This is a genomic window from Vibrio rubrogenes (genome assembly GCF_059641415.1).
Map to the genome: position 1 here is coordinate 115,344 of NZ_JCARSY010000008.1, position 56,868 is coordinate 172,211.

Sequence of the window (56,868 nt, forward strand, 5' to 3'; positions counted from 1 at the left end):
TGAAAGTGTCGGACGGGATGCGATGACCGTCCCGATGAGTGAAGAACTGTGTGAGGCGATGCATTTACATATGGCTGCCGGTGCATCAGCATTGATGAGTATTCAACTGGAAGACTGGTTACAAATGGATAACCCTGTCAATATTCCGGGAACGGTTGAGGAATATCCCAATTGGCGGCGTAAGCTTAGTGAACCGTTAGAAACATTATTTTCACGGCCCTCGATACAACATTTGGCAGCACGAATTTCAGCGATGAGAACACATCAGCGTTAGGTTGCGGTAGGTGTGTCATCCATAAATTGAATTGCAGTCACTCAATCGCATCGGGTTGTTTTGTAAACTGCAGATTGGGTTGTTTTATCAACAGTTCGATGGTATCCGGAGATTTGACCGTGTCAAAATAGGGTTAGGTCTGCTTACGGGTAAACAGACATGTTTGTTAGGTTAGGAGTAAGGATATTGAAAACCGTTCAGAAGCAGAAGCTGACAAAAAAGCAGCAGACTTATCAGAAATTGGCACAGGCTTCATTTGCTGATCCATTTGCCTTTTTAGGGCCATTTATCTCTCCCGAGCAAGGTGTTCTCAGGGTATGGATGCCCGGAGCGCTTCAGGTCTTCGTGTTGCTCGATGAACAAGACCCGATCGAAATGTCGCCAGAAGAGGGGGGTGGTTTTATTTTGCAGTCGGACATGGGGTTACGTCTGACCCATTACCGCTTGTTAGTGCGCTGGAAAGGCGGAGAGCAGATCCTCGATGATCCGTATCAGTATCATGCTATCTATGCTGAATATGATGATTTGCACACCCCGATCGAAATGTATCGTCATCTTGGCGCGCAGTTCATCACACTGGAACGGGGCGGTAAGCAGATCGAGGGGATTCGTTTTTTAGTCTATGCGCCTCACGCTTCATCATGCTCTCTCATTGGTAACTTTAATCAATGGGATGGACGTCGTCACCCGATGCAGCGGCTTGATTATGGTATCTGGGGAATTTTTATCCCGGAAATGACCGAAGGCACGCAGTACAAATTTGAGATCAAAGGCCCGAATGGCGAAGGGTTACCCCATAAAGCCGATCCATGGGGCTTCTACGCTGAACAGTTCCCATCATTGTCTTCTGTCACTTATGATCATGCACGTTATGTCTGGCAGGATGAGGCTTGGCAAAACCGGCCAGTCACAGAAAAACGCAAAGAAGCATTGTCATTTTATGAGCTGCACGTCGGCTCATGGAAGCTTGGCCCCGACGGGGAGTTTCTCAATTATCGGGAGTTGGCTGATCTGCTGGTGCCTTATCTGATCGATATGGGGTATACCCATGTTGAACTGATGCCGGTTGCCGAGCATCCTTTTTATGGGTCGTGGGGGTATCAGCCGATTGGCCTATTTGCACCTACCAGCCGTTATGGTTCACCGGATGACTTCAAGTATTTTGTCGATCAGTGTCATCAGGCGAATATCGGTGTGGTCTTGGATTGGGTACCGGCCCATTTCCCGGCCGACGGACATGGCCTGAATAATTTTGACGGTACACCGCTCTATCACGATCCGGATCCGCGTCGCGGCTGGCATCAGGATTGGAACTCTTATATCTATGATATGGGACGTGAACATGTGCGTCGCTTTCTGGTCTCCAATGCGTTGTACTGGTTTGATCGATTCCACATTGACGGCATTCGGGTTGATGCTGTGGCTTCCATGCTCTACCTCGATTATTCACGCAGCCATGATCAATGGATCCCGAATGTTGACGGGGGACGAGAGAACTATGATGCCATCGCGACATTAAAATGGATGAATGAGGAAGTGTATAAACATTTCCCGAATGCCATGACCATCGCTGAAGAGTCGACCGCGTTTCCCGGAGTTTCAATGCCGACATTTCTCGGTGGGTTGGGATTCGGTTTTAAATGGAATATGGGCTGGATGCACGACAGTCTTGAGTATATTCAGCACGACCCGGTACACCGAAAATACCACCATAATGTGGTGACATTCCCGCTGCTGTATGCGTTCAGCGAAAACTATATTTTGTCGCTTTCTCACGATGAAGTGGTTTATGGCAAGCGCTCGCTACACAACAAAATGCCGGGGGATGAGTGGCAACAGACCGCCAATCTCAGAGCCTATCTTGGTTATATGTATGGTCAGCCCGGTAAGAAGCTCAACTTTATGGGCGCAGAATTCGGCCAAACCGGAGAGTGGCAACATGAAAGCCAGCTGCAATGGTTTTTGTTGGAATATGAACGTCATCAGGGCGTGCTGAAGCTGACACAGGATTTGAATGCTCTGTATCGACAGGAAAAAGCATTACATCAATGGGATTCGGTGCCGGAAGGGTTCGAATGGCGTCTCGCTGATGCTGCCGATATCAGCATTCTGGCACATGAGCGAATTTGTGAATCCGGCGAGCGAATTCTCATCATCAGTAACTTTACTCCGGTGCCTCATGATGAATTCCGTTTGGGCATGCCGGTGCAGGGTAATTACCATCTGATTTTTAATTCGGATGATGATGAATATTACGGCAGTGGTTACACGGTGGTCAGTACCGCGACAACTGAACCGGTGGAGAGTCAGGGATTAGCGCATTCGTTGTTGTTACGGATACCGCCATTGGCGACGGTTTATTATAAATTAGAATCGTAGTCTGTGAGTGTTGATGCAAAACAGCCTGATTTACATTGTAAATCGGGCTGTTGTTTTTCAAGCACTGCACTTACCGGACACTTCATCTACCAGATACAGAATCGATTGATATGGAATACCGCTGTGGTGTGAAAGACCAATCTCACAGGTCAGGCTATGACTGAAACCGCGTTTACAATCCGGCGGGATCTGATTTTTCAACGGTTGTAATGCAGCCTGATTCAACTCCGGTGTGGTGAAGCCTTTATCTCCGGCCCAGCCACAACACTGAATATGTTCCGGGACGATGACCTTACGGGCACAGGCTTGAGCCAGTTTTAGCATTACGCCTTCCAATCCCATCTTTCGGGCACTACAGGTAATGTGGAGCATAATGGTTTCTTCTGTCGGGGTAATTGTCAGTGATTCCAACAGATAGCGACTGACAAATTCCGCCGGCTCGTAGAGCTGCATCGTCGTACTCAGCTCGGTTTTCAGCCGCTGCACACACGGGCTGGTGTCCATCAGAATCGGATATTGACCCTGTTCTGAGGCGTCGAGTAAAGTCTGTTCTAACTGCTGTGCTTTGTATTGTGCGTGTGACGTCATCCCTTTGCTGTCATAAGGCATCCCGCAGCACTGTTCGTTTAAATGGTCAGGGATGATGACTTCAAATCCTGCTTTATTCAGTAACCGGCGCGTGACTTCAGTGAGTGAGCGCTGATCCATGCCTTGTGGGGTGGTTCCCATGGCCCGACTTGCGCAGGAGGGAAAATAGACGACCTTATTCTTGGCTGGGCTCTCGCGGTGTTTGGCAATGGCATCACGATTTGGCGTCGGGATTTCCGGTAACCACTTCGGTATTTTTACATGGTGACGTAATCGCTGATTCCAGTGCTGCATTCGCTCCGGTCCGAGCAGACGTGTTGCCGATGCATTGAGTTTGAGACCGGTTCTGGCCAGTTGCGTTGTAGTGGCGAAATGGTTCGCAGTCCAGCGGGCAATTGTATCATAGCGTCGATATTTCTCGGTTCTCAGCTGTTTGACTAAATCACCGGTATTAATGCCGACCGGACAACGTGTCGCACATAAGCCTGTTGCGGCACAAGTATCGATTCCCTGATATTCAAATGCTTGTTCTAATGCTTGAATGTCTGCGCTGGCTTCAAGGGTACGACGATGTTGCAATTCCCGGTACAGTACAATCCGTTGACGCGGAGAAAGTGTTAGTGTGCGGGACGGGCAGACTGCCTCGCAAAAGCCACATTCAATACAGCGATCAACTAATGGATCGGCTGGTGGCATCGGTTTGAGATGTTGAACATGCGCCTGTGGATCCGGATTGAGAATCACCCCGGGATTGAGCCTGCCATTGGGATCAAATAGTTGCTTTATCTGTTGCATCAGGGCATAACCTGATGCTCCCCACTCCAGTTCAACATAGGGAGCCATATTTCTCCCGGTGCCATGTTCTGCTTTCAGTGAGCCGCCGTACTTCACCGCGACCAGTTGTGCGACATCATCCATAAACGCGCGATAACGTTCAACTTCCTCCGGCTCTTCAAACCCCTGTGTAAAGACAAAATGTAGATTACCTTCCAGTGCATGACCGAAAATAATCGCCTCATCATAGTGATGCTTGTTAAATAGCGTTTGCAAATCACGTACACCACCGGCCAGATGTTCAATCGGAAAGGCAACATCTTCAATAATGACCGTTGTTCCGGTTTCACGCACCGCACCAACTGCCGGGAAAAGGCCTTTACGAATTCCCCATAGCGTTGTCACAGTCTGTTGATCTGAGGTAAATGGGACGGATTCCAGAATCGGATAAGTCGCGAGTTGCTGCATAATCTGATCACATTGCATCGTGAGTTGCTGTTCACTTTGGCTATGAGACTCAATCAGTAACGCGGTCGCATGTTGATCCAGTGTGGCGATGAAATCCGGCATTCCCGGTTTATCGGCAATCGCCCGGAGTGAACGGCCATCCATCATTTCCACGGCAGCAACAGGGGTTTCCTTGAGTGTCGTGACGGCCTGACTGGCTTGCTCTATGTCGGCAAAGACCAGCAGCGCTGAAGCTTTAAACGGATGTTCCGCCACAGTGTGGTAGGTGATCTCGGCAATAAATCCCAGCGTTCCCTCGGAGCCGATCATCAAATGCTTGATCACTTCAATCGGATCGGAATAGTCAATCAGGGCATTGAGGGCATAGCCGGTGGTATTTTTCAGGCGGTATTTATGCCGAATCAAATCAGTCAGTTGCTGGTTTGCTCGTGTTTGCTCGCAGAGCGTTTCAATCCCGCGGATCAGGGCTGAATTATGTTGTTTGAATGCCTGAACGCTCTCGGGATCGGCGGTATTGAGTTCACTCCCGTTCGCAAAAATAATGTGGATATCTGCGACGGTCTGATATGAGTTCTGTGCCGTGCCACAGCACATCCCGCTGGAATTGTTGGCAGCGATCCCCCCGATTTTACATGCGTTGATGGAGGCGGGATCCGGTCCGATTTTGCGTTGATAGGGTGCCAGATAGCGATTGGCATCCGCACCGATCACGCCGGGTTGTAAGCTGATCTTATGACCCTGATCTGAAATCTGATAGTTACGCCAGTCGTCGCTCAGGGTAACCAGCACTGAGTCTGAAACGGCTTGACCGGACAGGCTGGTACCGGCTGCCCGGAATGTCAGATGAATATCGAGTTCATGGCAAACGTGGAGGGTAAAAATCACCTCATCGATATTTTTCAATCGTAAAACTACTTGCGGAATCAGGCGGTAAAAACTGGCATCGGTGCCGTAAGCTAACCGTTGTTCCGGTTGAGTGATAATACATTGAGGAGCAAGCCGAGAGGATAAGCGAGTGATGAGCTGTTGGTATGGTGCGGAAACTTCCGGGGGCTGACATTGCATGATTTTACCTATTTGTTTGATTTTTTATGATGGGATTCACGAATGATCAATATAGCTGCTTTTCGATCTCTTGATCTGTTGTTTGCTGCACAGTTTGTTTTTCAAGTCAGGGAAAGGTTTGATTTCTTACACAATTAGCACGAACTCTTGACCTGAAATTTGAAATCTTCTCTGCGTAATTCATTACACTGGCCCCAGTTGATTTAATGTGTGAACGCATTTGCCGTTCGAGAAACAGGAGAGAAGTATGTCTAAACTATCAAACCCGATTGCCATGATGCTGCTGACAACCGCAATTGCTTTTGGCCTAACGGCATGTAACGATAATAATGCAACCACTGAAAAAACCACGACCAGCAGTGAGCAAACGGATTCTGCAACAATGGATGCGGGTCAAGTGCCTGCCGATCCGGCAACAATGGACGGTGTTCAGACAATGGATAATGGTCAAGCACCGAAGACTGATCAAGAGATGATGGGAGAAGAGCCTGAAATGAGTCAGGGTGTTGTTGGAGAAAACCCTGATACTGGCAATGATAAGCACCAAGAGAAATAACGCTCGTCACTTGCTTATTGTTCATCCTGAGTCATCGGCTCTCACGTGTATAAGGTGTATACGTGGGAGCCGATGTCATTCTACCGTTGTGGATTAATCCTTGCAGCGATTTTGAATACGATACAGATGAACCAGACTGGTCAGTTTGATAAATGGTTTGATCAGGAGCTGAGCACTGCCGACAATAAAGAGCCAAGTACCGCTTTCAACTAACGAATTACTTAAGAAAAAGAAGCTGCCGATCAGAAACCAGATCGCAATGAGCAGATCATTGAAGGCACTTAATGCTTCATAACGTTGCTGGATAACCAGATGTTCGCTACCGATATTGATGTCCAGTTTTGTCTTTGTTCTATTAATCACTACGCCTCCATCGGGTATTGATTGAACGGATTGATTGAACTGACGGAATCAATCTGAGTTGCTTAGGTTGTGTCTCTTGATTGTCAGAGTAACATCTTCACAACAAAACAAATACTCTCTCCCGAATCGTGGTTTATTTTTCATCACCTCTGGCGTCACTTTCTGCGTTTAGAAAAGCTGTGTTTAGAAAACCAGTGATTATAAAAAACTGTGTCTATAAAAACGATCAGTTCATAAGAACGATCAGTCCATAATGACGTCCGTCGATACAAATGATAAGGCTTTACACGTTGCACAATTGTCACTACGATGCAAACCGCACGAAAATACTGACAATTTGCGTCTGATTGATATCATCAGGCTCGTCAGTACAGTGGTCGGTGACAGAGAAATACATTGGCAACAAGAGTCAATCACTGAAAATAGGGAGAAATGTATGACGCCATATCCGTCAGGTCATATCGTACAGTTAGAGCTGGAGTCTGCCGGTATTGTGATTGAATTAGTTGCGGTTATTGTGGGGCGGGATTTACTCGTGACTATCCATGGCGGTGATGCTGCGCATATCGGGGCTGTCGCCTTGGCACAACCGCGGGCAAGCTTGCAAGATGCCTCGAAGGTGAGTGCATCAACGTCGGTTCTGTGTGTTTTAGGCCACAAAGAAGATCTGCTTGCGCATCGTATGGCTCAGGTGATCGCTTCTGCACTCAATTGTGTTGTTTCGGTCAGTTGTGGCATTCATATCGATCAGGCCAAGCCGGAGCATCTGACCCAGATTTCTGACATGGTGAATATATTGGTCCGGCAACTGATTGATCGTTTGCAAGCCGGATTGAAAGGCGATTGATCTGTCGGTTTTTATAAAAGATAATTTTTACCGTGATGGTTTTTATGCTAGTAAATACCAAACGAAACCATTTAGTTAGTATTTTTAACTAATTCCCTCCGTTTTGTTAATGAAAAATGTCTGTATATCTGTTTGATAAAAATTATTAATCGTTAAGACTACAATTTTTCATTTTATCTTTTCATGAGTTAGCGCGATATTCGCCGCGAAAAATCTCCTATTTCTGTCGTTCTATCTATTTTGAGGCTATTCGGTTGAATACTTCCCCTGTTGCTACTCAGCGCATTGCGGTGCCAGTGATCGCTTTGGCATTGTATGCTATTGCGTCCGGTTATCTTATGAGCCTGATCCCACTCACTCTGACGCATTATGAGCTCGATGAATCGCTTGCGAGCTGGCTTGCCAGTGTTTTTTATGCAGGTTTATTGCTGGGAGCGATTATGATGGAACTTTTTGTCAACCGTGTCGGACATCGGTTGGCATTCATCTGGTGTCTGGTTATCTTACTCCTTTCGATTGTAGTGTTACCATTGCTGCCTTATGCCTCGGTCTGGCTTGCCGCCCGCTTTGTGGCTGGTATTGCGGTTGCCGGTGTCTTTGTCGTCGTCGAATCTTGGTTGCTACATGGTGATGCATCCCGGCGAGCGAAGCGTTTAGGTATTTATATGGTGGCTTTATACGGCGGGACTGCGATTGGTCAGCTTGGGATCGGTTTCGGCGTTTCTGATGTAATACCGTTTACGATCATTATTGTGCTGTTAGTATTGGCTTCTGTAGTACTGATTTATGGGAAAACGGATCAACCGCCGGCACAGCAAGCAACAAGTTTGTCTTGGAAGCAGATGACGAAGCTTAGTCATGCCGCCTTGATCGGCTGCTTGGTTTCAGGGCTGTTGTTGGGCGCGATTTATGGTTTGATGCCGGTTGAGCTCGCCAATCGTGGTATTCCGACCACACATCTTGGCAGTCTACTTGCACTGGTTATCCTTGGAGCAATGGCCGTGCAGCCGATGATTCCTTGGTTGTCAAAATTTCTGGGGCGTAAACTCCTGATGGCAATGTTTTGTCTGATTGGCGCTGGCGCATCAGTTTTGCCGGTCCTTTACACTGGCATGAGTACGTTGGTGTTCGGGTTATTTCTGCTGGGTGTTGCGACATTTGCACTTTATCCGATTGCGATCAATCTGGGATGTGACAAGCTGGACGCTAACTACATTGTGTCAGCAACTCAGGTGATGTTGTTTAGCTACAGTGTCGGTTCTGTATTGGGGCCAATGATGGCGAACTGGTTTATGCAAGGTAATCAGGGATTACTGGGCTATCTGTTTGTGATTTCACTCAGTACCTGTTTCTATATGCTGATTTCCAGTATCAAAACCAAGCGTCAGTGGGTTGCCGGGGGCTGATACTTCGTAAGAAGCGAGAATACAAAAGCACTGACACATTGTCGGTGCTTTTGACATTTTGGGAGCGAGCGATTAACTGCTGACGGATAATGTGTTCAGAATTCGCAACAATTGTTGATGATCCGCAGCTGAGATGCGCCTGAGAAATTTCATATCGAGCGATTGAACGACTTCCATTGAAGCATAGTAAAGTTTTTCCCCTTCAGCGGTTAAATAGACAAAACGGCGTCTTTTGTCTTGGGTGCCATGTTGTCGGTTAATCAACCCCCGTTTTTCCATTCTTCCCAGTAATTCTGCCAATGTTGCTTTAGTGGTAATGGCGGCTTCCACCAGATCAACTTGTTCAATCCCCGGAGATTGGGCGATCGCATGTAGCACAGAAAACTGTGGTTTCGTCACGTGTGGTAATGCTTCTTGCCAACAAGACGTATGTTCTTGAAATAGTTTCCGCATTAAGTGAAATACAACCGAATCTAATGTGTCAGTCATCTGTTCAGATCATCCTTGATCTTGATAAAGAAAGGGGTGCGCTGTGTCATTCAAAATATCCATTAATTACGTATGTTGTTAATTATATACCCAAGTTATCTCAAGGGAACTTAGGTATCGCTGATTTGAAATTTTAAGATTGCTTTTTGGACATATAAGATTTAGTTTAATCAAATTGTTCGTATACGAACAATATATTCAATCACAATTTTGAGGGTGTATGAGGCTAATTGTTGGAATGACGGGTGCTACCGGGGCACCTTTGGCTGTCACGTTGTTGCAGGCTTTACAGCAAATCCCGGATGTAGAAACACATTTTGTGATGTCGCGTTGGGCAAAAACGACCATTGAACTCGAAACCTCGATGACGGCCAGAGAAGTAAGCCTTCTGGCTGATGTCACGTATCATTCCGCGGATCAGGCGGCTGCGATTTCATCCGGTTCATTCAGAACAGACGGTATGATCATTATTCCTTGCAGTATGAAGACTTTAGCCGGTATTCGCTCCGGATACGCTGATGGTTTAATTGGCCGGGCCGCTGATGTGATCTTAAAAGAGCAACGTCGATTAGTTCTTGTTCCCCGGGAAATGCCGCTCAATCCTATTCACTTAGAGAATATGCTGGCGCTTGCCAAAATAGGTGTCGCTATGGTGCCCCCTATGCCTGCATGGTACAACCGACCTGAGTCGGTCGAGGATATTAAACAGCATATTGTGACGAGAGTGCTGGACCAGTTTGGTCTGGATGCTCCGTTTGCGAAACGCTGGCAAGGTCTTTCTCAAAGAACCAATAGACATGATGAGGAAATCGTTGATGATTTTTGATGATTTAAGAAGTTATTTAGATGCGTTAGAAGCGCAAGGCCAACTGCTGAGGATCACCGAGCAGGTCAAGGCGGAGCCAGATATTGCCGCTGCGGCCAATGCGGCCGGAAGAATCGGTGACGGTGCTCCGGCGCTTTGGTTCGATAATATCGAGGGATTTACCAATGCCAGAGTGGCGATGAATACCGTTGGATCGTGGCCAAATCATGCGATCTCGATTGGGCTGCCACCGAATACGCCCGTGAAAGAACAGATCGACGAATTTATTCGTCGCTGGGACAATTTCCCGGTGGCACCTGTGTATCGGGACAACCCACCTTGGGCAGAAAATACCGTTGAAGGCGAAGCGATCAATTTGTTTGATATTCTGCCTCTTTTCCGGCTCAACGATGGGGATGGTGGATTCTATCTCGACAAGGCGTGTACCGTTTCCCGGGATCCGACGGATCCGGAAAATTTCGACAAGCAGAATGTCGGGATTTATCGGCTGGAAGTCAAAGGCAAAAGAAAGTTAGGTTTGCAGCCGATTCCGATGCATGACATTGCGATTCATTTGCATAAAGCCGAGGAGAGGGGAGAGGACCTGCCAGTGGCGATCGTACTCGGTAATGATCCGATTATCACTCTGATGGGGGCAACACCACTCAAATATGACCAGTCTGAATACGATATGGCGGGGGCTCTCAGAGAAACGCCTTATCCGATTGTGAAAGCACCGTTGACCGGATTTGATGTGCCTTGGGGATCAGAAGTCGTGCTCGAAGGGGTGATTGAGTGTGGTGTCCGTGAGATCGAGGGGCCATTCGGTGAGTTTACCGGGCACTACTCTGGTGGCCGGAGAATGACCGTGGTCAGAATTGATAAGGTATCTTACCGGAGCAATCCAATTTTCGAATCCTTATATCTTGGTATGCCGTGGACCGAAGTTGACTATCTGATTGGGCCTGCAACATGTGTTCCTTTGTATCAACAACTCAAAGCCGAGTTTCCTGAGGTACAGGCGGTGAATGCCATGTACACCCATGGTTTACTGGTGATTATCTCGACGAAGAAACGTTTCGGCGGGTTTGCCAGAGCGGTCGGGATGCGTGCCATGACCACACCGCATGGCCTTGGCTATGTCAAAATGGTCATTATGGTCGATGAAGATGTTGATCCTTTCGATTTAAAACAAGTGATGTGGGCAATGTCATCGAAAGTCAACCCGGCAGGTGACTTAGTTCAACTAAACAATATGTCGGTACTCGAACTGGATCCCGGTTCATCCCCGGCGGGCATCACGGATAAGTTGATTATCGATGCTACAACGCCAGTCGCTCCGGATAATCGAGGCAACTACAGTATGCCTGTCAAAGATCTACCTGAGACGAAAGAGTGGGTCTCCAAATTAACGCGTATGCTCCATGAAGCAAAGGAAGGTAAACTATGATTTGTCCACGCTGTGCCCATGAAGAGATAATGTCACTAGCCCAGTCACCGGTCCCCGATGTATGGACGGTATATCAATGCCAACGATGCCTCTATACCTGGCGTTCTACAGAGCCGCTTAGACGAACGAGCCGCGAACATTTTCCGGATGCGTTTAAAATGACACCGGCAGATATCGATAACGCACTGCAATTACCAAAAATCCCACCATTGTTGCCGGTCAATCAACGGTAAATAACCGGAAAGGATAAAACATCCAAGAGAGCACTCCCGGCAGGATTAATGCTCTCTTTTTCTTTCCCTGAACCCGTTCTCAAAAAATGCGCAGAGTCTTGTATCCTTTCAAGACTTGCGCTCTAGCGAGTGACTGAAGAGAAAAATAGTTTTAAATCAAATAAAAATGTTGTTTTGAATTTTATGATATAATTTTTTATATTGTATTATCATAATTAATTTTGGTGTTATCTTTTTTCATTAAATATATTAAATGGTATATTTTTCAATAGGTTGATATCTAAATAAAGTTGTTTAATGAATTATTCTAATATTTTAAATCAGCATGGCGAACGTCACAATAAACATCTTATTTATTGAATTAAATATATTTAACACAGTGTAATTACTTGGCATTAGTCATATATTTTGATTTTTGTAGGTTACATATATTGTATTGAATGGCATAGTTAACAGAACCACCTAATATAGAAATATTGGGATGTGTTTTTAAGTTGTGTTCGTTATTAGGTTGTTCTCGTTAATTTTATTTAACCAGACGTTTTTGTGTGGTTGAGTAAATCAATTGGCAGCGATACCTGCCATACAATATTTAACACTAACAAACAAGGTTGGGTAAATATGGAGATGAAAAAATTACTAGGGATTTCAACGGCTTTTTTTCTCGGTTCGATGAGTTTAAATGCCTTTGCCGGTTCTGTATATGTCAATTTTAATGCTGAATATCAAGAAATTGATGGTTTTGGTGGAATGAATGCACCGGGATGGATTAACGATTTAACACAAGCTCAAGCGACTGTAGCATTTGGTAATGGCGATGGCCAAATGGGTTTATCCATCATGCGGATGCGAATCGATCCTGATTCAAATCAATGGTACAGACAAGTACCAATGGCTCAAGTAGCTTACTCTTACGGTGCCAAATTATTGGCAACGCCTTGGTCACCGCCTGCTTATATGAAGACCAATAACGACGTAAATAATGGTGGTAAGCTTAAAAAAGATCATTATTGGGGATATACCAACCATTTAATGGATTTTACGCGTTATATGGCCGGTAAAAATGCACCAATTTATGCGTTGTCGATACAGAATGAACCGGACTGGCACCCAAATTATGAGTCTTGCGATTGGTCAGGTGCAGATTTTGTCGATTATTTAAATGATCAAGGATGGCGTCTGGACTCTTCACTTAAAATTTTAGCGCCTGAATCATTAGGCTTTAACCCTGCTCTTTCCGATCCAATTTTAAATGACTCTGTAGCAAGTAGTCATGTCGATATTATCGGTGGTCACTTATATGGCGTACAACCAAAAAATTATCCGCTGGCATTGCAAAAAGGTAAAAAGCTTTGGATGACGGAGCACTATACCGATAATGAAGATGCAAATGACTGGAACAAAGCCATGGATGTTGGTTTAGAATTGCATCAAAGTATGGTTGCAAACTATAGTGCTTATATCTGGTGGTATATTCGTCGTAGTTACGGCTTGTTAACTGAAGATGGTAATATCAGTAAACGTGGTTATGTGATGGCACAATACTCAAAATTCATTCGCCCGGGTGATATGCGTATTGCTGCAACTGAAGTACCAGAAAGTAATGTCTATGTTTCTGCTTATAAAAACAGTTCTGGCAAACTGGTCGTTGCGGTTGTCAACAGAACCAACTCTCATAAGGAGCTGAATTTTACATTGCAAAATGGCACTGTTGGTTCAATGACAAAATATGTCACTTCTGCGTCTAAGAATGTGACTTATGGCGGCAAATATGCAGTGAGCAACAATCGCTTTACCGCTTACGCAGACCCTTGGTCAGTGATGACATTTGTTTCTGAATAATGTTGTATCAGTCAAGATGATGTGTTTCATCATCTTGAATCTGAACCTTGAGGGCAGTGTGACTCAAGGTTCAGATGTTGTTTTGTGTTATGCAGATACATTATTTGGAATAAAGCGAACTAAATCTTATGGATTGACACGATAGTCTCTTACGCAGATTATCGATTTCAAATCTAAATCGTATTGGCCAAGCGTTGTTCATTGATGTGAGGCTTAAACCAATATCCCTATTGCATGGCATATATTTTAGGATTTATGGAAGGTCTCTTATTTTTCTGGCTGGATTACCTGCGTATATGCCTTTTTCATGGATATCTTTAGTCACAACACTACCGGCACCAATCACCGTCCCTTCACAGATATGAATCGCAAGAATTGTCGCGTTAGAGCCAATGATTACATTATCCGCGATAAAAGTTCGTCCCCAATGATCTGGATTTGGATCGGGTTTACCATTTTTGAATAAATCATTTGCAAACATAACACCATGTCCAACAAAACAGTCATTGCCGATGGTGACATATTCACAAATAAATGTATGAGATTGGATTTTTGTTCGGGCACCGATCACGGTATTTTTCTGGATTTCGACAAAAGGGCCGACAAATACATCATCTTTCAGTTCACATCCATAGATATTTGAAGGTTCGATAATCGTCACGTTTGTACCAAAACTGACATCAGTTACCTGCGATTTTAATACCCGAGGTGTGTTCATTTTCTCTCCTCAAACATGGCTTAGGGATATCATATATGGCTTGGGGCGAATGCGTTACCTATATAAGTCACACCTCATACTCATCCTTGTCAGACAAGTGTGAGAGCACATAAAACCAGTAAACAAATATTGGATAACAGACCGAGTAAAAAGAAATAGGACCGCGGGCTAGGATTGACCTCTGTGGCAATGCCATAATACAAGGCCATATGTACAATTCTTGATCCGGTAAAAACCCAGATAAAAACCCCCGTCCAAAATACATTCGCGCCCACCAGTATGGCTAAAAACGATGTCCCCAACATGAGCGGGAGATTTTCCAGCGAGTTCATAAAAGTACGGTGAGACCTGAAAACAAAAGAGTCATGGCTCAGTGATTGATCAATTTTCCCGGGAATTGCGTCTTTCTGCGATGCTTTTGTGGTTGCTGCAACTAGCCCTTGAATAAGCCATGTGAGCAGCATAACCAAAATACCCCAAAAAGAAGTCGGGTATAGATCGATAGAATTCATATTTTCTCCCTCGTTATATTGATCAACTATTTTTTAAAGCAAGCAAAACCGCGGCTTCTGCATGTATAGCCGTGGTGTCGTATAGGGTCACATCCGTATGTTCTTGTTTTACGAGTAATGCGATTTCGGTACATCCGAGAATAACCGCCTCAGCCCCCTGCACAGATAAACTTTGGATGATGTCTAAATATTGTGCCCGGGAATCATCACGTATTACGCCCAGACACAGCTCTTGATAAATGATGTTATGAATGATGGTTTGTTGATCTGAATTTGGCACAATCACTTCAATCCCGAATTTTTCTGTTAAACGGTTTTTGTAGAAGTCTTGTTCCATTGTGAATCGAGTTCCGAGCAGTCCAACTTTTTGAATACCGTCGGCGAGTAATTGCTCTGCAGTGGCATCTGCAATATGGAGAATGGGAATCGAGATTGATGATTCAATTTGCGGGGCAACTTTGTGCATGGTGTTGGTACAAATCAACAAGAAATCAGCACCGCCTGATTCGACAGATTTGGCCGAGTCAGACAGTATTTCAGCCGTTTCGGCCCACTTGCCTTGGTGTTGTAACTTTTCTATTTCTTCAAAATCAACACTGTATAAACAGATTTTAGCTGAATGTAGGCCGCCCAATCTATTTTGTACTGATTCGTTGATTGCCTTGTAATAGCTCAGTGTTGATTCCCAACTCATTCCTCCCAATAAGCCAATGGTTTTCATGTGATATATCCTTATCTAATTGTGTACTTAAAGTGACTGAGTCGCCGGTGTTATGACGATCTCTAAATTCTCGATCAAATCAGCAATGACTCTCTCTTCATGATTGAGTGATTCAAAGGTGATTTGGTTACTATCTCCAAAGTGAATTGGCAACAGATTCATGACATGATCTGGTTGTGGGGATTGAATAGAGAACGATTTAAGGTGGCCTATATGAAATTTTCCACCCTGACATTCGGTAAAATCTTTCTGCAGACGTTGGAGCCAGCCGTTTGTGTCAAAATGATATTTGACCACAAAAACCGTTGGGAATAACTGATTTTCTTCGATTGGCAGCGTGGTGTGTGCTTCACATGTCTCGCCAATGCGATAATTTAAGCCCGAGAGATGTAGCTTCTTGGTAACCACATCTAAAGGCGCTTCAGTTTTGAACGCAACGCCACTCAATCCGTTGAACTTTTGATCTGGAATGCCAAACCGAACCCGAAAGCGGATGAACTCTATATTGATATCACCAAAATTAACACCAATGCTGGTGTATTCATCCTTTTCCGTCAAAGGCCACGCCAGAGGTAATCCAAGTGTTTCCGCTACATGGTTTGCTGTGTGTTGCGGGTCATCGACTTCTATCATTAGATGATCTAATTCAAACATCCTCAATTTACCTATTATTTCTATCTAGTTGATCGATTTGATGAATTGAGCCGGTACGCCACCCACTAAGGTGTCCGGTGCAACATCTTTGGTCACCACTGCGCCTGCTGCGACAACCGAGCGTGCACCGATCGTGACGCCTTGGCAAATCACGACATTTCCTCCGATCCAGACATCATCTTCGACGATGATCGGTAAACACTGAAATTCCCAATTTTTACGCTGTTGATGATCTAATGAATGGGTCGGGGTATAAAATTGTGCATTGGGGCCGATTAACACATGGTTGCCGATTTTGATCGGTGCATTATCCAGCATTGTTGCACCCATATTGATGTAGGTATTGCTACCGATAGAGATGCTTTTTCCATATTCACAAAGAAATGGCGGGCAGACCACCGTATTCTCTCCTACATGCTTGAGCAGCTTGGCAACGTAAGGTTTTCCTGCTTCAAACTGGCTCGAATTAATTTCTTTCAGTAAATCAAATGCTTCATTTCTCAATTTTGCAAATTCGGGACTGGTTGCATCAAATTCCAGGCCTGAGTTCATTTTCTCAAATTCATTCATATTCTTATCACCATTTAAGTATGCATGTCGTCACTTACATTACTTTAAAATACCAGTGATTGAACAACAACAATGTGTAAGCACTCTCACTTTCAAGCGCCTTGATGATTATGGTTAAGATACTTTTCCATTGAAAAATTGATGAGAGACTCGCCATTGCGCTGCACTTCGTTCTTCTTGATCACAGAGAAGCCCCGACGTTCGAAGAAAGGTTTAGCAATGAGTGATGCCTCAACATATAAGCGCCCGATACCGGCTTCTGTCGCCTCTACAAGCAATTGTTCATAAAGTGAAGCGGCAACACCGATACCCTGAAAATCCGGATGCGTATAGGTGCAATCAATATGACCATCGTCATCCAATTCAATAAAGCCGGCAACATGATTGTCAATGATTGCTACCCACGGCTGTTTGTGACTGAGCCGCTCGGACCAAAGCTCATAATTAATCGGCGTCGGGGCCCACGCTGCTTTTTGCTCAGGTGTATAAACCGCAGGATCAATTGCATGTACAGACTGATAAAATAAGTCAGCAATCTCTCTGGCCCATTCTGGTGAGTATGTTTGTATCTTCATCGTTGTTTGAATTCATCGTATTTACCCGGTAGTTTGCCATATTGATATGATACAAACGAGTATTCGCGACACCTAACTGGCTGTTTGAACGATTGGTGGCTGACCGGCCTGCTCTTGTGAGAGTAACCACCCAGCCGGAAACTGAACGGAGAATCCGGCGGATGGCTTTAGCGCACTTACTTACCTTCTTACCTTACTTACGCATTGCGTTCAGTTTTGCCTGTGCGATACCAAAGATCGAATTGATCGGATAACTGCCATCTTCAGTCGCGGTGCCGGCGGGTTTGCCGGTGAAGATTTCGATCGCTTCGGTGACATGATCAATTGCCCAGATATGGAACTCCTGTTTTTCAATCGCATTGACAATATCATTGCGTAACATCAGATTGTGTACATTGGAGCGGGGGATAATTACGCCCTGTTGTGGGTGACGGCCTTTGATGGTACAGACATCGAAGAACCCCTCAATCTTCTCATTCAGTCCGCCAATCGGCTGTGATTCTCCAAACTGATTCATCGAGCCGGTAATCGCGATATCCTGCCGGTTGGGCTGTTTTGAAAAAGCAGAAAGAATGGCACAGAACTCCGCCATACTGGCACTGTCACCATCAACACCACCATAGGATTGCTCAAACGTCAGTGTTGTGGTGAGTGGGAGTTTGGCATTCTTACCCAGCACCGAATGGAGGTATGCGGTGAGAATCATTACGCCTTTTGAGTGAATACTGCCACCGAGATCAACGCTCCGTTCAATATCGATAATATCGCCTTCCCCATAACAAGTGGTTGCCGTGATGCGATTCGGCACGCCAAACATATGATCGGTGGTACTGAGCACTGACAGTGCGTTCACCTGACCGACTGCATTCCCTTCGGTCTGCATCAGAGTGGTACCGTTGAGAAACCCTTCCATCACATTATGCTGGATACGATTGACCCGTAGTTCTTGGTTGTGCAGTGCTGCGTCCACATGTCCCTGACGAATCATATTCGCGTTGGCCTGTTTGGCAACATAGTTCGATTCGCGCAGCAGATTCGCGATATGCGCTGAGTGTAATGACAGTTTATTTTGATCCCCGGCAATGCGGGAACTGTGTTCAATGATGCGACCAATCGCTTTGCGATCACAATGCAGGAGGTTGTTGTCGTGCACAAAACTGGAGATAAACCGTGCATATTGCAGTTCGGAATCTGCGTTGCGGGGCATTTCATCTTCAAAGTCAGCAGTGACCCGGAAGAGCTCTCCGAACTCCGGATCATAATGTGTCATCAGTTGGTAGGTCCGATAATCGCCGAACAGAATGATTTTCACATTCAGTGGAATGGGTTCGGGATCCAACGAAATCGCACCGCTTAATGTGACCTCTCTCTCCAGCGAGGTCATGCTGATCTGCCGTGAACGCAAGGCGCGTTTGAGACCGTCCCAGACGTAGGGACGTTCCAATACCTTAATCGCGTCCATGAGCAGAACTCCGCCATTGGCACGGTGTAAACTGCCCGAGCGAATCAGTGAAAAGTCGGTAAATACAGTGCCTTTATAGGTAGCGTTTTCGATATAACCGAACAGCGAGTGATAATTCGGGTTCTCTTCAACCACAATCGGGAAGCAATCTTTCGGATGACTCACCAACACATTGACTTTGTAGCGGCGGGGTAATTTTTTATCCAGCGCGGCTGCCGCTATTTCACCTTGCTCGCTACTTTCCTCAAGAAAGATATCGACATTATCGATAATGTCTTTGCGCAGATCTTCAAGATGGGTTTTGATTTCTGGATAACCGGAATAATCCTTTTTGAGTTTTTTGATAAAGTGATTAAGCACTTCGCCAGTGACTTCATCATTAAGCTTTTTGATTTTTTCGTTGTAGCTTTCTTCCCATTCTGAGAGTTGGCGAACCATATTCCGCAGTTTGACTTCCAGTTCGTCAATGGCCTCACTGAAGTAAGTTTGCTCTTCTTTGGTTAATGCCTCAAAGGTCGATTCGGTGTGCATCTCATCGCCATTCATAGCAATGAACTGATAATCGCCTTGCGGGGTGATTGTCAGACTGATGCCTTTTTCCTTTGCATCTTTGGTAATTTGCTCTAACTCGGTTTGCTGCTTGGTGGCGAGCTGATTTTTGAGCTGTTCCGCCCGGCCGATATACAGCTCGTTATCGAATGCCAGTGGAATCGCGCCCACCAGTTTTTCGAGTAGCTTTTCAATATCATGCCGTAACTGATTACCGAGCCCGCGTGGTAATTTTAAGACTTTCGGGGTACGACTTTCGGTAAAATTGGCGACGTAGCACCAGTCGAACAGGGCATCCGGCTCATGTTGGTGACGGTTAAGATAGCGTAGTACCATCGTCCGTTTTCCTAGTCCGTTTCTGCCGATGGCGTAAATATTGTACCCTTTCTCTTTAATCGACATGGCGAATTCAACCGCTTTTTGTGCCCGTTCTTGCCCGACGATCTCATCGATAGGGGGTAAATCTTTAGTGGACTTACTGGACAGCTTTTCCAGCTTGGCTACATGATAAAGCTGATGTGTTTGTAGTCGTTCGATTGCCATGATTCCCTCACGCCTTTCCTTTTTTACTCAGTGTAGATGTAATTGTTTGCATTTTTAGTGACTTAGCGCTGATTCGTATCTGATTGGACAAATAAGCAGCAGTTTATGGTGAAATGTAACCGAATCATGAAATGATGGTGATCAGGAAAGAGTACTTTGATAATCACCTTAGAGTCAGTAGACTAGCGTTCCTTTTGACTCGGCAGAACAAAGATAAGCGCGATACGGCGAGCCCGATGCGGTGCCTGTGTTGTGCTGATGTTCGGGTGAAATGTGTCAATGATGTTTGATTTGATCTGACGAGAGAAGAGTTTCTATTTTTATGCAGAAAACTGTAAATGTTCCACAATCACTGGGTCGCCAGCTTCTAACCATGACTTGGCCAATGGTCTTTGGTGTACTTTCTCTGATGGGATTTCAGTTGGTTGATAGTATTTTTATTGCCCAATTGGGCGTTTTACCGCTGGCAGCCCAAGGATTCACACTACCGATGCAAATGGTCATCATTGGTTTGCAGGTCGGGTTGGGAATCGCGACTACATCCGTAATTGCCCGAGTGCTCGGTGCAGGCAAGCAACAGGATGCGAAACAGTTGGGTGGTCTGATTCTGACGATTGGCAGTATCAGTGTGGCGGTACTGACGGTGCTGATCTATCTGTTGCGCCATCCGATTCTGGCACTCTTGGGCGCAACACCGGAAGTATTCCCCATTATCGATCAATATTGGATTGTCTGGCTGATCAGTGCCTGGACCGGTGCAACCTTGTATTTTTTGTATAGTATCTGTCGGGCAAACGGGAATACGATTCTCCCCGGGACGATGATGATGGTCACCAGTGTGGTGAACTTGATTCTGGATCCGATTTTTATTTTCTCGTTCGATTTAGGGATAAATGGCGCCGCGTTGGCAACTATCTGTGCGTTTGGGATTGGCATTGCTGTGGTTGCGGTGAAAGTGATTTCCCGTCACTGGATGTCGTTTGAATGGGAAGGGCTGGATATCCGGGCTAGTGTCAAGTCGATTTCACAGGTGATGGGACCGGCAACGGTGAGCCAGCTACTCCCGCCAATTTCTTCGATGATGGCAACACACATTCTGGCTTCGTTCGGCAATGAACCTGTTGCCGCATGGGCGGTTGGTTCACGGTTTGAGTTTTTCTCGCTGGTGGCTGTATTGGCGCTCACAATGGCAATGCCGCCCATGGTTGCCAGAATGCTTGGTGAGCGAAAAATTACGGAAATTCGTCATCTGGTCGGTATTGCGGTGAGATTTGTACTGATTTTTCAGACTGCACTTGCAGTATTGGTATTCTTTCTGGCGAGTTCGATTGTGGTATGGATGGCTGATGCTGCGATGATTCAACAATTACTCCAATGGCATCTGATCTTTGTTCCGATCAGCCTTGGTCCGTTGGGAATTTGTATGTTAATGGTGTCGATCCAAAATGCGTTGGCGAAATCATATACCGCGTTGGTGATCTCAGCGTTGCGGCTGTTCGTATTTTTCCTTCCTTGCTTGTGGATCGGTGCGCAGATAGCTGAACTGAAAGGTATCTATCTCGGTTCAATGATCGGCAACATTCTGGCTGGTCTGTGTGCCTGGCTGATCTATCGAAGAACCATACGGCAGATCGAGCAAGAGGTATCAGCTGGCTAAGATAACTGCTCGCTATGACCATAAAAACCCCCCGCTTGCAGACGGGGGGATTTGAATCAAACAGGGGTGCTGTCCTGTTCACTCACTCTTGTTCACTCACTTAAGCACGATCCGCTTTTGCTTTGCGCCGGGCTTCAACCGCTGCAGAGAGTTGACGTAGCACCTGTTCCGTATCCTGCCAGCCAATGCACGCATCCGTAATTGACTGACCATAAGTCAGCGCTTGTCCATCGACTAAATCCTGACGACCTTCAACCAAATGCGATTCGATCATCACGCCGAAGATATGGTCTTCACCATTGGCAAGTTGTGCTGAAACGTCTTCAGCCACAACCATTTGACGTTGGTATTGCTTACTGCTGTTCGCATGACTGAAGTCAATCATCACTTTTTGCGGCAGATCGGTTGCGGTCAGTTTATCTTTGACATCCTGAACATGTTCGGCACTGTAATTCGGCTCTTTGCCACCACGCAAAATGATGTGGCAATCTGGGTTTCCGGCGGTTTCAACAATCGCAGAATGACCAAATTTAGTCACAGATAGGAAGTGGTGAGATGCACGAGCCGAGCGAATTGCATCCGCTGCAATTTTGATGTTGCCATCCGTGCCGTTTTTAAACCCGACCGGACACGACAAACCAGAAGCCAGCTCACGGTGAACCTGTGATTCAGTGGTTCTCGCCCCGATAGCGCCCCAGCTGATCAGATCTGCGATATATTGCGGTGTGATCATGTCCAGAAATTCACTGGCGGTCGGCATGCCAAGATTGGTCAGCTCCAGCAGCAGTTTTCGCCCGATTTTCAGACCTTCATTAATCTTGTAGGTGTCATTCATGTACGGGTCATTGATGAGACCTTTCCAGCCGACGGTTGTCCGGGGCTTTTCAAAGTAGACGCGCATGACAATTTCCAGATTGTCACTTAACTCATCGCGCATTTTTTTCAGTCGCTTGCCATATTCGATCGCGGCTTCGGGATCATGGATAGAACATGGTCCGATAATCACAAGGAGACGGTCATCTTTGTCATTCAGAATATGATGAATGGCTTTACGGGCATTAAATGTTGTTGAAGAAGCAACGTCAGTTGCCGGAAATTTTTCAAGAATGGCTACCGGCGGGAGTAATTCTTTAATTCGTTTTATTTTTACATCATCAGTCTGAAACATTCGGTTCTTCTTCCTCTCTTATCACGACACATCCGTCAAGGGAACGTTTGTCAAGGCAACGCTGCCCTCGGATGCTTTAACCTGAGTAAGGTATCGGGTTCAATATTATGTTGCAATCATTTTTTTTATATAAATGCAATATTAAACCCATCTTTACATTAAATGTTATTTGTAAAAAATAGTGTACACTTGCGTTTGAAGCGTTGTCTTGAAAGGTATAAATTTTATTCAATCTCTCATTATGACTGAAATAAGATCAAGGATTTCTATTATTTATCGATTGCGTACTCACAAATAATTTGTGATCTATCATACACTGTGAATAACGAAAATAGTGCAAAGGTATCTCCCATGAATGAACAATTTTCCCGTTGGCTGGCAAGAGACCCAGATCGGACAACAAAAGATGAATTACAAGCATTGATTGATGCCGGGAATCAGGAAGAACTGCAAGATCGGTTTAACGGTCGTTTAGCTTTTGGGACGGCAGGTCTGCGTGGCAAGGTCGGCTGTGGCCCTAACCGGATGAATCGTCTGGTCATTCAGGAAACGGCAACCGGATTAGGTAATTATCTGATTCAGCAGCTCGATCAGGCCAAAGAACGCGGTGTCATCATTGGTTATGACGGCCGTTTGGATTCGAGAGATTTTGCATACGATACCGCATCAGTGCTCGCTGCGTTGGGGATTAAGGTATACCTCACTGATCAGGTCGCTCCGACACCGGTGGTTGCCTATGGGATTCGTCAACTGAATACGGCTGCCGGTGTAGTGGTGACAGCTAGCCATAATCCACCGGAATATAACGGATTTAAAGTTTACTGGGAAAACGGTGCGCAAATTATTCCACCGCATGATCAAGGGATCGCACAGGCGATTGAGCAAGCTGCTCAGCTGCCACTGCACACAATTTCTCTGACCGAAGCTGAAGCTGAGCAGCGGCTCGTGTGGCTGAGTGATGATTACTATGAGGCCTATCGGCTGGCGGTACATCAGCACCCATTATTACAATCAAGTGCTCAGGAAACCGGCGGAGATGATATTACGATTGCCTATACCGCGATGCATGGTGTCGGGGCTCCTTATGCTGAAGCATTGCTACAGGAAGCCGGATTCTCACATGTCCACAGTGTTGCTGAGCAGCGTGAACCGGATGGGCGCTTCCCGACCGTCAAATTTCCGAATCCCGAAGAGCCGGGGGCAATGGATCGCGTGATTGCACTGGCGGAGCAAGTGGGGGCAGATCTGGCTTGTGCCAATGATCCGGATGCGGATCGCTTTGCGGTTGCAGCCCGTCATGCTTCAGGTGAGTTTCGGATGTTGACAGGTGATCAGGTCGGCAGCTTGTTAGGTGATTACCTATTAGATAAAGGACATACGCAACAAGCCCTGGTCGGTAATACCATTGTTTCTTCCAGTTTGTTGGAGAAGATTGCCCGGCATTATCGTGCGACTTATTTCAAAACGCTGACAGGATTTAAATGGCTGACGAATGTTGCCATGCAGCAACAGCGTGAAGACCTGCCGTTCTTATTTGCGTATGAAGAAGCGCTGGGTTATACCATCGGCACACAAGTGTGGGATAAAGATGGATTATCAACACTCCTTGCGTTTGTGCAGATGTGTACGGCACTCAAGCGCGACGGACAAACAGTCTGGGATCGGTTAGAAGCAATTTATCGTCGGCACGGTCTGTATGTGACTGCCCAGAAAAGTATTGCCTTATCTCCGGAGACGCCACCGATCGGTGATGCGCTGCGAACGAATCCGCCGCAGACGATTGCCGGACGTCAGGTGATCGTGACGGAAGATTATAAGATATCGCAACGCCATTTGGCTGACGGACGTACCGAATCGATCGATTTACCGGTCAGTGATGTGTTGGTGTATCAATTGGATGGTGGAGCCCGAGTGATTGTGCGCCCTTCAGGCACAGAGCCAAAGCTGAAATGTTATTATGAACTGGTGACGGATATTATCCCGGATGAGGCGTTTGAGGATGCTCAACAGCGAGCGGATGAACAACTGAGTATGCTGATTGCCGAACACCAGATCCATCTGCAATAACGCGGTTGACGCGATCAATCATGAAAATGAATAAGAGCAGCATTCGCTGCTCTTTTTTTATCCATGGCTGTCAGGTTGTGATCACGGGGTGTCAGCAAACACGCTCTGTTCGGAGCGAGCGGATGATTTGTTCGACAACTGCGCTATCGCCATCGCCGGATTGGATGAACGGCATTTGGCAAAGACATCTTGTTGTGGCCGATAGGCTTGGGTGGTGACATCCAGCGCACCCAACAACGTATCGAAGAGATAGTCGTGAGAGATCCGAGCTTGTCGGGCCTCCGTTTTCAGACAAGTTTCATTGATGGATTTGGTGTGCTTAAATCCCGGTGACATCCAGAGCAGCAGTGGTACATGCGTCTGATATTTCGGTGCGATGCTATATGGCAGACCGTGCAGATACACCCCGTCTTCCCCTAACGATTCGCCGTGATCAGACATATAAATCAAGGCGGTATTGTAGCGATCTTCCAGTGATTTTAACTGGTCGATGGTTTGGCCGACAACGTAATCGGTATAGCGAATGGTATTATCATACGTATTGATTAACTGCGCCTGAGTACAGTTTTCAATATCCGCTCTCGGGCAGTCTGGCTGGAATGCTGCAAACTCTTTGGGATAGCGCTGATAATAGGTGGGGCCGTGACTGCCCATCAAGTGCAGGACAATGATGCGATTCCCTTTCATTGAGGCAACTTTTTCCTGAAAATCTTCAAGCAGTTTGATGTCGAGACAGCTTGTGCCGTTACACAATGGATCGCTGCTGCTACGGGAAAGGTTTTCTTCCCGGAGGCGGGCGGGCACATGCTTATCTGCACCGTCATTTTCTCGCCAGAGCACATCGACACCGGCGCGGTTGAGAATGTCCAGTACATTGTCCTGATGCAACGCCACTCTTTCATTGTAATCAGATTTATTCAGCCGCGAGAACATACAAGGGACAGACACCGCTGTTGCCGTTCCGCATGATGAGACATGTTGAAAGGAAATCACATCAGACTGACGAGTGTATGGGTTGGTTTCTCTCGGATAACCGTTGAGCTGATAGTTCTGACTTCTGGCTGTTTCTCCTAACACAAAAACAAACAGGGTCGGTTTGCCATTACTGGCAGCTGGCACCGGTTGGTAGGCATCCAGACCGATCTGTTTATAGTCCATCGGTGCGGTCAGATAATTCTCTCGGATAAAGCGGTCGAGACTGTGGACGTAATAGGTCGGGATGAGCAGTTTGCGCAAATAGCTGTTGTTTCTGCCGACAGAGGCATAGTCCTGATAATAGAACATAGCAATTACGATGATCCCCAGTAACGATAGGCTGATCGTCAGAAGCTTTTTTCCGAGCAAACGCGGGATGCTGCGTTCCGGACGGATTGGTGACAACCACAGCGAAATGGTTGGAATGATCCCCAGAATCGTCACCCACAAGATCGAGTTCATACTCAGATATGAAGTTGCTTCATCGGTGTTGGTTTCCACGATATTGCGGATCATATCGATGTCAAAGATGACACCGTAATTGTAACTCGCATAACAGACGATGCTTGACGTGACGATCAGAATAGAAAAGAAGATCTTGGTGATTTTCGGCCAAGTAAACAGCGCAAAGATAATATTTAAGGCGCAGAAGAAAAATATCGGGATCGAGATAAGAAAGCCGGTATCAACCGTCTCCATTTTGCTGAAAATGGTCTTCAAATCTGCGTAAATCGGCAGATTGAGAAACACGGCAAAGTAAGCTGAAAGGATCAACGTCATGATGGTGTATGAGAACGGGTAAAATGTTATTGTGCGATTAATTTTCATACTAAAATCCACGTCCAGATAAAAGTAGTCAGTAAAATGGTGATAAAGACAGCTGCAGAGCCGATATCTTTGGCCCTGCCGCTTAATTCGTGGAACTCGTCGCTGATTCGGTCAACAACGGCTTCGACGGCAGAATTAAACAGTTCAGCGATTAAAATCAGGATCAACGATGCAATCATGAGCATCTGCTCGCTTGACGTGACGTTGAGCCAGAAGGTGAGCATGATCAGTGGCATGGAGACCATCACCTCCTGACGAAAGGCGGCTTCATGGAGCCAGACCGAACGCAGGCCTTTCATCGAATAAATGGTGGCGAAATAGACCCGTTTGAGCCCTTGATGACTTGTTTTCATAACATCCTCATATGAATCAGGTCGTAAAAAATCTGACATGTGGGTGAAACATTGGGCTATCGTAATGAGCAAGCCTTAAGATTTACTTAAGAACGATAAAAGAGACGTCACCTTTAAAAAGCAGGGGGAAATATCATGCGTATTGGCATTGATTTAGGCGGTACCAAAATAGAAGTGATTGCATTGGCCGATGATGGCGAAACGTTATTTCGTCAACGCGTATCAACACCGCGGGGATCATATCCGCAGACGCTGCAAACGATTGTGGATTTGGTTCATACCGCAGAGGCGGAGACTGGAATGACCGGCACGGTTGGGGTGGGCATTCCGGGGACGATTTCCCCGTATACCGGTCGAGTAAAAAATGCGAACTCAGTTTGGCTAAATGATCAGCCATTGCAAGATGATCTTGGCAAGCGATTACAACGAGAAGTCAGGATTGCGAATGATGCAAACTGTATGACGGTGTCTGAAGCGGTGGATGGCGCTGGTGCCGGTCAGCGGATTGTCTTGGCGTTAATTTTGGGGACGGGGTGTGGCTCCGGGATCACTATTGATGGAAAGCCACATATCGGTGGCAATGGTATTGGGGGAGAATGGGGACATAATGCACTCCCCTGGCCCGATGAAGCTGAGCGTCGTTTGGTGGCTGAGCGACCTTGTTACTGCGGTAGAAAGGGGTGTATTGAGCAGTATGTTTCCGGCACAGGGTTGTGTGATGACTATCAGAGCCGCAGTGGGGTGGCATTGACCGGAAGTCAGATCGATGCACTGGCAGCACAAGGAGACGAGCTCGCCCGACAGGTGTTGAGTGATTATGAACGTCGGCTGGCCAAATCACTGGCTGCATACATCAACATTCTTGATCCGGATGTGGTAGTTTTTGCCGGTGGGGTGAGCAATATCCAGCGTCTCTATCGCAAGGTCCCTCAATTACTGCCTGAGTTTATTTTTGGTCGGGAGTGCCAGACACCGATACGACAGGCTGTTCATGGCGACTCGAGTGGCGTCCGTGGGGCAGCATGGCTATGGCCTGTAGACGATCAATTGTGATTGTGTGGCTCGAGTGAGGCGAATAACCGGTAATAGTTTTGTATGGATGAATGGATGGCCTGCGCTAAATTTTCCAGCAGTACGGGGGCTGAGAAATAGTACCCTTGTAGACTATCGCAACCTTTTTCTATCAGGTAACGGGCATGTTTTTCTGTTTCCACACCTTCGCAACAACTATGTAATCCGAGCTGCTGGGCGAGCGCCAGAATGGCATTGAGAACCGAAGCATCTTTGTCGCTGTTAAATGAATTCACAACAAACTGACGATCGATTTTTAATGTATCGATATCAATGCGGTTCAGGTAGCTCAGTGATGAATAGCCGGTTCCGAAGTCGTCGAGTGCAATTGAACTGCCCAGTGCCCTAATGCGAGAGAAGAATTGGTTCGCCAAATCAAATTTTTCCAGATAACTGGACTCGGTAATTTCAAACTGAAGTCGGGCAATATCTTGATGATGGGTTGCTAAAGCCTGATGCAGGACATTTTCCAGCTGAGTTGACATCAAATCTTTCGATGAAATATTGACGGAGACAACGATCGGATGGGTACAGATTGACTGAATTTCATCTAGGTCATGAATTGCCTGACAGAGCATCCAACTGGTGATTTCACCGATTTTGCCCCCGTTTTCTGCGATAGGAATAAATTCCGAAGGTGCAATCATGCCCAGATCCGGGCTGTTCCAACGGATGAGGGCCTCAAATCCAATCACCTCACCTTGGCGAGAAACTTTGGGTTGATAAACCAAGAAAAACTCATGATTTTCAATTGCCGTCGATATGTGGTTGATGATCTGCAATGTGCGCCGTTTCTGACGTAACATTTGAGGTTTAAACAAACGATATGACCCTTTGTCGACGTTTTTACTGTGAGACATTGCAAGAACAGCGTTAGAAATCAGGGTGTCAATGTCGAAATCAGACGCTTTGGCCATCGCAATACCAATACTGACACTGGTCTGGATTTCCCACTGCCCGATGGTAATTGGTGTTTTCAGTTGGTCGATGATCGTTTGTGCGACCTGTTTGGCGATACTTGAATCCGGCAGGTCGGGCAACACCACCAGAAAGTCATCACCACCGAGTCGGGCGAGTGTGTCATTTGACCGGAGACTTTTCGCAATGAGCAGACTCAAATGGCGTAACAAGTCATCGCCAATCGTGTGGCCCATCAAATCGTTAATATCTTTAAAACAGTCCACATTGAGGAAAAAAATCGCCATATCGGTGTGATGCTGTTGCGCACTGAGTAAATATTGCTTCAGTGTTTCCATGACATACCGTCGGTTTGGCAAGTTGGTTAGATGATCGTAATTGGCGAGATGAAACATTGAGACTTGTTGTTGGCGAAGCTTTTTGTTCTGCTCATGGTTCAGTTGATGTTCCTGATTGATCGTTTCCAGCATTGAATTAATATCCTGGCTCAGGTGCAACACTTCATTGACGCCTTCAGCCGAATGCCGGAGCGTATAATTTCGGGAGTGTTTGACCTGCCGGGTAAATGCTGAGAGGCGAATCAAAGGGGTGACGATACGCTGGAACATATACCAAGAAATAACCAAAGAAATGATGAGAATCAGTAATACCAAAGGAATTGCCTTGATGAGTAGATCGTGACGGCTATTGGCAATTGGCTGTTTGAAGTCGTGGATGACTTCCAGATAGCCAACCGGAAAATTCGGATTGCCAATGGTATCCATACTTACCAGAAAATCATCAATATGTGTCACAGGAAAGGGGGATTTTTGGGCAATGAGCGACTGATAGAGAGGATTATCAATGATATGTATCGGCTTGGCTGATGTTTTGGAGTAGCGCTCAAGCAGGTTCCAGTTTGCGTCGTAAACATCGGCATAAAGGATATGATCATGCCTTTCGAAAGTGAGGAGTTTATTTTTCAGAATAAAACTGTCCGATTCTTCTGAAAAGGTGAAGAGCAGATCATCGGCAACATTTGCGATTAAAGCTTCGAGGTTGTTTTTAACCGAATGAATGTAGATGGCTTCGTATTCTTTGAGAGAGACCATAAAAACCGATAATGCACAAAGTGCAATCGACAGCGTACTGATGAAGAGAAATTTCCCCCGGATACCCAGCTTTTTATGAATCCCTGATAACATCAAGTCAATCCTGTTTTTTGTTGTATTCTAGCCAATGGTTATTTTTGATAAACCACAATGATATTGTGAGGGAGCCCCACTTGTGCCGGTACATAGCCGATCGCGTTATTTGTTGTTGTGACATAGTTCAGTAATTCCTTGACTGACGAGAGTTCGAGTGGTGGATGACTTCGTCCCGTAAACAGCAATTGTGCCCAGTAGGATTGAATTCGGCTTTCGGTTAAACCAATCACTTTAGTATTGAACAGTATTCGAGTAGGGTTGCCAACCTTTAAAGCAACCGCCTGATATTTGCGGCTGAGTGTTCCACCCATGTAGATTTGTCTGACTTCATGATGCGTTAATGCTGGCAGGTGTGATGCTGCATTGGCAATGACAAGAATACTCGGTTGGGGTTTAGCATAACTGAGCGGGCATAAAATCAGTAAGTTCAGCACCAGCCAAAAGCTCGATATGTGATAGAAGCGATGTCGTTGCAGCGCACCTCTCATCAAAACACCCACTCTAGGCTGACTCGATAGAGATCTGCATTTCTGTTGAAGTCGTTCTGAATCGAATCAAAAAAAGCGTTTTCTCCCGGTTTGCCATCTAAAAAGGTGACTTCTGCTTTGAGTGCGATTTGGGGATGGACATCCCAGCGAGTGCCCAGCGTCCATGTGGTTAAATTATCCTGACTGCTGGATTTCAGTATGCTAACAGCCTGATACAGTTCATTTTCAGAGCTCGGCACTTCATCGGCATATGCTTGATATCTGACATGACTTTGCGCAAATGTAACATAAAAGGTCAGTGGCTGAATGTTGTAGCCAGCGGAAAGATAATAACTGTGAATGTCTTTAATTAAATAAGCTTGCCGGGGATTAATCATGGTCCACTCGGCACGCAAAAAGTAATCAATGGTTTCGTAGGCTATTGCTGCTTCTTCAAGGTCGATCCAGTGCGTCTGAACCAGTGCCCCTGCGGTTTTTGTATAACCTGCGTTTTCTAGTGCGGCTCGCAGTTGACCCACTTCTGCTTTATTCAGGTTTACTTGTCCGCGGTGATGAGATATCCGGAGTGTCAGGTCGTCGATATTAATTTGTGCAATCAGCCCACCAAAGATTTTGACATCGTATTCAGTCGTCCCGAAATCGGTGTCATGTGTACCTGAGTAACGCCCTAAATAAGCTTCGAGAGAAGCATCGACATTGTCGCTTGCATGACCCCATGCCAAATCAATACCATGATATGTCGGGAACAGCCAACTTTTATAAATCTGCTGTGGTGCAGAGACCCAAGGATAGGCATAGCCGACATCAAGGACATCACTTAATGCGAAAAAGGGCGTTTGTAAGCGGCCAATTTTCAACAGGAGGTTGTCACCCGGCTGATAAGATAAGTACGCCCAGTTAATCAGTTCCTCGTCTGCGGAACGATGGGTTCGTACAATGCCTTGAACCGTTGCGCTAAAGACTGAATTGAAGCGATAGGACGTTTGCAAACCGAGTAATGTCTCAGGCTTCAGAGATACGCGGTCTGAATGTCCCATGTATGTTGCCTGAGAGGTTGTCAAATAACCTGCTGTTATTCGGCCAAACCCAGAAAAGGAAAAACGGTTATCAGGATTCGCGTATCCTTTGTAAGGAAATAAAATCAGAAATAAAGTAAAGAAGCAGGTTATTTGAGACACTTCCTGATACTTTCTGCGATATCTTATATTAAAAAAAGACAACATCATCTTGAGTCTGCGACAGCGCTCACCATCTAAGTTGTTAATAAATTGTAACTTGTTTATTTCTAAGAAGTCTATTTAGATTTTGCATAGATTTGCTTGAATTTCACATAATATATCTAATTGGTTCGAAGATGAAAGATTATGTCTCTTATGAACATTTTTTTCATTTGTTATTGGTTTTTTTTGATGTATTGAGAGAAGAATATGAGTAATGAATATATCGGCCCTGATGGCCAGAAGCGATGTCAGTGGTGTAGCGCGACGACTGACTTTCTTGACTACCATGATCATGAATGGGGATTCCCGGTTGGTGATGACCGAACTCTATTTGAAAAAATATGTCTGGAGAGCTTTCAGTCTGGTTTGAGTTGGCGAACGATTCTGGCAAAACGAGAGAATTTTCGCCGGGCTTTTCTGAATTTTGATTTTAACCAAGTGGCCGAGTTTACAGAGCAGGATATCGAGCGTTTGTTACAGGATGCAAGTATCATCCGCCATCGAGGAAAAATTGAGGCGGTGATTAACAATGCTAAACGAGCACAGGAATTGGTGGCTCAGGAAGGATCTCTGGCTGCTTTTTTCTGGCGCTATGAACCCGATCCAGCCTCCTTACCAGAACCGCAATCAGTATCAACTTCACCAGAATCAGTGGCTTTGTCGAAGCAACTAAAAAAGATGGGATGGAAATTTGTCGGGCCAACGACGGTTTATGCATTCTTACAGGCGATGGGGTTGGTCAATGATCATGAAAAAGGCTGTGTGATCCGGGAGAAAGTGGCGCAGGTTCGAGCCGGTTTTCAACGGCCATAACGAATTGTCATAACTATATAGTTTCTAATCGTTATATTGTTGCTGATCACTGTATTTTCTTCATAACCATATGTTTTTTTTTATAATTACATGGCTTCTAACCATACTTGCTTGTAAACAGAAGTTGGGGGAATGTTGGTGCAAAGATTCTCAGGAATGAGACAATCGCCATTTCCATTGTGGAACTCATCCATTGATTTTGACAACAGAAACGCTGAGTTCTATAAAATTAAGTAATCACTTTATAGTGATTTATGTCATTACAATTATAATAAATTAATATTCATCTATGTTCATTATCGCGGATGATGCAATAATGATTTGATCGAATGGAGAAAGCAGGATGGTTATCGAAGTTGGATTAGTTATGTTATGTACTGGTGTTTTGCTAACGCTTTACTTCCGCATCAACCGCTAAGATTGACGCGTTTGACAGGATTCCGGAACGCTGTATCAGGATAGAGTGGCTACCATGCCCGATGATAGAAATATCCGTCGGCACAAGAAAGACCATGACTTGTCATATGGCGGGCATGGCCTTTTTTATTGGTTTCGATATTGATGAAGCTACCTATATTCCACCGATATCACAGTATCAAATGTTCATAGAGTTGCTGTAGTCGCAAATTTGTTTCTTCTCTGATTTGTAGTGCAGCTTCGATCGTGATCGATTCAAACTGAGCTTTGTAATTGGGTTGCATTTGACCGATTAGATCAAGATCTGAACTGATGACAGTCCCGATAGTGGCATAACCGCCGCCTGAAACGGCATCTCGAAGGAGCACAATCGGTTCTTTACCTGCCGGGATTTGAATAGAACCGATCGGATAGCAGGCATCGACAATGTTTGATGGATCTGAACCGGCACCAAACGGCTGAACTCTTGGATTGAATTCAAGCGAATGCCCTCCTTTAAAGCGATAACCAATGCGATCAGCTTCACTACCGACCAGCCATTCGTCTTGATAAAAACGGCGGAGACTTGATGGTGTCAGTCGGTGAGCATATAGCCCCTCAACGACCCGAATGGTTGTTTCCTTATGAATCGTGCGTAGGAAACGTTTAGGAATTGTGCGACCTTTGCTGACTTTCTCGGTGGGGGAACCGATCGTCAGCAGGTCATCTTTTTGTATTGTTCGTCCTTTCATACCACCCAGTCCACCCAACACATAGGTTGAACGGCTGCCTAAGGTTGGCGCTAGATTGAAACCACCGGCAACGGCCAGATAAATCCGAGCGCCTTTCAGGGGGTAGCCAAAAGTGAGTTTTTGTCCCGCCTGTACCTTGAGGGTCGTATTCATCGGCATTACTTCACCATCAAGCATCGGTGGCATCTCTGCCCCACATACGGCGATCAGTGTTGTGCTGATAAATTCCAGCTCTGGCCCCAAAAGTGTACATTCGAGAACAGCTTCCGTAGCTTTATTTCCAACCAACAGATTGGCTGATTTCATCGAGAACTGATCCAGTGCGCCCGAGGGTGGAATACCCAGATGATAATAGCCTTCGCGTCCACCATCTTGGACGGTCGTATTGAGGCCGGGTTTGATGACTTTAATTGACATAAAGCGCCTCCATGATGCGACTTTTGTAGTCTTCCGGAGCCGCAAGGTATTCCTGCAAGTCGAATCTGAATGGCCGGGTATGGAGCACATAAGTCCCTGACTCGACCGCCTGAGTGATTTGTTGGTATTCCAACTGATCAATCGGACGGAATTTCACGATGTCACCAGCACGAAAAAAGACAATCGAATCCTGCATGTGGGGCATCGACTGCTGAGGGTCATAAATCGGAACAGGCGTCATCCCAAACATTTGATAACCACCAGCACCTTTGACGGAATAGATGCAGCCAAAGCATCCACCGTGACCGACAGTCTGTTTGGGTGTGTCTGTTCTGGGTATCAGATATTTCGGCACTTCAAGTTGCTGTTCTTGCTCGACCATTTGAAACATAAAGGGGAGGCCGGCAACAAATCCAACCATCGAGACAAACCAGGGGGAGTGGCTATGTGCACGAATAAAGTCTTCAATGTTGCCGTACCCGTTTAAACTTGCAGCGTATTCTAAATCGGTTTGTTCTGGCGATTGATGTCTATCCCGAAAACGCATCAGCGTTTCGTGTGTCCAAGGGTCATTGTAATAAACCGGAATCTCAATGATCCGAGTGTTGAGACAATGTGTTGTGCTACGAGCACTTTCAAGTGATTTGACTTTGTCCAACAATGTTTGTGGTGATATCTGATCAGGATTAAACCGAATCTGAAATGATGCGTTGGCAAGGCAAATATCTAAAATGCCGGATAAATTTATCGCTTTTAAGCGATTGGTAATTTCCAGCCCACGGAAAAATGCAGGCAGAGACATAGACTCGGAGATTTCTGCAAACAGATGTTCATCGCCCCCGAAAGAGTACCGGATTGATTGTTCAGGCATGTCCTAATTCCCCTTCCTCTTGTCGGTCAGTGATGCTCCGACAGCGTTGCATCTGGTGGATGATGGTTACTCTAGCGTTTCAATGCTCGCAATGAGTTGGCCGGGTTCAATAAAATCTTCGTTCTCAATATGAAATGATTTCAGGATGCCATCGACATCTGCAGTGACTTCCGAAAATTGTTTCATCACTTCAATTAATCCAATCACCTCACCACTGTGTACTTCACTCCCTTCAGCGACAAATTCCGCGACGTCAGGCGCCGGACGCCGATAAAAAATTCCGGGCAACGGAGAGATGATTTGATGTGTACTTGTCATTTTTTACCTCAATCTTGGTGATATTCACTATTCATACGGTGTGGCGCCTGAATCGAAATACCGGCTTGTTCCAGCGTTTGTCTGACAACTTTGACAAGCGTCAACGCTCCCGGTGAATCGCTATGAATGCAGATTGAGTCGAATTGTACAGAAATCTCCTGATTATCAATGGTCGTTACTTTATTTTCGCGACACGCTCTGAGAATTTTTTTTGCAACCTGATTCGGGTCCAACATTCCGGTTTTTCGAGTAAAGACGATTGAGCCACTCTGATCGTATTCTCGATCTGCATAAAATTCACAGATGACCGGGTGGCCTTTGTCTAACGCAAGCTGGTGGAGCTGCGAGCCATGCATCACATATAAAATAAGTTCTGGTGCAAGACGGTGGATCTGATTAATGAATAAGTTAGCCGCTTCGTGGTCGTTTGCCAGATGCATGTATAGTGCACCGTGTGGTTTAACATGCTGTAAAGTGATTTCGTGAACGGATGCAATCTCTCTCAAAGCACCGATCTGATAAATGATATCGTGAATGAGTTCGTGCGCCGAAGTATGAATATGACGACGACCGAAACCGAGTAGATCACGATACCCGGGATGAGCTCCGACCGAAACACCATGTTGTCTGGCAAGTTCTACGGTTGTATACATTGTGGACGGATCTCCCGCATGAAACCCTGTTGCAATATTGGCTGAACTGATGAGTGGTATAATTTGTGCGTCTGCGTTATCACCCACATACCAATGCCCGAATCCTTCCCCGATATCAGAGTTTACATCAACGGATAACATCGTTTTCTTCCACCATTATTGATATTTTATATTTTTATGCAACGCATTCAATATATAGCCTTTTGCGTTCTGTAAAAAAGATTTATTTTTAGATACTGTAGTATCTAAAAATCAGATACCTTGAGAGATAAATGCATGTCAATGACGATTCGGCAATTGAAATATTTTGTTGCAGCAGCTGAACTGGGGCAGGTTTCTCAGGCTGCGATTCAGTTGAATATCTCACAATCAGCGGTGACAACCGCAATCCGGGAATTGGAATCATTACTCGGAGTAACCTTGTTCGTGCGTAGCACCCATGGCGTGACCCTGACGGATCAGGGGCGTCACTTTTTGAATAATGCTTATCAGGTACTGAGAAGTGTCGATGAAGCGCTGAATATTCCACATACGGATGAAGAAGCAATCGGGTCAATTCGTCTGGCGGCGACGTATACTGCGCTGGGGTATCTGTTGCCTTACCACTTACAGCGACTGAAACAGTGGTATCCCAATATCTCAATCGATTTGTACGAGTTTGAACGTATAGAGATTGAAGATAAATTATTAGATGGTTCAATTGACATGGCGATTGTATTGACGGATAACTTAATAGCGTCAGAGGTCGTTTCTGAAAAATTATTCAGTTCTGAACGCAGGCTCTGGATACCCAGTCACCATGCATTGAGTCAGAGAAAAACATTGGCTTTGGAAGATATTGAAAAAGAACCGTTTATCATGCTGACGGTAGACGAAGCTGATGTGAGTGCCATGCGTTACTGGAATCGTAAGTCGTTACAACCTAACGTGATACTCCGTACCAGCTCTGTTGAATCGGTCCGAAGTATGGTTGCGAACGGATTGGGGGTGGCAATTCTTTCTGATCTGGTTTACAGGCCTTGGTCTTTAGAAGGGCGACGGATTGAAACGCGTTCTCTGGATGATGTGATCGATCCGATGAGTGTGGGCTTAGCTTGGAAACGTGGTAAGACGTTTACACAAGCGATGCTTGCCATTCGAGGATATTTGCAGCAAGCCTACCTCACACCGCAGCAGAATATGATGAGAAATACGATGTGATAAAAAGTCCTGATATGTGATCAGGTCAGTTGAATACATCAAACAAATAAGTGGTTGAATTGATGATATTGATTGCCGGTTGTCTGCGTTTTATCACTCAGACTGATCAATTAGCGTATATTCGAAAACGGGGTCGCTTGCGCGTCGGCACACCGGGAGATTATCACTCGTTATCATACTTTGACGGCGATATGTTTTCCGGCTATGACATTGACATCGCTTCTTATTTAGCCGAGCAGTTGGGGGTTAAAGTTGAGTTGGTGTTGACGGAAAGGCAGGCACTGGTCTCAGGCTTGTATTCAGGTCAGTTTGATATAGCGATGGGCGGCATTCCTCGTTCAGTCTCTGGTCAGTATGATGCTGAGCAGACGCAAGGTTATCTGACCTTTCGTCACGTGTTGATGGCAACGATGGACAACCAATCTCGCTTCGGCTGTCTTGAGCAGATCAACCGGCCCGGAGTGAAAATTGGTGTACATGTCGGTCAAGTTTATCAAGCGTTGGCTGAACAGTATTTTCCGGCAGCGACTATTGTTCCTTTTGATAACTATTTGAATATGCCACTGGCTTTATGTGCCGGGCAGATCGATGTGATGATGACGGAAACACCATTCGCGCAATTTTATCAGACGACCGAGTCACCATTGGTTGCAATTCGGGAACTGGCGCAGTCGGGGCAACATCAATTCGGTTATCTGCTGCCTATCGGTCAGCAGCGGTTGCTTAATATGGTCAACTTGATTCTGGATGACATCAAGCTCAAAGGGATCGCGCGACAGTTGATGGTCAAACATGCATTGCATCAACCTTTTGAGCTCAATGTACCGAACAGCCACTCAGTGCAGGACAAATAGCCATTCGGTGTCACAAAGATGGTCTGGGTAAATGTTCTCTCAGCGTAAACGATCTCTTAGCATAAATGATCTCACCGATTTCAACCGTCTCTGGGAGAATATCGTCCCTGAGAGCAAAATTGTTCCTTAGAGCAAATGGTTCTTTAGAGTAAATTGTCCCTTAGAGTAAAATTGCGCCAGCCGTCCCCAGAAAAGCAAAAAAACCGACCACATCAGTGACGGTTGTCAGGATTACGGAGCCTGCCAGCGCAGGATCCAGCTTGAACTTATCCAGCAGTATCGGGATTAAAACCCCAAACAATCCAGCCGTTGCAATATTGACAACAATGGCGAAAGCGATAGTCATTCCCAGCCCCGGCGATTGGTACCACAGGCCAGTGATCGCCCCGATAATTAATGCCCAGAACAGGCCGTTAAATGCACCGATCCCTAATTCATTTTTCAGGAAAGTCCAGCGGTTGCCCGACGTGATCTGGTTTAAGGCCATTGCCCGCACCATTAAAGTGAGAGTTTGACTACCGGCAATTCCGCCCATAGAAGCAACAATTGGCATCAAAACAGCCAGTGCAACGACCTGAGCGATGACATTTTCAAAGAGTCCAATCGTGATAGAAGCCAAAATCGCGGTCATCAGATTGATACCGAGCCATACTCCCCGTTTTTGTGCCCCTTTGAAAACGGGGGCGAACAAATCATCACCTTCGTGAATACCGGTCCCGGCCGTCAGGCGGGCTTCGTAAATTTCTCGTTGAACACTAAGCGTAAACTGCCAGTCAATCGCCCCGATCAGGATGCCGTAATCACCCAGTACGGGCAGAGTCGGATATTCCGAATGCTCCAGCGCACTGACGGCTTCCGAAAGTGGTGCAGTTGCTTTGAGTTGTGTGAGATTGGTTTTGTTCAGTGAACTCAGCGGAGCCGAAGGCTCTGCGGTCAGTAAATCAGCGGAACTGATCAGGCCCCGGAATTTTTTATCCTTATTGATCAGATAAATATAAGGTGTTGGGCCATCCTGATATTTATCCAGCAAGACTCTGGCACGACTGACCCGAATATTGAACGGCAAAGTAAACACTTTACGGTCTGCCCAGTGACCAAGCTGGTTGTCATCATACTGATTGGCTTGGTCATAAAGCTCCAATTCATCCCGGCTGATTAATCGCAGTGCTTCACTGATGATTTCCTCAGGCAGAGAATCTTCCCACTCCAGCAGTGATAGGTTATCCAGCTTCGTGAGGATTAATTTCAGCTCGGTCGGTGTCAGGCTCTGAATGACTGAAATCCGTGCTTCTGAGCGCATTTCCGTCAGAACCGGAATATGAAGTTCAAGTGGCAAAGCTCGCCAGAGCTTGACCCGTTGTTCGACTTTTAATGCCTCAAGTAAACGAGCGACAGTATCCGAATCCATACCCTGATTCAGATATGAAGTCAGTTGCTTTGACTGGTCAATATCATCGGTTTGTGTCAGTGATTCAATAAATAGGGATAAATCTTTTTGATCGCTCAATTTTTTCACTCCGAGAATGCATTCAGAACACCATATTGCATCAAAAAAGATCTACATCGGAGCATGTTGCTATGGGATGTCCACTTAGGCAGAACGCTTCCGGTATGTGTGGTCTTGAAGAGACGCTGAATCCTGCATCTTACGGTTACTTGGATGTCTATGATACTCAAGAATAAAAACAGCAGAAACAAAAATCAAAGAGAAGTACGGAGATTCTGGGAGAATCAATTTAAAAAAACCCCGAAAGGTCTTGATAATGACCAGTCGAGGGTTGGAATGTATCGTTACAATACACGAGCAATTGTTAAATAACTGCTCTAACGGTTATTTCGCAGCCGCTTTTGCTTGCGAGATCCAAGAGTTAAATAATTTCTGATGCGCTTTGATCCAGCCATTGGCATGTGCTTCAATATCTGCCGTACTATTTTTCCCCTGACTCATCATCATGTTTTCCGCACTCACATCATTGATGTTTAGCTTCATAAGAGAGAATAATTTCGCGGCGGCCGGGTTATCTTGCGCAAACTTCTTGTTCGCAACAATTTTCATCGAGTTCATCTCGAAACCATAATTTTTGCCATTGGGGAGGCTGGTATCAATGTTCTTCCGATTGCCGGGTAGTGCCGAGAAAGGTACTTCAAGCCAGACCACATCTTTTCCCGGAACTAATACGCCACTGACCCAATATGGAGTCCATGTGTAATACAGAATCGGTTGGCCTTTGTGGTAACGGGCAATCGTGTCGGCAATCAGTGCTGAATATTTACCCTGATTGTGCATCACCGTTGGACGTAAACCGAACGCATCCAACTGGTGTTCAACCACACTTTCACATCCCCAGCCTGGATTACACCCGGTTAGATCCGCTTTACCATCATCATTGGTGTCGAACAGTTTGGCCAGTTTCGGATCTTTCAGTTGCGCAATATTGGTAATGCCATATTTCTCTGAGGTTTTCTTATCAATGAGATACCCTTGTGCTGCGCCTGAAATGTAGTTTCCGGCAACATAGAAGGCATCATCACCTCCCGCTTTTTCATATTTGTTGCTATGGAGCGGGAACCAACCGACGGCAAGATACGTTGCGTCGCCTTTGGCAATCGAGGTATAGCCAACGTTGTAATCGACTTCTTTGGTCGGTAAAACTGTGTAACCTAAAGCTTCCATCGCTTTATTGACGATCAGGGTCTGAAAGGTTTCCTCTGCGACGGTTGATTGAACTGGTTGAACGGTGATGCCTTTGCCGGGTAAATCATCGGCAAAAGCCAGTGAGGTTTGACACGTTGATAATACCATGCCGGCAGTGATCAACATTCTCCGTGTATATTTCATATCTGATTTCCTTATATTAGGTGAACTTATCAATGCCCGAATTCGGGCCTTAAGGAAAAGAACCACTGGATACACTTCATTCTGAAGATACGGTTCTATTGTCGCCGAGCAGAAACAGGCGCGTTGGGTCCTGTGACTGATTGGCTGTATTTCCTGTGATGATGTTGCTTATTTCGCCATCAGGCGCCAAATGAAACTGGCAGGGCCAGCGTGATACCAGCGAATCTTGTTATCCCGGGTTGTTGCACCGATCGCTTGAGTGATGCGATCCAGCAAAATGGCAAGAATCACGATCCCCATCCCACCAACGGCTGCCATGCCCATATCGAGTCGGCCGATACCACGTAATACGGTTTGTCCCAGTCCACCAACGGCAATCATGGATGCGATGACCACCATAGACAGCGAGAGCATAAGCGTTTGGTTTACACCAGCCATGATCGATGGCATCGCCAGAGGCAACTGAATGCGGTACAGCATCTGTTTCGGACTCGCCCCGAAGGCATGGCCTGCCTCAATCAAATCATTTGGTACTTGTTGAATGCCGAGAATCGTCAGGCGCACAATCGGCGGCAGGGCAAAGATAATTGTTACGACAACCCCGGGAACATTGCCGATCCCGAACAACATGACAATCGGTACCAGATACACGAAGGCTGGAGTGGTCTGCATGGCATCCAGTATGGGCCGAATCACTTTTGCGGCTATCTGATTCCGGGCCAGCCAAATACCGAGCGGCAGTCCTATCAGTAAGCAGAAAAAGACCGAGGTCATCACTAACGCTAAGGTAACCATGGCACCATTCCAAGCACCGATCAGGCCGATCACAATTAACGAAATCAGTGAAACGATCCCCATGCGCAGTCCTGCCATTTGCCAGGCCAGCAGAAACAGTACCGCTAACATAATTGGTGACGGTGTGGCGACTAATGCAGTCTGGAATGAACTGAGGATCAGATCGATCGGAATGCGAATCGCCTGAAACAGCGGGCGGCCATGTGCCACGAGCCAGTTAAGTGCAGTTTCTACCCAATGATCAAATGGGATCAGTGCATCTTTAAATGGATGTAACCAGTGAAAAGTCTCTGGTGGTGGTGTGCTGGCATTTAACCAGTCACTATTCGCTGTGGTGCTTGTCGCCCAAGGATCAACGTTTTGTGTGGATTCCATTGCCATAATATTATTCTCTGTCTAAAGTCTGAAGTAATCGGGATTTACTGATAACACCCAAATAGCGATTTTCGTCATCGACCACGGGAAGTGCGTAAGGAATGGTCGCAACCTGACCGATCAATTCACAGATTGGTGTATCGGCATGAACATGTACCGCTTCTTGCAAGAGGGCACTATTGAGAGAACAGCGCTGCTTCTGAGCTTCTTTCAGCGAGTCGAGAGAAACAACACCGGCATAGGTATTGCCGCGGTCAACCACAATCCCGAACTCTTTATCATTATCGAGTAACAGTTGCAGCGCCGCTGCCGGTCCATCGTTGTCATGCTTTTTCAGAACGGTGGCAGTTTTTCTGCGGGCAATATCTTTTGCGGTGAGAATGTTTGCAACATTCACCCCACGGAAGAAAGAGCTGACATAGTCATTGGCCGGATTGTGCAAAATGTCATCCGGGGTACCGACTTGGACGACTTCACCATCTTGCATAATGGCAATCCGATCACCGATACGCATCGCTTCATCCAGATCATGGGAAATAAAAACAATGGTTCGCTTATCATCGTTCTGCAAGCGAATCAGTTCATCCTGCATCTCGGTGCGAATTAACGGGTCGAGTGCTGAAAATGCTTCATCCATTAACAGGATATCCGGGTCATTGGTGAGTGCCCGGGCAAGTCCCACCCGTTGCTTCATTCCGCCAGAAAGTTCATCCGGATAAGAGTCTCCATACGCTTCCAGTCCAACACGCGACAAGGCTTCTTTTGCGCGTTGGTATCGGGTTGGTTTATCGATCCCCGCCAGCTCTAAGCCAAAAGCAGTATTGTCAATGACCGTCATGTGCGGCATCAGCGCAAAGTTCTGAAAAACCATTGAAATTTGTTTGCGCCGTACCTCACGGAGATCCTGAGCGGAGATACGTGCAATATCTCTGCCCTTGAGCAAGACGCTGCCTTGGGTTGGCTCGATTAACCGATTTAATAAACGGACCAGTGTTGATTTGCCAGAGCCGGAAAGCCCCATAATGACGAAGATTTCGCCTTCTTGAATTGAGAGAGAAACATTTTTGACACCGACAGTGAGGCCTGTTTTTTCAAAAATCTGATCTTTATCCAGCCCCTTTTCCATTAAGGGAAAAGCTGTATCAACGGACTCTCCGAATATTTTGTAAAGCTGTTTTACTTCTAATATAGCTTCCATTCATCACGACCTACGTTGTTTTAAAATTAACGACACTATGTTTTGTACTCTAAGCATTATTTGGATATAAATCAAGCATTTCTGTGATCTGCGCATTTTTATTGTTTGTAATTTATTGATTATTAATGGATATATATTTTTGTTATTTTTAATGTTTTTGTGATTTTGTTTGTGCACAAATAAATTATTTTTTACCTATTGCGGGATTGTTTCGTACTGTATTTCATTAGACAATGGAGGAACACTTGTTGTGTAAAACAGAAGTGGTATTCAAAAGAAGGGGTCTGCCGTGTTAAAAATTATACTGATGGTTGCAATGATACTGTCTCTTTTTCTGAAAACTGCCGTTGCAGAGCCGGAACAGAAATACTCACAAACTGATATCTTGGATCGCCCGCTCATCGAGCGCTATATCCTCGATGAACTGAAATCATTGCGACAAGATCAGCAGGATCTAGAACGTCGTCTGACCATCCAGATGACAGATCGGGAGTTGAGCGTCGCCGATAAATCAATGAATTATGCCAATGTCACGGTCACTTATTTCTTTTACATCATTGCTGCTGCGGCGTCATTGATCGCTTTATTTGGTTGGCATTCATTAAAAGAGGTGAAGACCAAGACGAGTGAGCTGGCCGATAGGCGCTTAAATAAAATCGCGCAAGATTATGAGAAAAAGTTTCTCGCCTTAGAGCGTGATTTAAAGCGTAAAACGCGGATCATCACTGATAATAATCGTGAGATTGAGATTATCAATGAGATTCACAACTTGTGGCTCAGAGCGCAGAGTGTGCAAACACCGGAACAACGGGTGGAAGTTTATGATGAAATTCTGAAAATCCGCCCGGGAGATTTAGAAGCGTTGACCTATAAAGCTGACGCAGTGATGGAAATGAAAGAATATCACTGGGCGATGAGTTTATGCAACCGGGTGCTTGAGCTTGATGAAACCAATGGTCCGGCTCTGTATCAAAGAGCCTGTGCCTACGCGCGTTTGGGCGCTGAAGAGCAAGCGATTATCGATCTACAGCTCGCCGTCGATCTCAGCCCGTCACTCCGGGAATTCATTGCTGAAGAGTCAGACTTTGAAGGACTGCACGGCCATAAGACGTTTGATAACTTATTGATTGCCTCCTCTCAGGAGTAGTTGCGTGAACCAATCATGACGATTGGTTGACACATTACTCATATATATCTGTCATGTTGTCGGGATTCATCGTATCAGTCGTTGTTGACCATTATTGATGGTTGACAACGCCCTTAGAGGAGATCCCTTCATGACATATACATCAGACGATCTTGAGGCGCTTTACCATGTCTGGATGTCGCAAAAAGCGAGGATGCATCTGACACAAATGGAAGTGGCCAAGCAGTTGGGGCTGACTCAAATTCAACTGTCTAATATTTTGCGGGGGCGTGAGCCGCTGACGCAGCAATTTGTCCAATCTTTCTGTCGATATCTCCATGTCGATCCCTATCTTTTTATGCCCAGCCTGATCAAACAGCAACGAGAAGGGCAGCAGCAAGTCAAACTGGTCAATCGAGTGATTATCGATGGTGACATTGATTCGGTTTATGTGGATGGCAATCAAGTCGTGATTGAGTACCGGAGTTCGGTGAGATAGACTCAAATCCCGATAAGGCATTTTCGGCCTTATCTTTGATAATTAACAACAATAAGAAATAACCATACCCGTTGTATAACAATTGTATTGGTATAGTCATCGTATTGGTATAACAACTTGGTATAACAACAAACATGGAGAGACCATGAAAAAAATTATATTGGCAATATCAGTGGGCGCTTTATTCACCGCAATGACTCAGGCTTCAGAATGGGGATATAGCGGTGAAAATGGTCCGGAACACTGGGGTCATGTTTCTAAGGTCTGTGAAACCGGGAAAAACCAGAGTCCGATTAATTTGACGGATACTGTCACATCCGAGCTGAAACCTTTGGCGATTGATTACCAAGGGCAAGTGACCACCCTGACCAACAATGGTCATACGCTACAGGCAACCGTGACCGGCAACAACACGCTGACAGTTGATGGCATGCAGTTTGAATTGAAGCAATTTCACTTTCATACCCCTTCCGAAAATTTGATTAAGAGCCATCAATATCCATTGGAAGCTCACTTTGTCAATCAAGACAGTGACGGCAATCTGGCTGTTGTTGCCGTGATGTTTGACATCGGAGCTGCCGATCATGAGTTGGCCCAGTTGACACAGAGATTACCGGGAAAAGGGGACGCTGTACCGGTTTCTTTCCCGGTGAAAGATTTACTGCCGACGGCTCAGAAATACTATCGTTTCAATGGCTCGCTCACCACACCACCGTGTAGTGAAGGTGTGCGTTGGTTTGTGATGAAACAGCCGAAAACGCTCTCGACTGCGCAGGAAAATGCGCTGACCTCAATGATGGGACACAACAATCGCCCCGTTCAGGCACGCAATGCACGTGTTGTGCTGGATGAGAAATAGTCGGATGAGAGATGGTGTTGAGTGGCATGAGCGAGTCATGTGATGTTATTCGTGACTCATCGTGCACTACCAAACTGTATGATGAATAAGCCCCTGAATTTCAGGGGCTTGTTTCGTGATGAAAGGATGAACACGCTTAGCCGATGACCACCTGAGCCAGCAGATAACCGACAATACAACCAGTCACAACAGCAATGAGACCGACAGACATAAACGAGTGGTTGAAATACCATTTGCCTATTTTCGTCGTGCCGGAAACATCAAAGTTGACGGTGGCGATATCCGATGGGTAGTTCGGGATAAAGAAGTAGCCATAAACGGCAGGCATCAAGCCGATCAACAGGGCAGGGCTTAAACCGAGCGCCAGCCCGACAGGCAGCATCATCCGAGCGGTTGCCGCTTGAGAATTGACCACGACAGAAACAACGAAGAGAGCCAGTGCAAAGGTCCAAGGATATAACTGAACCATTTCAACAATCCCGGATTTGAACTGTGGCATCGCATATTTGAAATAAGTATCTGACATCCAGGCAATTCCAAAGATCGCAATTGCTGCAACCATCCCCGATTTAAAAACGACACCGTCAGGGACATTTTTCGGATTTGTCCGGGTGACCAGCAGGATAATCCCCCCGAAGCAGAGCATCATCATCTGGATCACAACGGCCATACTGATTGGCTTCGCCCCTTCGCTGATGGTTCTGATTTCAGGCACCATCGCAATCCAGACAATACAGAGAATCGATCCAATAAAGAGTAAAACGGAGTTTCTGGCTTTTGCTGGTAGTGTTTCATTCAGCGTGGTGGCGGTTGTATTGCGGATCTCTTCTTGCCAAACGGGATCTTTCAGACGTGCCTGATAATCCGGATCATCTTGCAACTCTTTTCCTCGTCTGAGGCTGTACAAAGACATCGCGAGTGTACCGCAAAGTGTCGCGGGCACAGTGACCATCAGAATCGAAAGGAGCGTGATATTGGACTGAACATTGACTAACTGGGCCAGATAATAAACCACAGCCGCTGAAATCGGAGATGCCGTAATCGCCACTTGTGAGGCCACAGAAGCGGCAGCCATCGGGCGTTCTGGCCGAATGCCATTTTTCAGTGCGACATCGCCAATGATTGGCATAATGGAGTAGACCGCATGGCCGGTACCCAGCATAAAAGTCATGGTATAAGTGACAAACGGTGCAATCAGGGTAACGCGTTTGGGATTTTTCCGTAACAGTCGTTCGGCAACCTGTAACATGTACTTCAATCCGCCAGCGGCTTCAAGAATGGACGCACAGGTGACCACGGCCAGAATGATGAGCATTACAGTAATGGGCGGTGAAGTGGGTGGCATTTTGAAGATAAATACTTCGATAACCAAACCAATCCCAGACACCACGCCCAAGCCGATACCGCCGTATCGGGAGCCAATGTAAAGCATCAACAATAGGAACAAAAACTCCATATACAACATATTGTAAACTCCTATAACAATTCGTTACTTCATCATCATCGATACGGTAAAAAAAATATTGACGATAATCATGTTCACTCGTCGTTTTTTCAGAAGTGTTACGCGATCGGAGAGAACTCACATTATGGAATAAAAACGTGACCACAATGCAAATTTGATGTGTCTTTTATTGGATGAGAGTGTTAATAGGTTGTGGAAAATCACTCGGTCATTGATCTTCCACAACATCAGGCTGGGGGAGATTAGTCGTAAATCGTCGGAATCGGCTGACGTTTATGCTGAGTGGCCTGATAAATTGCCACTAATCGCTCAACGACGCTCTGAGGGACGGGTTTTCCTTCCAGAAAATCGTCAATCTGATCGTAGGTCAGATTCAGCGCCGCTTCGTCCGCTTTTTGCGGTGCCAGTTCTTCCAAATCAGCCGTCGGAACTTTATTGACCAGCACATCCGGTGCCCCCAGTGTTGCTGCGACTTGACGAACCTGACGTTTATTTAATCCGAACAGTGGGGCGAGGTCACATGCACCATCACCAAATTTGGTATAAAAACCGGTAATATTTTCTGCTGAATGGTCGGTACCGAGCACCAGGCCGCGCACATAACCGGCAATTTCGTATTGGGCAATCATCCGGGCTCGAGCTTTGACATTACCTTTGACGAAATCCAGTTGTGCATGATCTGCCGGAAGTAATCCGGTTCCTGCCAGTGCTTGATGAGACGCAGCATGCAGTCCGTCAACGCCCGCTTTAATATTCACAGCAACAGCATGGCTCGGCTCAATGAAGGCGATAGAGAGTTGCGCTTCATCTTCATCTTTCTGTTCACCATAGGGTAGTCTGACTGCGATAAATTGGTAGGGGTCGGTTGGATGTGCCTCATTGAGCTGATTAATCGCCAACTGTGCCAGACGCCCACAAGTTGCCGAGTCAATCCCGCCGCTGATACCGAGTACCAGAGATTTACAGCCGGATTCAGTCAATTTGCGTTTGATAAAGTCAATACGACGCTGAATTTCATACTCAGGGTTGATGGTGGGTTGGACGCGCATTTCCTCGCGAATAAGCTGTTCCATTTTGAGATTCCTTTTCGTACAAGAATAAACTGATAACATGACGCTCAAGTCACCGTGATCGGGAGATACGAGGAATCCCGTATCTTGAGGCCACTTGGGTATATAACAACTTTTTAGTATCATACCTATTTCGCCGAATTAGAAAACCGGATAATTGCCATAAAGGAAGGATATGTTGAAAATCGCTGTATTTGGCAGCGCTTTTAACCCACCAAGTTTGGGCCACAAAAGTGTGATTGATTCATTGAGTCATTTTGATCAAATTTTACTCGTTCCGAGTCTCGCTCATGCATGGGGAAAGAAGATGCTCCCTTATGAGCAACGATGTCGCTTGGTTGATGCGCTGATATCCGATTTAGACGGTGATAAGATTCAGCGTTCTGAAATTGAAGAACAGCTGTATCTTCCCGGCAAACACATTACCACTTATGCGGTATTGACCGCATTGCAGGATATTTATCCGCAGGATGAACTGACGTTTGTGATGGGGCCGGATAATTTGTTTCAGTTTGCCCGTTTTTTTCGGGCGAAAGATATCCTCAAGCGATTTAATGTCATGGCCTGTCCGGAGAAAGTGCCAATTCGCAGCACGGACATCCGTCAAGGACTTCAGCAAGGCAAGTCGATCGATACATTAACGACACCGTCGGTTGCTCAATTGATCTATTCACTATCACTCTATCACTAATGCCTTATATGACATTGGTTGGTACCTGTATACCTGAGTGACACTATGTGTCCGGTTCAGTGTACCTTCCTCTGACATCCTCAGCGCCATACTACTCAAAAATCATGTCGGCCAGCTTTCCGAGCACAGCATCAATTTCAAATACGTTCAACTTAAATATGACTTTGTTGACTAAAATGACGATTGACTCCGGAGTCACAACACTTTGATTCACAACGACAACCCATATGAAAGACCGATGCTTTTTTGATGTCGTACCGATAACTCAGAATAAAACCGTTAAGAGTTATGGGGAGTGTGCTAAAACTATATTAGGTCGATGAAAAAGAGGTGATTATGGAATTATTTGCAGATATGCGTTCAAGTTCTTCAGATAATGAAGAAAATAAAGACAGCCATTCATCGGCAAATGTTCAAGGTTTAGAGCCTTGGAAAGTGTTACTGGTGGATGATGACGCCCAAATGCATCAGATTACCAAACTGGCGCTCAGTAATTTTGTTTTTCAGAAACGCCCTTTGAAATTGATCTCCGCTTACTCCGGAAGTGAAGCCCAAGAGATCTTTCAACAAGAAGATGATATTGCACTGGCACTGATCGATGTCGTGATGGAAACGGAACATGCCGGGCTGGATTTGGTTCGGTTCATTCGGGAAACCTGTCGCAATCGTATTATCCGTTTGGTCTTACGGACCGGGCAGGCTGGTCAGGCACCGGAAGAGAAGGTGATCCAAGATTATGAAATTGATGACTACAAAGAAAAAACGGATCTCACCACCCAGAAACTGCGGACTTTACTCTATTCGATGCTGAGAGCATATCGGGATTTGTGTCTCATTGAAGAACAAAAGGAGGGGTTGAGCAGAGTCATTGAAGCCTCAGCCAAGGTCCAAAATACCAGAACATTGAAAACGTATGCGACAACGGTATTGAAACAACTGACCTCTCTGCTCGGGCTGGAAGCCTCTGCATTTTACTGCATCGTCTATCCCCATGACCGTGAAGACGGAGAGCAGGCCCTCACACTGGCCGCAACAGGAAAATATGTTTCCTTTTATAAAGAGTGTAGTTTCAGTGTGCTACCAGACTTAGTTGCTCAGCGCTGTCAGGAAGTATTGGAAAAACGTGCCTCCCAAAATTATGGGGATGCTTATGTTTTCCATACCCGCGATGAACGGGACGTAACCAACCTCCTTTATGTCAATTTAAACGGTGAATTATCGGATCTGGATAAACAGTTGCTGGAAATATACATGCAAAACATATGCATGACGTTTGACAATATCAACCTGTTTGTCGATTTGCAGGAAACTTCGGTAGAGTTGGTATATAACCTCTCGAATGCTGTCGAGGCGCGCAGCAAGGAGACGGGGGCGCATGTCCAGCGGGTATCATTGTATAGTGAACGGTTGGCGCAGTTATGTGGCTTGACCGACACACAGGTGAAGATGATCAAACATGCAGCACCGTTGCATGATGTCGGTAAAGTTGCCGTGCCTGATAACATTTTGCATAAGAGCGGTAAACTGGATGAAGATGAATGGACCATCATGCAAAAACATGTGGAGTATGGTGTCGAAATTTTGAGTAAATCAGCACGTCCGTTGATGGTGATGGCGAAAAATATCGCTGAGTATCATCATGAGCGATGGGATGGAACCGGTTATCCTCATGGTCTGTCCGGAGAAGATATTCCGATTTGTGGCAGAATTACCGCGCTGGCGGATGTCTTCGATGCCTTGGGAGCCAAACGTTGTTATAAAGAAAGTTGGGCCGACGACGAGATCAAACGGGAAATTTCGGCCCAGCGAGGTAAACAATTTGACCCACAGCTTGTTGACTTGTTCATGGCAAACTGGGACGAGTTTATCAATATTCGTAATAGTCTGCCCGATTAACTCTGAATCGCAATTATACCGTTTCTTCCTTTTTAATCTTTAATTGCTTGGGAAGCTTGAACCAATAGTGCAGACCTTGCCCGGGAGTTGATGAAAACTGCAATGTTCCCTGAAGTTGTTGGGTAACCAGATTAAACACTAAACTCAGGCCAAGCCCTGAACCACCACGTCCTCTTTGAGTGGTATAGAATGGTTCAAAGATTTTTTGATGTAAATCCTCGACAATGCCAATGCCATTGTCGAGATACTCAAAAACAACCGACTCGCCCTCTGCATAAAAGCGAATGATAATTTGCGGTTGTGCCTGCATATCTCCTCCGAATGCATGGCGTGTGCTGTTGATGATGAGGTTGGCAATGACCTGAGTCAGTCCACCCGGAAAACTATTCATCATCAGGTCTTTATCACCTTCCAGCACTGGGTCAACCGGTACTTTTCTGGTCTCCGGATACATACTGACAATTAAGGCCTGTAAGACCTGATAGATGTTAAATTGACTCTGGCTCTCGGATATTTGATCGACTGCAGTCTGTTTAAAGTTTTGCATTAATCCGGATGCCCGGGTGAGATTACTTTTCAACAGATCGACACTTAAATTCAATCGCTGTATTAGTTCTGTGAACTGATGGGTGGTGAGTGTCTGATTATGAAAGTTATCTTCCAGTTCCTTTCTGACATCTTCAGCAACCGATGTCGCTGTCACTGCAATCCCAAGTGGCGTGTTGACTTCATGTGCAACGCCGGCAACCAGTCCCCCGAGCGCAGTGAACTTTTCTGACTGAATCAGTTGGTTTTGAGCTTGCTTGAGTTGATCCATATTCTGAGCCAGTTCCTTGCTGCGTCGCTGAACTTTATACTCCAGTTCTTGATTGAGTTGTTTTAAGGCTAGTTGTCCGGACTTCAGCTCAGAGATATTCAGCGCTGTTCCCCGAAATCCGATAAATTCATAAGCGTCGTTATAGCGAGCCAGTGCCTGAAAGACAAACCACTGTTGGATGCCATCCAAGATGAGAGTGACTTCACACTGATGGAAACTCTGTTTGTGATTGAGGAAACGGTGTAAATCTTGTGCCGGTTGTAACGCCTCGATTTGCTCAAAGGGGATGGGATGACTCTCTGAGAGGTGTAAGGCTTTCAACATACCTTCTGAAGCATAAATCAACCGGAGTGAGTTGTCGGTTTCCCAAAGCCAGTCAGATGATACGTGGGCAAAATGTCTCGAACGCGTCCGTTCAAAATGGCTGCTCCGGTAAAAAGCCACGAGGTTTTGGGTTAATTTATTGGTCTCTTTGACCAACAACGATAACTCATCATCGTGCTGCGTAATAAATGGCGTCTGATAGACTTCAAGTGGCTTCCCCGGTTTCATGGGGTTGTAGTGTTGCAGGAAACGAACAATCGAAAAAATACGTTGATTGATACTTCGGTGAAAAATAACGAGGATCAGATAACAGACGAGTATGGTTTTGAGGGTATTGATAGCCAATGTCGTCAAAAACTCACGAATCAGAGTGTTGTAGATACTCTGGAGGTTCGATTCAACAACAATCGTGCCGATTAATTCTGTTTCATCACTCACCGGTTCGCGAATCGTCAATGGGTAGGCATGGCGGATCACCTTTGCTGTGTTCGGTTGACCAACGGCCATTCGGTAATTACTGGATTGAACCTCCAAATAATCAATATCGGATAAAAGCACCAGATGATCCATTCTCTGTTGCAATCGTGTCAGGTTAAAGTCCCAAATAAATGAAGCCAGTATATGTGCGTGCACATCTCGAATTTCCATATGGCGCTTTTCAATATGATCCACATGTTGTGTGTAATTGAAATAGAGCTGAGTGACCGTGGAAATTAACGTAAACACACTACTGAGCAGGATCAGAATGAAAATCATGCGTCGTCCGAGACGGCTCCGCAACGGGGAAATCAATTCAGTGCTGTATTTGCCTGTTGTCATATGCTTGCTATCCTAGCCGGCCATTGTTCATCAGGATGAGAGTGTTTACGATTAATCCAATGTCTTCGGAAGCTGAATGCGATATTGAACGCCTTGGCCCGGCTCTGAGGTAAACTTTAAATGGCCTTTCAGTTTCTGAGTGACCAGATTAAAGACCAGATTGAGCCCCAGCCCCGAACCGCCATGCCCTCTTTTACTGGTATAAAACGGTTCAAAAATCTTTTCGTGTAGTGCGTGTGGGACACCGATACCGTTATCCTGATACTCAAAAATAACATGCTGGTCTTGTGCATAGAATTTGATATGAATTTGTGGAGACGGATGTTCACCTTCAAAAGCATGAATAACGCTGTTCATAATCAAATTAGAAATAATTTGAGTCAATGTTCCCGGCAGACTTGTCATCATGAGTTCTTCATCACCTTCGAGTTGTGGTGACACCGGAATCTTTCGGGTTTCCGGGTGCATACTGGCAATTAATGCCATAAGCACCTGATGAATATTAAACTTACTACGGTTTTCAGAAACCTGATCGACGGCAGTCTGTTTGAAATCCCGAATTAGCTTCGATGCCCGATTCAGATTGCTTTGCAGCAATTCTGAGCCCGATTTCAATCTTTCCGTCAGTTCAACAAACTGAGTGGTCGTTAAGGTTTGATCGCGAAATGCGCGTTCAAACTCCTCGGTCACTTCCTCAATAATTGATGTCGCTGTTACAGCGATCCCCAATGGTGTATTGACCTCATGGGCGACACCGGCGACTAATCCACCGAGTGCGGCCAACTTTTCCGACTGGATCAATTGCGCCTGTGCGTGTTTGAGTTGCTTGAGGCTTTGCGCCAAATCATGGGTCCGTTCTTGAACGGTGTATTCTAAGCTTTGATTGAGTTGCTCGAGCTCAGCTTGTACGGATTTGAGCTCGGTAATATTCAGCGCCGTGCCACGAAAACCTAAGAAATTGTTATATTCGTTGTCATAGCGAGCTTGCGCCTGAAACATTAACCACATTTTATGCCCGTTCAGGTCGAGAGCGACTTCACAATGATGAAAGCTTTGCTTGCCGTTCAAGTATTGTTGAAGCGGAAGAGCTGTTTGAAATTGTTCAATTTCATGGAATGCTAAACGATCGCTTTCTTGCAAATTGAGTGCTTCCAGCATGGTCTCTGAGCAATACACCAGCTTCAGGGCGGAGTCGGTTTCCCATAGCCAGTCAGACGAGACGTGGGCAAAATCTGCCAAACGCGCCTGTTCGAAGCGAATATTCTGATATAAAATCGTGAGGTTTTTAGTTAACTTATTGGTTTCATTGCATAAAAGTGATAACTCATCATTTTTTTGCGTAATCACAGGATAGTTGTAGACACGCAAAGGGTGGGTTCTGTGTCTGGGATTATATTGCCTCAGATAGCGGACAATCGCGTAGATTCGTTGATTGATACTGTGGTGAAAAATAATCAGAATCAGATAACAGACCAGAGCCGTTTTAATGGTATTAATTGACAGAATCACCAAAAAGTCATGCAACAGCGAGTTATAGATTTGCTGAATATCCGACTCAACGCGAATTGTACCGATTTGTTCTGATTTCCCAGTGATCGGATCTTGAAATGTCAGCGGATAAAGGTTACTGACGGCTCGGCCAGTCACAGGTTTCCCCGCGCTGATTTTATAGTTGTCAGACTGTATTTCCAAATAATCGATATAAGGCAAATTGATCAGCCCATTGACTCTTTGTTGCAAAATTGTGAGGTCAAAATTCCACAGCGATGAAGCCAGTAGGTGGGTGTGGATATTCCGGATTTCTTGATGGCGGCGATCAACGTTATTAAATTGTTTGCTGTAGTCGAAATAGAGCTGTGCCAATGTTGCCAAAAACGTTATTGTTCCGCTGAGCAATACCAAAATAAAAATGATTCTTCGTCCCAGACGGCTGCGCAATGGATGAATCGATTGCATTTCTTCCGTCTCATGATTTGCTTCTAGTATCGGCTTTTCAGTCTTTGATGCCATATGCGCAATGCCCTGCTTCAGTCCGTATCTTCGCCATTTTAAAGAGACGTGCTTCTGCCAGAGCGAGCACGTCTAAGTTAATTATTGATGACATTAAGTTTTTCTGCTCAATAGTTACTAAAAAAATCCTTATTCTGTTGGGATGACTCACAGAAGTCCTCGAGGATAAACATCATTTTCTATGCCTGAAAGGAACTGATGTCCTCATTTTCATGACCAATCCATGAGATCTTTGTTAGACTCAGCATCGTGTAAACCGACTAACCAGCAGTAGAGAAAATTTATATGACATTCAATGAATTACTAGACATGATCCGCACTTCTCCAGAGCAAGTTGACTTTTCTGGCGTGATGCGTGTGATTGACGAGCACTATGATTTTACGCCAACCCGATTTAGCAACGGAGACGTTGTTAATGAGGCACATGAAAATCAAGGCTCATGTAAAATCTTTTCTTTTGCGAAATTACATCAATTGAGTCCTGAAGAAACACTGGCTTGTTTTGGTAACTTTTATCGTCAGGACGTGCTGCAATATCCTGAAAATCAGGACCATCAGAATATCCGTAACTTTATTCATACCGGTTGGGAAGGGATTCGGTTTGAGGGCGATGCATTAGCGGCAAAATCATAACGCCGGGATGAGACGAGAATGGCTATCGCAGCGGCTGTCGGGAAAGACAACGACGACACAGACAATGGGTTGCCCCCGTTTTCTCCCGGATTGAGACATGAAAACACCAACAGTCTGATTCACCGGCACTGACACCACAATAGGTCGGCTCTCCGCATTGCGGACAAGCATGAGATGTCTCCGTTCCATTCAGCCGTTGCATAATTTGTTCTCTCTGTTGATCAGTGTAATGACGCCACTGCCGGATCTCTTCCATGGTTCGGTAGCACCCCGAACAAAGACCATCTTCATTTTTACAACTCGCCACACACGGGGACTTGATTGCTTTTTCTGACACTTCGATCTGACTCATTTTTTGATGGAGCTGACACTATAAGAGATCGCCCTGTGAGGATGCAATATTTTGCAATCGGGTGAGCATTCACGAGGAAGCGTGAAAAATTGAGAGATGCATTCAATAAAATGCGCCCGGTAATGAAAATGAACCAATAAAGGCTGAACTCAATAAAATAAATTGCATACAATAGCAAGTTGTTGAGTAAAGCCAGATTTTCGGTTGACTGGTTTCCTTATGAAGTGAAAAAGGCAGTTTTTAAGCGAAAAGGCAGTCTCTGCGCGGATTAAAATAAAACACCGACATTCTCAAATAAAACATCAAAGGTTTTCTGCATGGCAACGTTAGGTTTCAGGCTCACGATCAATGGGGTCAATGATACGTCATTGGTGGTGCGTGACTATCAGGGATTTGAATCCGTTTCAGCTTCAGTGGACGCTGGCGGGCAACCGGTTTACGGCTATCGTTATCAGATTGAACTCGCCAGCCGCAACAGTGATTTAACTTTTGAGCAGATGGTCGATACCACGGCGCTGCTCGAAGTGCTGCGCAACGGTCAAGTGGTGCAAAAGGTGCACGGCATTATCCGTAACTTCAGCCGCGGCGATACCGGCCATCACCACACCTTCTATTCCCTGACGCTGGTGCCGTCGCTTGAACGGCTCTCGCTACGCCATAACAGTCGCATCTTCCAGCAAAAAAGCGTGCCACAAATCCTCTCCGTCCTGCTGCAGGAAATGAACATCACCGATTATGCCTTTTCCACCAAACGGGAAAGCCCGCCGCGTGAATTCTGCGTGCAATACCGCGAAACCGATTTAGATTTCTTCCACCGTCTGGCGGCTGAAGAAGGGCTGATGTACACCTTCACCCATGACACCGACAAACATACGCTGGTGGTGACCGATAATTCTGAGGGCTTTACCCGGCTTGGCGGGACGGTGCCGTATAACGTGCTGTCCGGCGGGGTTTCTGACACGCCGTATGTCTCTGCGATGACTGCGCGTAAGCAGTCTGAAGTCAGCTCGGTGTGGTTGCAGGACTACAGTTTTAAAAAGCCGACCTACAA

The 56,868-nt window shown here is 45.8% G+C and carries 51 protein-coding genes (1 of these 51 cut by a window edge); 22 read left to right on the forward strand and 29 right to left on the reverse strand.

Annotated elements, in window-relative coordinates; all coding sequences use genetic code 11:
• Window positions 1–274, forward strand: the 3' portion of a protein-coding gene (malQ, locus tag AC55NX_RS08240; protein WP_496995327.1) for a 4-alpha-glucanotransferase. The gene continues 1,898 nt to the left of window position 1, outside the view; only the last 274 of its 2,172 coding nucleotides appear in the window; the start codon falls outside the window, past its left edge; its stop codon occupies window positions 272–274.
• A 186-nt stretch (window positions 275–460) separates the two neighbouring features.
• A complete protein-coding gene (gene glgB / locus AC55NX_RS08245; RefSeq protein ID WP_496995283.1) occupies window positions 461–2,653 on the forward strand; it encodes a 1,4-alpha-glucan branching protein GlgB in 2,193 nt (730 codons plus the stop codon).
• 57 nt (window positions 2,654–2,710) lie between these two features.
• Here glgB and AC55NX_RS08250 read toward each other — a convergent pair whose 3' ends face one another.
• Complete coding sequence (locus tag AC55NX_RS08250) at window positions 2,711–5,548, reverse strand: FAD-binding and (Fe-S)-binding domain-containing protein (RefSeq protein WP_496995284.1); 2,838 nt, start codon at window positions 5,546–5,548, stop codon at window positions 2,711–2,713.
• Between the two features lie 247 nt (window positions 5,549–5,795).
• Here AC55NX_RS08250 and AC55NX_RS08255 point away from each other — a divergent pair, with 247 nt between their 5' ends.
• Window positions 5,796–6,104, forward strand: a complete 309-nt coding sequence (locus AC55NX_RS08255; RefSeq protein ID WP_496995285.1) for a hypothetical protein — start codon at window positions 5,796–5,798, stop codon at window positions 6,102–6,104.
• Window positions 6,105–6,197: 93 nt separating this feature from the next.
• Here the strand turns inward: AC55NX_RS08255 and AC55NX_RS08260 are convergent, their stop codons facing one another.
• Window positions 6,198–6,464, reverse strand: coding sequence for a YrhK family protein (locus AC55NX_RS08260; protein WP_496995328.1), 267 nt, complete (start codon window positions 6,462–6,464; stop codon window positions 6,198–6,200).
• A 439-nt stretch (window positions 6,465–6,903) separates the two neighbouring features.
• On the opposite strand from AC55NX_RS08260, the gene lpdD reads away from it, so the two are divergent.
• Window positions 6,904–7,314: a prenylated flavin chaperone LpdD gene (gene lpdD, locus AC55NX_RS08265; RefSeq protein WP_496995286.1), complete on the forward strand. Its 411-nt coding sequence runs from the start codon at window positions 6,904–6,906 to the stop codon at window positions 7,312–7,314.
• Window positions 7,315–7,568: 254 nt separating this feature from the next.
• A complete protein-coding gene (locus tag AC55NX_RS08270; RefSeq protein ID WP_496995287.1) occupies window positions 7,569–8,720 on the forward strand; it encodes an MFS transporter in 1,152 nt (383 codons plus the stop codon).
• A 72-nt stretch (window positions 8,721–8,792) separates the two neighbouring features.
• Here the strand turns inward: AC55NX_RS08270 and AC55NX_RS08275 are convergent, their stop codons facing one another.
• Window positions 8,793–9,209 carry a MarR family winged helix-turn-helix transcriptional regulator gene (locus tag AC55NX_RS08275; protein WP_496995288.1) on the reverse strand — a complete coding sequence of 139 codons (417 nt, stop codon included), beginning with the start codon at window positions 9,207–9,209 and terminating at the stop codon, window positions 8,793–8,795.
• 220 nt (window positions 9,210–9,429) lie between these two features.
• Between AC55NX_RS08275 and AC55NX_RS08280 the strand changes: the two genes are divergently transcribed.
• From AC55NX_RS08280 to AC55NX_RS08295, 4 genes are all read left to right on the forward strand, one after another.
• Complete coding sequence (locus AC55NX_RS08280; RefSeq protein ID WP_059122088.1) at window positions 9,430–10,035, forward strand: non-oxidative hydroxyarylic acid decarboxylases subunit B; 606 nt, start codon at window positions 9,430–9,432, stop codon at window positions 10,033–10,035.
• On the forward strand, window positions 10,025–11,464 hold the full coding sequence (locus tag AC55NX_RS08285; RefSeq protein ID WP_496995289.1) for a non-oxidative hydroxyarylic acid decarboxylases subunit C: 1,440 nt from the start codon (window positions 10,025–10,027) through the stop codon (window positions 11,462–11,464). The genes AC55NX_RS08280 and AC55NX_RS08285 overlap by 11 nt, the downstream gene beginning before the upstream one ends.
• Entirely contained in the window at window positions 11,461–11,697 is a 237-nt protein-coding gene (locus tag AC55NX_RS08290) for a non-oxidative hydroxyarylic acid decarboxylases subunit D (protein ID WP_496995290.1), read from the forward strand. The genes AC55NX_RS08285 and AC55NX_RS08290 overlap by 4 nt, the downstream gene beginning before the upstream one ends.
• Window positions 11,698–12,324: 627 nt before the next feature.
• A complete protein-coding gene (locus AC55NX_RS08295) occupies window positions 12,325–13,539 on the forward strand; it encodes a glycoside hydrolase family 30 beta sandwich domain-containing protein (RefSeq protein WP_496995291.1) in 1,215 nt (404 codons plus the stop codon).
• Window positions 13,540–13,792: 253 nt separating this feature from the next.
• Here the strand turns inward: AC55NX_RS08295 and AC55NX_RS08300 are convergent, their stop codons facing one another.
• The 7 genes from AC55NX_RS08300 to AC55NX_RS08330 form a co-directional block, all read right to left on the reverse strand.
• The gene (locus tag AC55NX_RS08300; protein ID WP_496995292.1) at window positions 13,793–14,257 is read right to left on the reverse strand and encodes an acyltransferase; all 465 of its coding nucleotides are present in this window, start codon (window positions 14,255–14,257) and stop codon (window positions 13,793–13,795) included.
• Window positions 14,258–14,346: 89 nt separating this feature from the next.
• Window positions 14,347–14,769 (reverse strand): MAPEG family protein, encoded by a 423-nt coding sequence (locus AC55NX_RS08305; RefSeq protein ID WP_496995293.1) that lies wholly within the window; start codon window positions 14,767–14,769, stop codon window positions 14,347–14,349.
• Window positions 14,770–14,791: 22 nt separating this feature from the next.
• Window positions 14,792–15,490: an aspartate/glutamate racemase family protein gene (locus tag AC55NX_RS08310; RefSeq protein WP_496995294.1), complete on the reverse strand. Its 699-nt coding sequence runs from the start codon at window positions 15,488–15,490 to the stop codon at window positions 14,792–14,794.
• A gap of 27 nt (window positions 15,491–15,517) precedes the next feature.
• Complete coding sequence (locus tag AC55NX_RS08315) at window positions 15,518–16,144, reverse strand: hypothetical protein (protein WP_496995295.1); 627 nt, start codon at window positions 16,142–16,144, stop codon at window positions 15,518–15,520.
• Between the two features lie 24 nt (window positions 16,145–16,168).
• On the reverse strand, window positions 16,169–16,714 hold the full coding sequence (locus AC55NX_RS08320) for a sugar O-acetyltransferase (RefSeq protein WP_496995296.1): 546 nt from the start codon (window positions 16,712–16,714) through the stop codon (window positions 16,169–16,171).
• A 92-nt stretch (window positions 16,715–16,806) separates the two neighbouring features.
• Window positions 16,807–17,289, reverse strand: a complete 483-nt coding sequence (locus tag AC55NX_RS08325; RefSeq protein WP_496995297.1) for a GNAT family N-acetyltransferase — start codon at window positions 17,287–17,289, stop codon at window positions 16,807–16,809.
• Between the two features lie 193 nt (window positions 17,290–17,482).
• Complete coding sequence (locus AC55NX_RS08330) at window positions 17,483–19,843, reverse strand: Lon protease family protein (RefSeq protein WP_496995298.1); 2,361 nt, start codon at window positions 19,841–19,843, stop codon at window positions 17,483–17,485.
• A 322-nt stretch (window positions 19,844–20,165) separates the two neighbouring features.
• On the opposite strand from AC55NX_RS08330, the gene AC55NX_RS08335 reads away from it, so the two are divergent.
• Window positions 20,166–21,500 (forward strand): MATE family efflux transporter, encoded by a 1,335-nt coding sequence (locus tag AC55NX_RS08335; RefSeq protein WP_496995299.1) that lies wholly within the window; start codon window positions 20,166–20,168, stop codon window positions 21,498–21,500.
• A gap of 100 nt (window positions 21,501–21,600) precedes the next feature.
• Here AC55NX_RS08335 and aroG read toward each other — a convergent pair whose 3' ends face one another.
• Window positions 21,601–22,668: a 3-deoxy-7-phosphoheptulonate synthase AroG gene (aroG, locus tag AC55NX_RS08340; protein ID WP_496995300.1), complete on the reverse strand. Its 1,068-nt coding sequence runs from the start codon at window positions 22,666–22,668 to the stop codon at window positions 21,601–21,603.
• Between the two features lie 351 nt (window positions 22,669–23,019).
• Here aroG and AC55NX_RS08345 point away from each other — a divergent pair, with 351 nt between their 5' ends.
• Entirely contained in the window at window positions 23,020–24,735 is a 1,716-nt protein-coding gene (locus tag AC55NX_RS08345; RefSeq protein WP_496995301.1) for a phospho-sugar mutase, read from the forward strand.
• Between the two features lie 81 nt (window positions 24,736–24,816).
• Here AC55NX_RS08345 and AC55NX_RS08350 read toward each other — a convergent pair whose 3' ends face one another.
• Both AC55NX_RS08350 and AC55NX_RS08355 read right to left on the reverse strand, forming a co-directional pair.
• On the reverse strand, window positions 24,817–26,538 hold the full coding sequence (locus AC55NX_RS08350) for a phosphoethanolamine transferase (RefSeq protein ID WP_496995302.1): 1,722 nt from the start codon (window positions 26,536–26,538) through the stop codon (window positions 24,817–24,819).
• Window positions 26,535–26,891: a diacylglycerol kinase gene (locus AC55NX_RS08355; RefSeq protein WP_496995303.1), complete on the reverse strand. Its 357-nt coding sequence runs from the start codon at window positions 26,889–26,891 to the stop codon at window positions 26,535–26,537. Before AC55NX_RS08355 ends, AC55NX_RS08350 begins: the two co-directional genes overlap by 4 nt.
• A 135-nt stretch (window positions 26,892–27,026) precedes the next feature.
• Here AC55NX_RS08355 and mak point away from each other — a divergent pair, with 135 nt between their 5' ends.
• A complete protein-coding gene (gene mak, locus AC55NX_RS08360) occupies window positions 27,027–27,944 on the forward strand; it encodes a fructokinase (protein ID WP_496995304.1) in 918 nt (305 codons plus the stop codon).
• On the opposite strand, the gene AC55NX_RS08365 is transcribed toward mak, so the two are convergent.
• Genes AC55NX_RS08365 through AC55NX_RS08375 form a run of 3 tightly spaced genes read right to left on the reverse strand, consistent with a single transcriptional unit; the run spans window position 27,935 to window position 31,781 of the window.
• Window positions 27,935–30,064, reverse strand: a complete 2,130-nt coding sequence (locus tag AC55NX_RS08365; protein ID WP_496995305.1) for a putative bifunctional diguanylate cyclase/phosphodiesterase — start codon at window positions 30,062–30,064, stop codon at window positions 27,935–27,937. The two genes, mak and AC55NX_RS08365, sit on opposite strands and share 10 nt — an antisense overlap.
• 38 nt (window positions 30,065–30,102) lie before the next feature.
• On the reverse strand, window positions 30,103–30,555 hold the full coding sequence (locus AC55NX_RS08370) for a hypothetical protein (RefSeq protein ID WP_496995306.1): 453 nt from the start codon (window positions 30,553–30,555) through the stop codon (window positions 30,103–30,105).
• Window positions 30,555–31,781: a porin gene (locus tag AC55NX_RS08375; protein ID WP_496995307.1), complete on the reverse strand. Its 1,227-nt coding sequence runs from the start codon at window positions 31,779–31,781 to the stop codon at window positions 30,555–30,557. The genes AC55NX_RS08370 and AC55NX_RS08375 overlap by 1 nt, the downstream gene beginning before the upstream one ends.
• Before the next feature lie 201 nt (window positions 31,782–31,982).
• Here AC55NX_RS08375 and AC55NX_RS08380 point away from each other — a divergent pair, with 201 nt between their 5' ends.
• Complete coding sequence (locus tag AC55NX_RS08380) at window positions 31,983–32,588, forward strand: DNA-3-methyladenine glycosylase I (RefSeq protein ID WP_496995308.1); 606 nt, start codon at window positions 31,983–31,985, stop codon at window positions 32,586–32,588.
• A 587-nt stretch (window positions 32,589–33,175) separates the two neighbouring features.
• On the opposite strand, the gene AC55NX_RS08385 is transcribed toward AC55NX_RS08380, so the two are convergent.
• The 4 genes from AC55NX_RS08385 to AC55NX_RS08400 all read right to left on the reverse strand — a co-directional run bounded on the left by AC55NX_RS08385 (window position 33,176) and on the right by AC55NX_RS08400 (window position 36,136).
• Window positions 33,176–34,153 (reverse strand): 5-oxoprolinase subunit C family protein, encoded by a 978-nt coding sequence (locus AC55NX_RS08385; RefSeq protein ID WP_496995309.1) that lies wholly within the window; start codon window positions 34,151–34,153, stop codon window positions 33,176–33,178.
• Window positions 34,143–35,024, reverse strand: coding sequence for a 5-oxoprolinase subunit B family protein (locus tag AC55NX_RS08390; RefSeq protein WP_496995310.1), 882 nt, complete (start codon window positions 35,022–35,024; stop codon window positions 34,143–34,145). The genes AC55NX_RS08385 and AC55NX_RS08390 overlap by 11 nt, the downstream gene beginning before the upstream one ends.
• Before the next feature lie 66 nt (window positions 35,025–35,090).
• Window positions 35,091–35,342 carry an acetyl-CoA carboxylase gene (locus tag AC55NX_RS08395; protein WP_496995311.1) on the reverse strand — a complete coding sequence of 84 codons (252 nt, stop codon included), beginning with the start codon at window positions 35,340–35,342 and terminating at the stop codon, window positions 35,091–35,093.
• Window positions 35,343–35,350: 8 nt separating this feature from the next.
• Window positions 35,351–36,136, reverse strand: coding sequence for a 5-oxoprolinase subunit PxpA (locus tag AC55NX_RS08400; RefSeq protein ID WP_496995312.1), 786 nt, complete (start codon window positions 36,134–36,136; stop codon window positions 35,351–35,353).
• 135 nt (window positions 36,137–36,271) lie between these two features.
• Here AC55NX_RS08400 and AC55NX_RS08405 point away from each other — a divergent pair, with 135 nt between their 5' ends.
• Window positions 36,272–37,195, forward strand: coding sequence for a LysR family transcriptional regulator (locus AC55NX_RS08405; RefSeq protein ID WP_496995313.1), 924 nt, complete (start codon window positions 36,272–36,274; stop codon window positions 37,193–37,195).
• Window positions 37,196–37,257: 62 nt separating this feature from the next.
• Window positions 37,258–38,049, forward strand: coding sequence for a transporter substrate-binding domain-containing protein (locus tag AC55NX_RS08410; RefSeq protein WP_496995314.1), 792 nt, complete (start codon window positions 37,258–37,260; stop codon window positions 38,047–38,049).
• Window positions 38,050–38,209: 160 nt separating this feature from the next.
• Here AC55NX_RS08410 and AC55NX_RS08415 read toward each other — a convergent pair whose 3' ends face one another.
• From AC55NX_RS08415 to proV, 4 genes are all read right to left on the reverse strand, one after another.
• Window positions 38,210–39,499: a magnesium transporter gene (locus AC55NX_RS08415; protein WP_496995329.1), complete on the reverse strand. Its 1,290-nt coding sequence runs from the start codon at window positions 39,497–39,499 to the stop codon at window positions 38,210–38,212.
• A 381-nt stretch (window positions 39,500–39,880) separates the two neighbouring features.
• The gene (proX, locus tag AC55NX_RS08420; RefSeq protein WP_496995330.1) at window positions 39,881–40,870 is read right to left on the reverse strand and encodes a glycine betaine/L-proline ABC transporter substrate-binding protein ProX; all 990 of its coding nucleotides are present in this window, start codon (window positions 40,868–40,870) and stop codon (window positions 39,881–39,883) included.
• 186 nt (window positions 40,871–41,056) lie between these two features.
• Window positions 41,057–42,064: a glycine betaine/L-proline ABC transporter permease ProW gene (proW, locus tag AC55NX_RS08425; RefSeq protein WP_496995315.1), complete on the reverse strand. Its 1,008-nt coding sequence runs from the start codon at window positions 42,062–42,064 to the stop codon at window positions 41,057–41,059.
• A 4-nt stretch (window positions 42,065–42,068) separates the two neighbouring features.
• Window positions 42,069–43,256, reverse strand: a complete 1,188-nt coding sequence (proV, locus tag AC55NX_RS08430) for a glycine betaine/L-proline ABC transporter ATP-binding protein ProV (protein ID WP_496995316.1) — start codon at window positions 43,254–43,256, stop codon at window positions 42,069–42,071.
• Window positions 43,257–43,572: 316 nt separating this feature from the next.
• Here proV and AC55NX_RS08435 point away from each other — a divergent pair, with 316 nt between their 5' ends.
• The 3 genes from AC55NX_RS08435 (at window position 43,573) to AC55NX_RS08445 (ending at window position 45,740) form a co-directional block, all read left to right on the forward strand.
• On the forward strand, window positions 43,573–44,403 hold the full coding sequence (locus AC55NX_RS08435; protein ID WP_496995331.1) for a tetratricopeptide repeat protein: 831 nt from the start codon (window positions 43,573–43,575) through the stop codon (window positions 44,401–44,403).
• Window positions 44,404–44,533: 130 nt separating this feature from the next.
• Window positions 44,534–44,881, forward strand: a complete 348-nt coding sequence (locus AC55NX_RS08440) for a helix-turn-helix domain-containing protein (protein WP_059122057.1) — start codon at window positions 44,534–44,536, stop codon at window positions 44,879–44,881.
• A 145-nt stretch (window positions 44,882–45,026) separates the two neighbouring features.
• Window positions 45,027–45,740, forward strand: a complete 714-nt coding sequence (locus AC55NX_RS08445) for a carbonic anhydrase (RefSeq protein WP_496995317.1) — start codon at window positions 45,027–45,029, stop codon at window positions 45,738–45,740.
• A 136-nt stretch (window positions 45,741–45,876) separates the two neighbouring features.
• Here the strand turns inward: AC55NX_RS08445 and AC55NX_RS08450 are convergent, their stop codons facing one another.
• Window positions 45,877–47,205 (reverse strand): anaerobic C4-dicarboxylate transporter, encoded by a 1,329-nt coding sequence (locus AC55NX_RS08450; protein WP_496995318.1) that lies wholly within the window; start codon window positions 47,203–47,205, stop codon window positions 45,877–45,879.
• Window positions 47,206–47,447: 242 nt separating this feature from the next.
• Complete coding sequence (gene nadE, locus AC55NX_RS08455; RefSeq protein WP_496995319.1) at window positions 47,448–48,278, reverse strand: NAD(+) synthase; 831 nt, start codon at window positions 48,276–48,278, stop codon at window positions 47,448–47,450.
• A 172-nt stretch (window positions 48,279–48,450) separates the two neighbouring features.
• On the opposite strand from nadE, the gene AC55NX_RS08460 reads away from it, so the two are divergent.
• Window positions 48,451–48,966, forward strand: a complete 516-nt coding sequence (locus tag AC55NX_RS08460) for a nicotinate-nicotinamide nucleotide adenylyltransferase (RefSeq protein WP_496995320.1) — start codon at window positions 48,451–48,453, stop codon at window positions 48,964–48,966.
• A 336-nt stretch (window positions 48,967–49,302) separates the two neighbouring features.
• Entirely contained in the window at window positions 49,303–50,862 is a 1,560-nt protein-coding gene (locus AC55NX_RS08465; RefSeq protein WP_496995321.1) for a DUF3369 domain-containing protein, read from the forward strand.
• Between the two features lie 13 nt (window positions 50,863–50,875).
• Here AC55NX_RS08465 and AC55NX_RS08470 read toward each other — a convergent pair whose 3' ends face one another.
• Entirely contained in the window at window positions 50,876–52,822 is a 1,947-nt protein-coding gene (locus AC55NX_RS08470; RefSeq protein ID WP_496995322.1) for a sensor histidine kinase, read from the reverse strand.
• Window positions 52,823–52,873: 51 nt separating this feature from the next.
• Window positions 52,874–54,832 carry a sensor histidine kinase gene (locus AC55NX_RS08475; RefSeq protein ID WP_496995323.1) on the reverse strand — a complete coding sequence of 653 codons (1,959 nt, stop codon included), beginning with the start codon at window positions 54,830–54,832 and terminating at the stop codon, window positions 52,874–52,876.
• A 285-nt stretch (window positions 54,833–55,117) separates the two neighbouring features.
• Between AC55NX_RS08475 and AC55NX_RS08480 the strand changes: the two genes are divergently transcribed.
• Window positions 55,118–55,465 carry a HopJ type III effector protein gene (locus tag AC55NX_RS08480; protein WP_496995324.1) on the forward strand — a complete coding sequence of 116 codons (348 nt, stop codon included), beginning with the start codon at window positions 55,118–55,120 and terminating at the stop codon, window positions 55,463–55,465.
• Window positions 55,466–55,487: 22 nt separating this feature from the next.
• Here AC55NX_RS08480 and AC55NX_RS08485 read toward each other — a convergent pair whose 3' ends face one another.
• Window positions 55,488–55,802, reverse strand: coding sequence for a cysteine-rich CWC family protein (locus tag AC55NX_RS08485; protein ID WP_496995325.1), 315 nt, complete (start codon window positions 55,800–55,802; stop codon window positions 55,488–55,490).
• A 332-nt stretch (window positions 55,803–56,134) separates the two neighbouring features.
• On the opposite strand from AC55NX_RS08485, the gene tssI reads away from it, so the two are divergent.
• A partial coding sequence (gene tssI / locus AC55NX_RS08490) for a type VI secretion system tip protein TssI/VgrG (RefSeq protein WP_496995326.1) occupies window positions 56,135–56,868 on the forward strand: 734 nt, incomplete at its 3' end.

What these genes read in the sequence shown, in the direction of transcription:
- AC55NX_RS08250 (WP_496995284.1), bottom strand. Translation starts at nt 5,548, where the DNA reads ATGCAATGTCAGCCCCCGGAAGTTTCCGCACCATACCAACAGCTCATC.
- AC55NX_RS08255 (WP_496995285.1), top strand. Translation starts at nt 5,796, where the DNA reads ATGTCTAAACTATCAAACCCGATTGCCATGATGCTGCTGACAACCGCA.
- lpdD (WP_496995286.1), top strand. Translation starts at nt 6,904, where the DNA reads ATGACGCCATATCCGTCAGGTCATATCGTACAGTTAGAGCTGGAGTCT.
- AC55NX_RS08275 (WP_496995288.1), bottom strand. Translation starts at nt 9,209, where the DNA reads ATGACTGACACATTAGATTCGGTTGTATTTCACTTAATGCGGAAACTA.
- AC55NX_RS08280 (WP_059122088.1), top strand. Translation starts at nt 9,430, where the DNA reads ATGAGGCTAATTGTTGGAATGACGGGTGCTACCGGGGCACCTTTGGCT.
- AC55NX_RS08285 (WP_496995289.1), top strand. Translation starts at nt 10,025, where the DNA reads ATGATTTTTGATGATTTAAGAAGTTATTTAGATGCGTTAGAAGCGCAA.
- AC55NX_RS08290 (WP_496995290.1), top strand. Translation starts at nt 11,461, where the DNA reads ATGATTTGTCCACGCTGTGCCCATGAAGAGATAATGTCACTAGCCCAG.
- AC55NX_RS08295 (WP_496995291.1), top strand. Translation starts at nt 12,325, where the DNA reads ATGAAAAAATTACTAGGGATTTCAACGGCTTTTTTTCTCGGTTCGATG.
- AC55NX_RS08300 (WP_496995292.1), bottom strand. Translation starts at nt 14,257, where the DNA reads ATGAACACACCTCGGGTATTAAAATCGCAGGTAACTGATGTCAGTTTT.
- AC55NX_RS08305 (WP_496995293.1), bottom strand. Translation starts at nt 14,769, where the DNA reads ATGAATTCTATCGATCTATACCCGACTTCTTTTTGGGGTATTTTGGTT.
- AC55NX_RS08310 (WP_496995294.1), bottom strand. Translation starts at nt 15,490, where the DNA reads ATGAAAACCATTGGCTTATTGGGAGGAATGAGTTGGGAATCAACACTG.
- AC55NX_RS08315 (WP_496995295.1), bottom strand. Translation starts at nt 16,144, where the DNA reads ATGTTTGAATTAGATCATCTAATGATAGAAGTCGATGACCCGCAACAC.
- AC55NX_RS08320 (WP_496995296.1), bottom strand. Translation starts at nt 16,714, where the DNA reads ATGAATGAATTTGAGAAAATGAACTCAGGCCTGGAATTTGATGCAACC.
- AC55NX_RS08325 (WP_496995297.1), bottom strand. Translation starts at nt 17,289, where the DNA reads ATGAAGATACAAACATACTCACCAGAATGGGCCAGAGAGATTGCTGAC.
- AC55NX_RS08330 (WP_496995298.1), bottom strand. Translation starts at nt 19,843, where the DNA reads ATGGCAATCGAACGACTACAAACACATCAGCTTTATCATGTAGCCAAG.
- AC55NX_RS08335 (WP_496995299.1), top strand. Translation starts at nt 20,166, where the DNA reads ATGCAGAAAACTGTAAATGTTCCACAATCACTGGGTCGCCAGCTTCTA.
- aroG (WP_496995300.1), bottom strand. Translation starts at nt 22,668, where the DNA reads ATGTTTCAGACTGATGATGTAAAAATAAAACGAATTAAAGAATTACTC.
- AC55NX_RS08345 (WP_496995301.1), top strand. Translation starts at nt 23,020, where the DNA reads ATGAATGAACAATTTTCCCGTTGGCTGGCAAGAGACCCAGATCGGACA.
- AC55NX_RS08350 (WP_496995302.1), bottom strand. Translation starts at nt 26,538, where the DNA reads ATGAAAATTAATCGCACAATAACATTTTACCCGTTCTCATACACCATC.
- AC55NX_RS08355 (WP_496995303.1), bottom strand. Translation starts at nt 26,891, where the DNA reads ATGAAAACAAGTCATCAAGGGCTCAAACGGGTCTATTTCGCCACCATT.
- mak (WP_496995304.1), top strand. Translation starts at nt 27,027, where the DNA reads ATGCGTATTGGCATTGATTTAGGCGGTACCAAAATAGAAGTGATTGCA.
- AC55NX_RS08365 (WP_496995305.1), bottom strand. Translation starts at nt 30,064, where the DNA reads ATGTTATCAGGGATTCATAAAAAGCTGGGTATCCGGGGGAAATTTCTC.
- AC55NX_RS08370 (WP_496995306.1), bottom strand. Translation starts at nt 30,555, where the DNA reads ATGAGAGGTGCGCTGCAACGACATCGCTTCTATCACATATCGAGCTTT.
- AC55NX_RS08375 (WP_496995307.1), bottom strand. Translation starts at nt 31,781, where the DNA reads ATGATGTTGTCTTTTTTTAATATAAGATATCGCAGAAAGTATCAGGAA.
- AC55NX_RS08380 (WP_496995308.1), top strand. Translation starts at nt 31,983, where the DNA reads ATGAGTAATGAATATATCGGCCCTGATGGCCAGAAGCGATGTCAGTGG.
- AC55NX_RS08385 (WP_496995309.1), bottom strand. Translation starts at nt 34,153, where the DNA reads ATGTCAATTAAAGTCATCAAACCCGGCCTCAATACGACCGTCCAAGAT.
- AC55NX_RS08390 (WP_496995310.1), bottom strand. Translation starts at nt 35,024, where the DNA reads ATGCCTGAACAATCAATCCGGTACTCTTTCGGGGGCGATGAACATCTG.
- AC55NX_RS08395 (WP_496995311.1), bottom strand. Translation starts at nt 35,342, where the DNA reads ATGACAAGTACACATCAAATCATCTCTCCGTTGCCCGGAATTTTTTAT.
- AC55NX_RS08400 (WP_496995312.1), bottom strand. Translation starts at nt 36,136, where the DNA reads ATGTTATCCGTTGATGTAAACTCTGATATCGGGGAAGGATTCGGGCAT.
- AC55NX_RS08405 (WP_496995313.1), top strand. Translation starts at nt 36,272, where the DNA reads ATGTCAATGACGATTCGGCAATTGAAATATTTTGTTGCAGCAGCTGAA.
- AC55NX_RS08410 (WP_496995314.1), top strand. Translation starts at nt 37,258, where the DNA reads ATGATATTGATTGCCGGTTGTCTGCGTTTTATCACTCAGACTGATCAA.
- proX (WP_496995330.1), bottom strand. Translation starts at nt 40,870, where the DNA reads ATGTTGATCACTGCCGGCATGGTATTATCAACGTGTCAAACCTCACTG.
- proW (WP_496995315.1), bottom strand. Translation starts at nt 42,064, where the DNA reads ATGGCAATGGAATCCACACAAAACGTTGATCCTTGGGCGACAAGCACC.
- proV (WP_496995316.1), bottom strand. Translation starts at nt 43,256, where the DNA reads ATGGAAGCTATATTAGAAGTAAAACAGCTTTACAAAATATTCGGAGAG.
- AC55NX_RS08435 (WP_496995331.1), top strand. Translation starts at nt 43,573, where the DNA reads ATGATACTGTCTCTTTTTCTGAAAACTGCCGTTGCAGAGCCGGAACAG.
- AC55NX_RS08440 (WP_059122057.1), top strand. Translation starts at nt 44,534, where the DNA reads ATGACATATACATCAGACGATCTTGAGGCGCTTTACCATGTCTGGATG.
- AC55NX_RS08445 (WP_496995317.1), top strand. Translation starts at nt 45,027, where the DNA reads ATGAAAAAAATTATATTGGCAATATCAGTGGGCGCTTTATTCACCGCA.
- AC55NX_RS08450 (WP_496995318.1), bottom strand. Translation starts at nt 47,205, where the DNA reads ATGTTGTATATGGAGTTTTTGTTCCTATTGTTGATGCTTTACATTGGC.
- nadE (WP_496995319.1), bottom strand. Translation starts at nt 48,278, where the DNA reads ATGGAACAGCTTATTCGCGAGGAAATGCGCGTCCAACCCACCATCAAC.
- AC55NX_RS08460 (WP_496995320.1), top strand. Translation starts at nt 48,451, where the DNA reads ATGTTGAAAATCGCTGTATTTGGCAGCGCTTTTAACCCACCAAGTTTG.
- AC55NX_RS08465 (WP_496995321.1), top strand. Translation starts at nt 49,303, where the DNA reads ATGGAATTATTTGCAGATATGCGTTCAAGTTCTTCAGATAATGAAGAA.
- AC55NX_RS08470 (WP_496995322.1), bottom strand. Translation starts at nt 52,822, where the DNA reads ATGACAACAGGCAAATACAGCACTGAATTGATTTCCCCGTTGCGGAGC.
- AC55NX_RS08475 (WP_496995323.1), bottom strand. Translation starts at nt 54,832, where the DNA reads ATGGCATCAAAGACTGAAAAGCCGATACTAGAAGCAAATCATGAGACG.
- AC55NX_RS08480 (WP_496995324.1), top strand. Translation starts at nt 55,118, where the DNA reads ATGACATTCAATGAATTACTAGACATGATCCGCACTTCTCCAGAGCAA.